We start from the raw sequence: 45,554 nt of genomic DNA, 5'->3' as shown, positions 1-45,554 counted from the left end.
AGGGACTCAAACTTTCCGGGAGGACAGGCGTGAATGAAGTCGAGAGCTTGGTCGATACGCATAAAAAAATCCGAAACACAACAAGGAGTTTCGGATTCTTACACAGCCTGAGGATCGGTCAATGGATCCTTAACTGATCGGCATTAGCGCAGGGGCGCCGGCTTTTTCTTGTTCGGGAGCGTGGGGCGCTTAGCCCAGGATCTGGTCCCGGTGCAGCCCCAGCACGATCAGCAGCCCGATGAAATAGAAGGCGCTGAGCTTGATGCCGAGAATGGTGAGCAGGCCGGCGCACAGACGCACCAGGGCCTTGTGCAGCCAGGATCCGGTGAAGCGGTACATGATCACTCCACCGCGTCGGCCGGCGCGAACTCCGGCACCTTGGCCATGGCATCCAGCACCACTTGGATGTCGGCCCCCGGCTTGCAGGCATTCTCGCTCAGATGGCGACGCCAGGCGCGCGCCCCCTGCATGTTCTGGAACAACCCCAGCATGTGGCGGGTCATGTGGGAGAGGTAGTTGCCCTTGGCCAGCTCCTGTTCGATGTAGGGCAGCATCATCCGCACCACCTCGTGGCGGCTTGGCACGGCATGGTTCTCGCCGAACACCAGATTGTCCACCTGGGCCAGAATGTAGGGGTTCTGGTAGGCTTCGCGGCCCATCATGACCCCATCGAGGTGCTGCAGATGTTCAAGAGTCTGTTCCAGACTGGTCACTCCGCCGTTGATGGCAATGGTCAGTTCCGGGTAATCCTGCTTGACCTGGTAGACGCGAGGATAATCGAGGGGCGGGATCTCGCGGTTCTCTTTCGGGCTCAGGCCGCTCAGCCAGGCCTTGCGGGCATGGACGATGAAGGTATCGCAACCGGCGTCCCGTACCTGCTCGATGAAGGCCTGCAAGAACTCGTAGGAGTCTTGCTCGTCGATGCCGATACGGGTCTTCACGGTGACCGGAATGTCGACCACGTCGCGCATCGCCTTGACGCAATCGGCCACCAGCGCGGGTTCGCCCATGAGGCAGGCGCCGAAGCGGCCGTTTTGCACCCGATCGGAAGGGCAGCCGACGTTGAGGTTGACCTCGTCATAGCCGCGCTCCTCGGCGAGCCTGGCGCAGCGGGCCAGGTCTGCCGGGTTGCTGCCACCCAGTTGCAGGGCGAGAGGGTGTTCCTGCTCGCTGTAACCCAGATAATCCCCTTTGCCATGGATGATGGCGCCCGTGGTCACCATCTCGGTATAGAGCAGGGTCTGGCGGGTCATCAGACGGTGGAAATAACGGCAATGCCGATCGGTCCAGTCCAGCATGGGGGCGATGGAAAAGCGCTGCGCCTGCATAAAAATCATCCGGGTTGGCCAAACAAGGGGCGGGATTCTATCACAACGTGAGACAGCCCCAGAAAATGAATTTTGTCGCCGCGCACTGGGGGCCCTGTGATAGTATCCGGCTAATTGACAGGGTATCTGCGTGAACATGAATCAAGACCAACTTCTACAACGAGCGGAACGCCTCTGCGAGCAGCGAGGGATCCGTTTCACCCCGACACGGCGCCAGGTGTTCCGGCTGCTTGCCGCCCACGGCAATGCCATCAGTGCCTATGATTTGCTGGCCCAGTTGCAGCAGACCGAGGCTCATGCCAAACCGCCTACCGTCTATCGGGCGCTCGACTTCCTGCTCGAACAGGGCTTTGCCCACAAGGTGGAGTCGCTCAACGCCTTCATCTTCTGCTGCCACTTCGACCATGCCCACCCGATGCAACTGCTGATCTGCGATCGTTGCGGTGAGGTAGTGGAGCTGCACGATCCCGCCATCGACGGCGCCTTTTCCGAGCAGGCTCATCAGCATGGTTTTACTATTACCAACAAGACCATAGAAGCCCATGGTCAATGTGCCCGCTGTTCCGTTACCGTAGGAAGTCAAGATGAAGGCTGATTTTGTAAACCCGTTCCTGCTCTCCCTGCTCAACGTGCTCTCCACCATGGCACAGCTGGAACTCAAACCGGGCGCGCCCAAGCGCAAGACGGACGAGCTGGCTCGGGGAGATGTCTCCGGCCTGATTGGCATGGTGGGTCCGCAGACCCGGGGCTCCCTCTCCATCAGTTTCGAGAAGGGGCTGGCATTGGAGATCATGCGTCGCATGCTGGGGGAGGCGCCGGCCACCATCAACGAGGAAGTGACCGACATGGTGGGCGAGATCACCAACATGGTGACGGGCGGCGCCAAACGCATGCTGGGGGAGAAGGGCTATGAGTTCGACATGGCGACCCCGGTCATCGTCTCCGGTCCCAATCACACCATCACTCACCGGGCCGACGGCGCCAAGATCATGATGCCGTTCGAATCGGAGTATGGCCGTGCCACCATCGAGATCTGCTTCGAGTAATCGCCATGTGGAAGATGCTGAAATGGAGTGTCATCGGTGGGGTGGTGCTGCTTATCCTGTCGGATATCGAGATCAGCACCTCTCTCTACAAGTACGAAGACAACCGCGTGGAGATCAACTTCCCGCGCTGGCAGGCTGACCAGCCCTGGTGCACCCTGCGCTGGCATGAGGGCCGGTTTGAGCATCACTGGTACGGTCTTGCAGGCAAACCCAAGCCAGCAACCGTCCTCTGAAGAGCGCTCTCCACAACGGATGAACCAGATTGCACCAACAAAAAAGAGGCCAGCAAATGCTGGCCTCTTTCATTTGGTCAAGATCTGTTATCAGGCCGCTTCTGCAGCCAGCTTGCCATTGCCACGCACCATGACACCGAGGCCACAGGCCAGCAGGGTCGGCAGCAACCAGGCCAGGCCTTTGTCAAACAGCGGCAGGAAGGCGAAAGCATCCATCTTCATGCCGGCGGCGCCCAGGCCGTCCAGGCAGCCGAACAGGAAGGCGACCAGCAGCACGGAGCGGAACACCAGGCGGGGGCGACCGAAGTAACCCTTCAGGAAGGTGACCAGTACCAGCGCCACGGCAACCGGGTAGATGGCGACCAGCACCGGAATGGAGAGGCTGATGAGCTGGCTCAGGCCCACGTTGGCCACGATGCCGCAGATGACACCCAGCAACACGACCAGCTTCTTGTAGCTCATGCCGGTCAGGTTGTGGAAGAAGTCGGAGCAGGCGGAGATGAGGCCGACGGCCGTGGTGAAGCAGGCCAGGGTGATGATGGCTGCCAGGATGAACTGACCCGGTTGGCCGAACAGACTCAGCACGTAGGCGTTGACGATGGCACCGCCGTTGCTCACGTCTGTGGCGACGCCGGCAGCGGTGTTGCCCAGCTGGAACAGGGAGACATAGACCACGGAGAGACCGATGGCGGAGATGATGCCCGCGATGGCCAGGTACTTGAACTGGCTCTGGTAGTCATGGATGCCTTTCTGGCGCAGCAGGTCGACGATCAGGGCGCCGAACATCAGGGACGCCAGGGTGTCCATGGTGTTGTAGCCTTCCAGAATGCCCTTCACGAAGGGGGTGCTCTGGTAGTCACCGGATGCGGCAGGCATGCTTCCTTGCGGTGCGACGAAGACACCGATGGCCAGGGTCAGCAGCAGCAGCATCAGCAGCGGGGTCAGGTACTTGCCGATGGCATCCATCAGCTTGCCCTGGTTCAGGGAGACCAGGATGGCCACGCCGAAGAACAGTACTGTGTAGGCAGCCAGACCGGATGGTCCCATGTCGCCAAGGAAGGGCTTGAGGCCCATCTCGTAGGCCACCAGGCCGGTACGGGGGGCGGCGAAGGCCGGGCCGATGATGATGTAGATGGCGACGGCCAGTGCGGTGGCCACGCCGGCCGGCAGCAGCTTGGTCATGCCGGCCCAGCCGTTGCCAGCCTTGGCGACGGCGATGATGGTGATGAGGGGCAGGCCCACGGCGGTGACCAGGAAGCCCAGCATGGCCAGGGAGAGGTGCTCACCCGCCATGAAGCCGGCCAGGGGCGGGAAGATGATGTTGCCTGCGCCCAGATAGAACGCAAAGGTCATGAAGCCCAATCCGAGTACATCGGACAATGTGAGTGATTTCGTCAAGTTCAACCTCGTCTGTCTTGTAAACTATTGCTTGTTATAGTTTTTTATTTGTCAGTGACCGGCACTTTCCGGGGGTAAAAAAAAGAGCCCCGCTGGTTTTTTCATCGCGACCAGTGGTTTGAACTGGTCTTGAGCGGGCGCTCATTTAGCAGTCAGCATAATGATGTGAAAAAATAGTTCAAGGCAAAATTTACATCTTCAAATAGAAGGGGCTGGTTAGTTGGATATATCTGTCGGAATAGCCTCCTGTGGCAGAATGGATCACAATTTCACCCCTCTCGCACTTGTTTAATCCTCTGCCAAGCAGCAATAAAACACGATTTGCCTCTTTCCCCTCTCTGGTAGTAACAGCCAGATAACAACGCTCATACAGATCATAACTCGACGAAATGCATAAAATTTCATCCGCCATCGCCGTGGGCAGCACCAGGGCCAGTTGCCCGGTACGGCTCAGCAGGCGATCGCTGGCGGCCAGCAATCCCCTTGGGTCGAGCCCCCCGGTATGACGGGCCAGAGCCCTGGCCGGATCGCGAAGTGTCTGGCCTGCCGGGAAATAGGGCGGGTTGGAGACGATGAGATCGTAAGGGGGGGCGAGGTGATCCTGAATGGCGCTCTCTATGATGGTGACCCGCTCACGCCAGGGGGAGGCCGTCACATTCTCATGGGCCTGCATGGCTGCATCCTTATCCAGCTCCACCCCGTCTATGTGGCAGTCGTTCGTGCTGCGCTGGGCCAGCATCAGGGCGATGAGGCCGCTGCCGGTGCCGATGTCCAGCACCCGGCGGGCGCTGTCGACCGGCGCCCAGGCTCCCAGCAGAATGCCGTCCGTACCGACCTTCATGGCGCAGCGGTCGTGATCGATGTGAAATTGCTTGAACGTGAAACCGTTGTTGCGCCCCATTCGGCCCTCCTCCTGTGCCTGCCCGCGGAAAATGGCCGGCGATTATAGCGGCTAAGCCACAGTCACCATAGGAGCCGGCGGCATAATCGCCTATAATCTGCCGCTTCCTTAATGACCGAGTATTGCCATGAGCCAGTCCTTTGATGATTTCGACCTGAATCCAGCCCTCAGTCGGGCCTTGGCCGAGATGGGATTCACCCGCCCCACCACCATCCAGCAGATGGTGCTGGAGCCAGCCCTGGACGGCCGCGATATTCTGGCTTCTGCGCCGACCGGAACCGGCAAGACCGCCGCCTTCCTGCTGCCCGCGATGCAGCACCTGCTGGACTTCCCGCGTCGCAAGCCGGGTCCGTGCCGCATGCTGATCCTGACTCCGACCCGCGAGCTCGCGCTGCAGGTGAGTGCTCACGCCAAGGCCCTGGCGGTGCACACCCATCTCAGCATCGAGACCATCATCGGTGGTGTCAGCCATGAAGAGCAGCTGCCTGCCCTGACCAAGACCACCGACATCGTGGTGGCCACCCCGGGCCGTCTGCTCGAGTACATCGAGAAAGAGGAGTTCGAGAGCCACGACATCGAGGTGCTGGTGCTGGATGAAGCGGACCGGATGCTGGACATGGGCTTCATCAAGGACGTGAACCGCATCGTGGAAGAGGCGCGCTACCGCAAGCACACCATGCTCTTCTCCGCCACCCTGGAAGGGGCCGGCCTCGAGAAGTTTGCGAGCGAGATCCTCAAAGACCCGGTTGAGCTGCACGCCGAGCCGCCCCGCAGCGAGCGCCGCCCCATCACCCAGTGGATCCACCTGGCCGATGATGCCGCCCACAAGCTGGCTCTGCTGGTGCACATCCTGAAAAACCCGGAAACCCAGAAGGCCATCATCTTCGTCAAGACCCGTGAGCGACTGGCGGAGCTTTCCGGCCAGTTGCAGGCGGCAGGCGTGCCCTGCGCCTGGATCCGTGGCGAGATGGAGCAGGCCAAGCGCATCGAGTCTATCCGCAAGTTCCACGAAGGGGAGGTGCCCTTCCTCATCGCCACCGACGTGGCCGCCCGCGGCATCGACCTGCCGAACGTCAGCCATGTCATCAACTACGACATGCCCTACGGCGCGGATGTCTATGTGCACCGCATCGGTCGTACCGGTCGTGCCGGCAACCGTGGCTGCGCCATCAGCCTGGTGGAAGCTCACGACATGGCCATGGTCGCCAAGATCGAACGCTACACCGAGGAGCGCCTCAAGCGCCGGGTGATCGATGAGCTGCGCCCCAGACACAAGGAAGCGCGGGTGCCGGTGAAGAAGAAAAAACCGAAGGATGCCAAGAAGTCGGCAAAGAAGAAAAAGAAGTAATGCCCCCGAGCACAGTTGAAACGGCCATCCCAGGATGGCCGTTTTGCTGTCTGCTGTCTGCTGCCTGGGGAGTGCCCTGAGAGAGGCGCAGAAAAAAGCCGACGCAAGGACGTCGGCCAACAAAAAGTGCTTACAACAGAGGATTCACAGAGTCAGACCCGAGGATCTCCGACTTGGTTCCCTTGAATGTGTAATTAATTTTCAGCGCGCTTGAACATCAGGGTATTGACGTCGGACTCTTCCGGTACGAAGTAGTAGCCGTCGGCATTGAAACCGGTCAGCTGTTCCACCCGGGTGAGCCGATGCTTGATGATATGGCGTGCCATCATGCCGCGGGCCTTCTTGGCGTAGAAGCTGATGATCTTGAACTGGCCGTTCTTCTCGTCCTTGAAGACCGGGGTGATGATGCGCCTCTGCAGGGCTCTCGGGCGCACCGACTTGAAATACTCGTCGGAGGCGAGGTTGATCAGCACGTCGTCCCCCTGGGCCGCCAGCGCCTTGTTCAGGTGCTCAGTGATGATGTCGCCCCAGAACTGGTAGAGGTCCTTGCCGCGCGGGTTGTCGAGGCGGATCCCCATCTCCAGGCGGTAGGGCATCATGAGGTCAAGCGGCCGCAGCACGCCATAAAGGCCGGAGAGCATGCGCAGGTGGGCCTGGGCGAAGTCGAGGTCGGCCTCGCTGAAATCTTCTACGGCCAGACCGGTGTAGACGTCCCCCTTGAAGGCCAGCAGCGCCTGGCGGGCGTTGGCCGGCGTGAAGTCAGGCTGCCACTCGGCAAAGCGGGCGGCGTTGAGGCCGGCGAGCTTGTCGCTGATCTTCATCAGGCTGGCGATCTGGTCCGGGCTCAGTTGACGAGCCCGGGTGATCAGTGCTGCGGAGTGGTCCAGCAGTTCGGGTTGGGTGAAACGGGAGGTCACCAGGGGTGACTCGTAATCCAGCGTCTTGGCCGGGGAAACCACAATCAGCATAACTGTCCTTTACTAGCGGTGACGCACGCCCCTCATTCATCCAGGGTCACGTTGTCGAGAGTGCCTGCGCCCAGCTGCTCGCGACCCGACAGCTTGATGAGCAGTCGCAGGTCGTTGGCGGAGTCGGCATGGGCAAGGGCCTCACTGTAGCCAATTTGGCCGGCGCAGAACAGGCCGAACAGCGCCTGATCGAAGGTCTGCATGCCGAGCTCGCCGGATTTGGTCATCACCTCCTTGAGTCTGTGCATCTCTCCCTTGCGGATGATGTCGGTGACGAGCGGGGTGTTGAGCAGGATCTCGAAGGCGGCGACCCGGCGCTGCCCGTGAGCGGAGGGGAGCAGCTGCTGGGCGACGATGGCGCGCAGGTTGAAGGAGAGATCGAACAGGAACTGGCGGTGCTTCTCCTGGGGGACCAGATGCAGGATGCGATCCAGCGCCTGGTTGGCATTGTTGGCGTGCAAGGTGGCGAGGCAGAGGTGCCCCGTCTCGGCGAACTGGATGGCGAACTCCATGGTCTCCTGGGAGCGGATTTCACCGATGAGGATGACATCCGGGGCCTGGCGCAGGGAGTTTTTGAGGGCGACATCGAAGGATGCGGTGTCGATCCCCACCTCCCGCTGGGTCACCAGACAGCGATCGTGCTGATGGACGAACTCCACCGGATCCTCCACCGTCAGGATGTGGCCGTCACCGTGCTGGTTGCGAAAGCCGATCATGGCCGCCTGGGTGGTGGACTTGCCGGCGCCAGTGGCGCCGACGAAGAGCACCAGCCCGCGTTTGGCCATGGCGACCTCCTGCAGGATGGGAGGCAGCACCAGCTCGTTAAAGGTGGGGATGCGGGTCTCGATGCGGCGCAGCACCATGCCCGGCATATCCTGTTGCCAGAAGGCGCTGACCCGAAAGCGCCCCAGCGAGCCTCGCTGGATGGCGTAGTTGGCCTCGCGGGTGTGCAGGAAGCGCTCGAAGTGGGTCTCGTCCAGGCTCTCCCTGATCAACGCCAGCGCCGTCGTCTTGTCGAGGGGAGCCGGTCCGAGCGACACCAGACGCCCGTTGACCTTGAGGGTCGGGGGGGCATCGACCGTGATGAAGAGATCCGAGCCCTTTTGTTCAACCAGTGCGGCGAGCAGAACATCCATGTTCATGGCGACTCCTTGGGTGTGCGAGCTTAAATGGTATTGGGATCGACAGCCTTGGCCTTGGCATCAAGGGAGGCGACGACCCCCCGGTTGACCAGCTGCTTGAGGCTCTGGTCCATGGTCTGCATGCCGTGGGTCATCCCGGTCTGGATGACGGAATAGAGCTGGGCCACCTTGTCTTCCCGGATGAGGTTTCGCACCGCCGGGATCCCCAGCATGATCTCGTGGGCCGCCACCCGGCCGCCACCGATACGCTTGAGCAGGGTCTGGGAGATGACCGCCCGCAGGGATTCGGAGAGCATGGAACGCACCATGTCCTTCTCCGAGCCGGGGAAGACGTCGATGATACGGTCGATGGTCTTGGCGGCCGAGGAGGTGTGCAGGGTGCCAAATACCAGGTGACCGGTTTCGGCGGCGGTCATGGCGAGGCGGATGGTTTCGAGGTCCCGCATTTCACCTACCAGGATGATATCCGGGTCTTCCCGCAGGGCCGAGCGCAGGGCGTTGCTGAAGCTCTTGGTGTCGCGGTGTACTTCCCGCTGGTTCACCAGGCAGCGCTTGTTCTCGTGCACGAATTCGATGGGATCCTCGATGGTGAGGATGTGGTGGTGGAAGTTGTCATTGATGTAATCGACCATGGCGGCCAGGGTGGTGGATTTGCCCGAGCCGGTGGGTCCAGTCACCAGCACCAGGCCGCGAGGGTACTCCGCTATCTTGCGAAATATCTCCGGCGCCCCCAGATCGTCCAGGGTCAGAACGGTGCTCGGGATGGTACGAAACACGGCGCCCGAGCCGCGCGCCTGCTGGAAGGCGTTGACCCGAAAGCGTGCCATGCCGGGTACTTCGAAGGAGAAGTCCACCTCGAAGTTCTCCTCCAGCTCCTTGCGCTGGTGGTCATTCATGATGTCGTAAATGAGAGCATGGACTTCCCGGTGATCCAGGGCGGGTAAATTGATCTTGCGAACCTCCCCATCAACCCTGATCATCGGGGGGACCCCGGCCGAGAGGTGTAGATCCGAGGCCTTATGCTTTACACTGAATGCCAATAACTCTGTGATATCCATAGATTTGTTATTCTCCCATCACAAGATTACGAACGAAATATGAGCCAGATTGCCCAGCACCTGCTTCAGGTAAAGGAACGTATTGTAGAGGCTGCCCGGCGTGTTGGCCGCAGCCCAGATCACATCCAGTTGCTTGCTGTCAGTAAAACCAAGCCGCTGGGGGACATTCAGGCTGCCTATGCCGCCGGCCAGCGGCGCTTTGGCGAATCCTACGCCCAGGAGGCCGCGCTCAAGATTGATGCCTTGCGCGAGCAGAACGCCTGTACAGACATAGAGTGGCACTTTATCGGCCCGCTGCAATCGAACAAGTCCAAGCTGGTGGCGGAGCGGTTCGACTGGGTTCAAAGTGTCGATCGCGACAAGCTCATCGAACGCCTCAACAACCAGAGACCGAGTGGGCTCGCGCCGCTAAATATCTGTCTGCAAATCAATATTAGCGGAGAGAGCAGCAAATCCGGTACGTCGGAGCAAGAGATTTTCCGCCTGGCCTCCCTGGTGGCCCAAAGCGAGCGGCTGCGGTTGCGCGGCCTGATGGCCATCCCCGAGCATACCTGCGACGAGGGGGTGCTGGCGGCCCAGATGGCGCGCATGCAGGCTCTGTTCACCGAACTTGCGCAACAATACCCGAGCGTCGACACCCTTTCGATGGGGATGACCGAGGATCTCGAGCCGGCCATTGCCCACGGCAGCACCATGGTGCGGGTCGGGACCGCCATCTTCGGGGCCCGTGACTATTCATGAGCAAGAGCCGGGGCGAAAAACACCCCGGTCGTGCTTTTTTTCAGGTAAACAGGCGCGTGTGATGCTGTCAGCCCGCACAGGTTGGGTCGGCATCCGCTGCGATGTCAGTAACAGGAGTGTTTGATGCAGCAGAGAACCCTCGCCTTCATCGGGGCAGGCAACATGAGCCGCAGTATCATTGCCGGCCTCATCCAGGCGGGTTACCCGGCAGAGCGTATCATCGCCGCCAATCCCAGCCGCCCCAAGCTGGACGAACTGGCCAGCCAGTTCGGCATCCGTATCACCCAGGACAACGCCGAGGCGGCCCGCGAGGCCGAGGTGATCGTGCTGGCGGTCAAGCCCCAGCTGATGGCGGGCATGCTGACGGCACTGGTGGCCGAGCTTGGCTCGCTGGATGGCAAGTTGCTCATCTCCATCGCCGCCGGCATTCGCGTCGCGCGCTTGCAGGAGATGGCAGGCGGTCACGAGCGCATCATTCGCACCATGCCCAACACCCCCTCCTTGCTGGGGCTGGGGATGACCGGGCTCTATGCACCGCCCGCCATCGGGCAGGCCGATCGGGCGGTGGCCGAACAGATGATGCAATCCGTGGGCAAGACCCTCTGGGTGGATGAGGAGGCCGGCATCAACGGCGTCATCGCGGCGGCGGGCAGTGCCCCGGCCTACTTCTTCCTGTTCATGCAGGCGATTGCCGAGGAGGCCGAGGCCATGGGCTTTACGCCGGAGCAGGCTCGCCTGCTGGTGCAGCAAACCGCCCTGGGGGCGGCCGCCATGGTGGAACAAAATCCCGAGCTGTCGCTGCAGACCCTGCGCGAGCAGGTGACCAGCAAGGGCGGGACCACGGCCGAGGCCGTCAAGACATTCCAGGAGCAGGGGCTGATGCCGCTGACCGCAAGAGCCATGCAGGCGGCCGTTACCCGGGCCGGCGAAATGGAAACCCTTTTCTGAATCCCTTTTAGCAAGGAGCCCGGATGAACACGGCTTACTTTTTGATTAACACTGTCTTTGATCTCTACCTCATGGTGGTGCTGCTGCGGGTCTGGCTGCAGTGGGCGCGGGCCGACTTCTACAACCCCATGAGCCAGATGGTGGTCAAGCTGACCAACCCGCTGGTGGTGCCCCTGCGCCGCGTCATCCCGGGTTTTGGCGGGCTGGACATGGCCTCTGTGCTGCTGGCGCTGCTGATCGCCTTTGGCAAGTTGGTCCTGCTCAAGAGCATGAATGTGCTGCAGGCGGACTGGCTCACTCTCTGTCTGTTTGCGACGCTCACCGTGTTGAAGAAGGCGGGTTCCATGATCTTCTGGATCCTGCTGATCCGCGCCATCCTGAGCTGGGTCAGCCAGGGTCGCAACCCCATTGAATACGTGATGCACCAGCTCACTGAACCCTTCCTGGCCCCCATTCGCCGCATCCTGCCTGCACTGGGCGGGCTGGATCTCTCCGTGCTGGTCGCCTTCATCGCGCTGCAGGCTATCAACTACCTGATGGGGGATCTGTTCGGCCAGTTGTGGTGGATGATCTGATGCCCGCCGTCCTGCTGGAAGGGGACGAGCTGGTGTTGCATCTGATGATCCAGCCCAAGGCGAGCCGGGATCAGATCATCGGATTGCACGGTGACGAGTTGAAAGTGGCCATCACGGCACCGCCGGTGGATGGTCAGGCCAACAGTCACCTGATCAAGTACCTGGCCAAGCAGTGCAAGGTGGCCAAGGGGCAGGTTCGCATCCTGCGGGGGGAGCTGGGTCGGCACAAGACGGTCGCCATCGACGCGCCAAAGCAGATCCCCGCCGAGATTGCCGCTCTGCTCGATAATCAGGGTTGATACGAGAGGGATGACATCATGAAAACAGCCTGGATGAGTTGCCTGCTGGCACTCCTGATGACGCTGCCGCTGCGGGCTGAGCAGATGCAGGAGCTGGGCCCCTGGAAAGTGCACTACAGCGCGTTCAACTCCAGCTTCCTCACCCCCGAGGTAGCCAGGACCTATGGCCTGGAGCGCAGCCGCTATAACGGCATCGTCAATATCGCGGTGCAGAACAAGCAGGGGGTGGCACAGGCGGTGGGGATCAGCGGCGAAGCCCGCAATCTGACCGGCACCCTTCGCACCCTGAATTTTCAGGAGGTGAAAGAGGGGAATGCCATCTATTACCTGGCAGTGCTGCCCTATCGCAATGAGGACACCTACCAGTTCACCCTGAAGATCATGGGGGAGGGGCAGCAGCAGACGCTGACCTTCCAGCAGACCTTCTACGTCGACTAGATTGCAGGGTGAATGCAGATGCCCTGCCCCCACGGGGGCGGGGCATTTTTTTGCCCGGTGAACCTGTGCTCGACGTCAGTGGCTGGCCAGGGGATAGGTAAACAGGGCCAGATGGGCGAAGTTGAACAGGAAGTGGAGCAGGATGGCGACACTGAGGCGCCCGCTCAGCTGGAACGCCAGGCCATAGCAGGCCCCCGCCAGCGCGGCGAACAACACCAGCAACGGGCCACCGGCAAGATGGGCTGCGCCAAACAGCAGGCTGGCGACCAGGAGACCTGCCCAGGGCGTGCTTCGGCTTGCCACCCCTTGCTGGATGCATCCCCGGAACAGCGCTTCTTCCGCCACACAGGTGAACAGCAGGTTGTTGAACGCGAACAGCCACCACCAGTGGGGCAGTCCCGCTTCGGGTTTGAGGGCGCCCAGTTGCCAGGCGGTGATGAGCAGGGCCGCGAGCGGTAGGATGAGCAGGGCCAGCGGCCGCCAGCGCATCGTTCCACCCGGGCCGAGCAGGCCGGGGATGGCCAGCAGCAGGGCGAAGAAAATGAGCGGCTTGTCCAGATTGAGGTAGAGGGTGAAGGGCACGCTGGCCGGGCCCGCCTGTACCTTGTCGAGCACCCTGAGATTGTCAAAGCCGGGCACCAGATGCAGCGTCAGGGCGAGGGACCACAGCAGGACCAGCGTCAGTGCGACGCCGCGCCAGGGTGGGGGCAGGGTGGGAGTGCGCCAGGCCAGCAGCAGACCGGCGAGGCTGACAAGAGCGGCGAGGGGCGCGAGTCGCTCAAGCCAGAGGGCGGTAAGCAGGGCAAGTCCCAACAGGAGCATGCCGGGCCTGGTCCGGCGGGCGAGGCAGCAGAGTACGGCCAGCCCCAGGACGAGCCAGATGAGGATATCGGGGAGTGGTAACATCGAGTCTCCTTGTATGAATGAAGGGCGCACCTTAACGATCCCCATGGTCTGGTTCAAGGACAAGGGGGTGGCCGAGACTGGCCGGCAGAAGACGCGCAATGAAAAGCCGGAGCTGGGCTCCGGCTTGGACGGCGGCAAGATGCCACCGAGAGAGGCGATGGCCTTCCCGTATCAGCGACCGGACTCGGCGATGACCCGGGCGATGATGTCGGCGCGTTTGCTGGCTTCCAGCTCGCCCAGGGCGATGAGACCGGCCTTGAAGATGACGTTCTTCGGCAGACTGACGTCATCCAGGGTGGTGATGGCCTCGACGTGCATGCCGTTCAGGCGGCTGGCATCGCGCGGGCTCAGGTTGACCTGGGTGTTCAGCACCTGCTTGCCCTTCTTCTTGGGCTGGGCGGGTTTCTTCGGTTGATCCAGCTCGTCTTCCGGCAGTTCGTCATCAAAATCGTAAATGGACATAGTCAATCCTGTTGGGTTGCAAGGGGCATGCTCGCCCGAATGGGGGTAATCAGCCCATATCCTCGTTGCGGATAAAGGCGCGCCAGGAGCCGAGTACCTGGGCAAAATCTTCCAGCCCGCACATGGCCAGCTGTTCATCATCGTAGTAGGCGAGATCGTCGAGATCCTCGTCCTGCTCGATATTGAGGACATTGGCCTTCACCTCGGCTTCCTCGTGGGTCAGCAGCAGGGAGTAGTCGCCCCCCAGCAGCCGGTATTCGGTGCGGGCCCGGCTGGAGAGCTGGTCGATGATGGCGAACAGCTCGTCGAGCTTCTCCTCGTCCTTGCCCACCTCGTCGATCAACCACTGGCCGATGGCTTCATGGCCCATGGAGAACCGGGCGCGATAGCCACCGAACGGGTCGCGGCGAAATTCATAATCCATAGCGGAGTCCATATCGGAGGGTGAAACCACCACGGCGCAAAGCGGCATGATGCCGGATCCTTGATCCATGGTGGGGCACTGATAGCGTAAAGTGGCCTATTCTAGCGATCCCCCCCGCGCTTGTCTTGATGATGTGGGATCTTTAACGGGTGATCCCGGTGATGGCGCACGCCGGGGACCCTGTCAACGAATGGTATGGAGAGGCAATGCAGCTCAACGACGCGCTCGCGCATCAGATAGTCAGCCGGGCGATGAAGATCCTCTCGTTCTCGGTCAACGTCATGGATGAACGGGGACTCATCATTGCGTCCGGCAATCCGGAGCGGCTGCACCAGCGCCACGAGGGGGCCGTGCTGGCCCTGACCGAGAACCGGGTGGTGGAGATAAGCGAGGCCACCGCCCGGGAGCTCAAGGGGGTGAGGCCCGGCATCAACCTGCCCATCGCCTATCAGGGGGAGCTGCTCGGTGTCATCGGCATCTCTGGGGATCCGGACATCGTGCGTGCTTACGCCGAGCTGGTGCGCATGACCGCCGAGCTCATCCTGGAACAGGCGGCGCTCACCGAGCAGTTGCAGTGGGACAAGCGCCACAAGGAGGAGCTGGTGTTGCAGCTCATTCGCGGCGAAGGGCGGGCCGATCAATTGCAACAGGTGGCCCGCTTCCTCGAGCTGGATCTCGCCCAGCCCCGGGTGGTGGCCGTGCTGGCGCTGGAGGAGGCCGAGCCCGCCCAGGTGAGGGAGCTGGTTCACCTGCTGGAAAACCCGGAGCGGGACAACCTGGTGGCCATCAACGGCCTGGACGAGATAGTGGTGCTCAAACCCGCCCAGCTCAGCGACGGCGTCTGGCAGTCGGCGCAGGAGCGCAGCCGGATCCGGCAGCTGCTCTCCCGTATTCCCCATTTCAAGGTTCGTATCGGGGTGGGTGATTACTTCGCCGGCATCCCCGGGCTGGCGCTCTCCTACCAGACGGCGCGAGACACCTTGCGCCGTGGCATGCGCCAGTCTCCCCGTAAGCAGGTCTATTTCTTCGAGGATTACCGGCTTTCAGTGCTGCTCGGCACCCTGGCGGACTCCTGGCAGGCGGATCAGTTGCGGGCTCCGCTGCAAAAGCTGGCGCAGGAGGACACAAAGGGAACGCTGCAAAAGACGCTGCGCCAATATTTCTTGCAGGATTGTGATCTGCATCCCTGTGCCGAAGCCCTGTTCATTCACCCCAACACCCTGCGTTATCGACTGACCCGGATAGAACAGATAACTGGCTTGAATTTCAACAAGTTAGATGACAAGTTTCTGCTCTATCTCGGGCTCAGTCTCGATAGCTGATTTGTCTTTTCCAACAAAAATACAAGGCCGGTAAATGCTTTTTTTGGTTTTATGGCCAAAGCATTCCAGGCGGGGATCCCCATAATGGCGCCACTCATTACAACAACAAGGTGCCCGTCATGATCCCAGTCTCCGCGCTCGGCGCGCTCGCCGCGCTTTCCATCGCCATCTTCCTCATCCTGAAGAAGGTGCCGCCTGCTTACGGCATGATTGTCGGTGCCCTGGCCGGTGGCCTGATCGGTGGCGCCGACCTGACCCAGACCGTCGCCCTGATGATCGGCGGCGCCCAGGGGATCACCACGGCGGTGATGCGGATCCTGGCGGCGGGTGTGCTGGCCGGGGTGCTCATCGAATCGGGCGCCGCCACCACCATCGCCGAGACCATCGTCAAGAAACTCGGCGAAACCCGTGCCCTGCTGGCACTGGCCCTGGCTACCCTGATCCTGACCGCGGTCGGCGTCTTCGTGGACGTGGCCGTCATCACGGTCGCCCCCATAGCGCTGGCCATCGCCCGCCGTGCCGACCTCTCCAAGGCGGCCATCTTGCTGGCGATGATCGGCGGCGGCAAGGCGGGCAACGTCATGTCTCCCAACCCCAACGCCATCGCGGCAGCCGATGCCTTCCACCTGCCGCTCACCTCGGTGATGGCGGCCGGCATCATCCCGGGCCTGTTCGGGCTGGTGATGGCCTACTGGCTGGCCAAGCGCCTCAACAACAAGGGCAGCAAGGTCGCCGCCGACGAGGTGGTGAGCTTCAATGGCAGCAAGCTGCCGGGCTTTGCCGCCGCCATCAGTGCGCCGCTGGTGGCCATCCTGCTGCTGGCCCTGCGCCCCATCGCCGGCATCGTGGTGGACCCGCTCATTGCACTGCCCCTCGGTGGTCTGGTCGGCGCCCTGATGATGGGCAAGTTCAGCAAGGTGAACCAGTTTGCCGTCTCCGGTCTCGCCCGCATGGCGCCGGTGGCCATCATGCTGCTGGGGACGGGTACCCTGGCGGGCATCATCGCCAACTCCGGCCTGAAAGATGTGCTCATCAGTGGCCTGACCGCTTCCGGTCTGCCCTCCTATCTGCTGGCCCCCATCTCCGGTGCCCTGATGTCGCTGGCGACCGCATCGACCACGGCCGGGACCGTGGTGGCCTCCAACGTGTTCAGCGCCACTCTGATTGAACTGGGGATCAGCAGCCTGGCAGGGGCCGCCATGATCCACGCCGGCGCCACCGTGTTTGACCACATGCCCCACGGCTCCTTCTTCCATGCCACCGGCGGCAGCGTCCACATGGGCGTCGGCGAGCGGCTCAAGCTCATCCCCTACGAAACCGCGGTCGGTCTGACCATCGCCGTTGTCTCCACCCTGATGTTTGGCGTGTTTGGCCTCGCCTAAGGAACTGATATGAAAATTGTGATCGCCCCCGATTCATTCAAGGAGAGCCTGAGCGCCATGGCGGTGGCCGATGCCATCGAGGCCGGTTTCAAGCAGGTGCTGCCGGATGCCACCTACGTCAAGCTGCCCATGGCCGATGGCGGCGAGGGGACGGTGCAGTCTCTGGTGGATGCCACCGGTGGTCGCATCCTGCCGGTCGAGGTGACCGCCCCCCTCGGCAACAGGGTGCAGGGCTTCGTGGGCCTGCTGGGGGATGGCAAGCGCGCCGTCATCGAGATGGCGGCGGCCTCCGGCCTTCATCTGGTGGCGCCCGAGCTGCGCAATCCGCGGTTCACCTCCAGTGTCGGCACCGGGGAGCTGATCCTGGCCGCGCTGGAGATGGGGGTGAACCACCTCATCCTCGGCATCGGCGGCAGCGCCACCAATGACGGCGGTGCCGGCATGATCCAGGCACTCGGCGGCAAGCTCCTGAAAGCAGATGGTTCCCCCATTGCGCCGGGCGGTGCCGGTCTGGCCGAGCTGGCCATCATCGACCTGAGCGGGCTGGACCCCCGTCTGACCGGACTCACCATCGAGGTGGCCTGCGACGTGGACAATCCGCTGTGCGGCCCGAAAGGGGCGTCCGCCGTGTTCGGTCCGCAGAAGGGGGCAACTCCCGAGATGGTGGCCGAGCTGGATGCCAATCTGGCCCGTTACGCGGACTGCATCGAGCAGGCGCTTGGCAAGCAGGTGAAGGAGATCCCGGGAACGGGGGCCGCAGGCGGCATGGGGGCAGCCCTGGTGGGGCTGCTCGGCGCCGAGCTCAAACCCGGCATCCGGATCGTCATCGAGGCGCTGAACCTGGCCGAGGCGGTGGCCGATGCGGATCTGGTCATCACCGGCGAGGGCCGCATCGACAGCCAGACCATCCACGGCAAGACGCCCATCGGGGTGGCTCGCTGTGCCAAGCAGTTCGGCAAGCCGGTGATCGGCATCGCCGGATGCCTCACCGATGACTGCGGCGTGGTGCACGAGCACGGGCTGGATGCGGTGTTCGCCGTGGTCAATCGGGCCATGTCCCTGCCGGAGGCGCTGGCCACCGCCACCACCAACCTGCAGCTCACGGCCCGCAACGTGGCGGCTCTCTACCTGCTGCGCAAATGACCCTCTCTCCTGGCCGATGCGGTGCATCGGCCTGACCCTGCCCCGTGCAGCAGAGTGAGCGGCCCGGCGTGGCACCTCTGACGCACTTGCCGATCCTTGGGTCGGCTTTTTTTATTATCCTGCTGTCTTTCATATGGTTTTTGTATTCTGACAAGGGGCTTTGCGGCATAGTGATCTCCCGACAGTGAGGGAGCCACGAGAAACAAGGCCCGCCTGAGGGAGGGCTTCCCATTCCGGGGGGCAATATGCGAGGAGCGAGCCATGATCCTGCTGACCCTGGGGGGGGTGTTGTTCACCCTGACTCATCTTTACCCCTGTTTCGCGGCACAGCACCGCGCCCGTCTGCGGGAGCGGCTGGGGGAGAACCGCTACAAGGGGCTCTTCTCGCTGCTGGTGTTCGTCGCCATCGGCGGCATCCTCGCAGGCTGGCGCAGTGCCAGCCCCATGCCCCTCTATTTTCTGCCTGTCTGGGGGCCCACCCTGGTGATGGGGATCATGCCGATCGCCCTTGTCCTGCTGTGTGCGGGGCAGGGGGCGAACCATTTCCGTCGTTGGCTGGTGCACCCCCAGCTGCTCGGGGTGCTGCTCTGGTCGGGGGCCCATCTGGCGGTGAACAGCGAGGCGCGTTCCCTGGTGCTGTTTGGCGGGCTCGGTCTCTGGGCTCTCATCAGCATCGTCTGGATTTCGATGCGGGAGTGGGGCCGTCACCCCCGTGCCGCCGCCACCTGGCAGGGGACGGGGATCAGTCTGGGGGCGGGGCTGGCCCTCACGGCTCTGCTTATCTTCTGGGGACACGGCTGGCTGACCGGGATCCCCCTGCACTGATCCCTGAACCAGATTCCGGGGTCTTGCGTATGATGGACAAAATAATGGGAGTCACGTCGATGAAATGGTTCACCCTGCTGCTGATGCTCGGTTCGGGGGCGGTCTCTGCCGCCTGCCCCGATTACTTCAACGTGGAGATGCGGGAGCTCAACAGCACCCAGCGCCACAACCTCTGCCAGTTGACCGAGGGCAAGGTGGTGCTGGTGGTCAACACCGCCTCCTACTGCGGTTACAGCGGTCAGTTCCGGGATCTGGAAGCCCTCTATCAGGGCTACAAGGAGAAGGGACTGATGGTGCTGGGCTTCCCCTCCAACGATTTCTGGCAGGAGGCGGGCAACGAGAACAAAACCGCCGAGGTGTGCCGCCGGGACTACGGGGTGACCTTCCCCATGTTCAACCGGGTGGCGGTGCGGGGTTCGGATGCGGTGCCGCTGTTCAAGGGGCTGGCCGCGGCTGCCGACGGTGATGCGCCCAACTGGAACTTCCACAAGTACCTGGTCGGGCGGGACGGCAAGCTGATTGCGAGCTATGGCGCCAACCAGAATCCGTCGGATGATCCTCTCAAACAGCAGATCATCGATGCCCTGGGGCACTGACCCTACCCCATGGCGGGCCGCTCTGGAATAATGCGGCCCCGCCATCCACTCCGGTGACACCGTGCTGCAACGTCTTCCCCAAATGGTGATCTTCGATGCCCTGGTTCGTGAACAGGGCATCTCGGCGGCTGCGCGCCGCCTCGGGGTCTCCAAATCCCACATCAGCAAGCAGCTCGCCCTGCTGGAAACCGCGCTCGGCGCCCAGCTGGTACAGCGCACTACCCGCCGTTTCGGGCTCACCGAACTGGGTCTGGAGTATGCCCGCCACTGCCGCGCTCTGGTGGCGGTGGCGCTGGAGGCGGAATCCATGGTGGCGGAGCGCCGTGGCAAGGTGAGCGGTGTGCTCCATCTGGGGGTTGGTCAATCCTTCGGGCGGTTGCACGTGATCCCGCGCCTCAAGGCGTTTCAGGCACGTTATCCGGATCTGGAGCTGGAGGTGTCCCTGTTCGATCACCGCACCAATCTGGTGGATGAGGGGCTGGATCTCTGGATCACCACCTACGAGGACAAACCCGAGTCCCTGGTAGGGCAGCGACTGGCAGACATCGGCTTCGTGCTGGTGGCCTCGCCGGATTATCTGCTGAGTCACGGCACGCCACTGCACCCCAGGGATCTGGCCCATCACAATTGCATCACCTACCAGAGCCGGGAGCGGCGCTACCACGAGTGGTCATTTCGCCAGGGCAAGGAGCGCCAGACGGTGCAGGTGGCGGGCAACTATCGGGTGGATCTGGCTGAAGCGGTGCGGGACGCCGCCCTGGCCGGGCTCGGCATCGCCTACGTGGCCAACTACCTGCTGGACAAGGAGCTGCAATCTGGTCAGCTCATCCCTCTGCTGCCCCAGTGGCAACCGAACCAGAAGATGGCGGTGCACGCCGTCTATGCCAGGCGAGAGCATCTGGATCCCAAGATCCGCCTCTTCATCGACTTCCTCAAGGAGAGCTTCGGACCCGGGCCCTACTGGGCGCAGCGACTCGCACCCTGGCTCGGGGGGAAATTGTCCTGCACCGAGGAATAATCGTTTCCATACAAGAACACTGGCGTGAGTGCGGTTTCAAAGTTGTGTCAAATCAGTCAGTTGGCGCAACCGATATCGTGCAAACGTTTTTGCTAACAGGGTTGTAACCCGGCGGGGTTGCGGCGGTGAGGGGAGGGGAGCAGAATCCGCGCCCATCTTCAGCCTCACTGGATGGAATCCCCATGATTGCCCTGCTTGGTATCCTGAGCATCCTGGCCCTGGCCGCACTCTGCTCTGATAATCGTCGTCGTATCCCGTTGCGAACAGTGGGCTTTGCCCTCTGCCTGCAAGTGCTCTTCGCCGCCCTGGTGCTCTGGCTGCCCGCCGGTCAGCAGGTATTGAACGGTGTCAGCGAGAGCGTCAGCAGCGTCATCGGCTACGGCCAGGAGGGGATTGCCTTCCTGTTCGGGGATCTGGCCAAGTTCAAGCTGGGCTTCATCTTCGCCTTCAACGTGCTGCCGGTGATCATCTTCTTCTCCGCGCTGATCGCCATCCTCTATCACATCGGCCTGATGCCCAAAGTGATCGCCCTGCTCGGCGGCGGCCTGCAGAAATTGCTGGGCACCGGCCGCGCCGAGAGCCTCTCTGCCACCGCCAACATCTTTGTCGGCATGGTGGAAGCGCCGCTGGTGGTCAAACCCTATCTCTCCAGGATGTCCGATTCCCAGTTCTTTGCGGTGATGAGCTGCGGACTGGCCTCGGTAGCTGGCGGCACCCTGGTGGGCTACGCCAGCATCGGGGTCGAGCTGAAATACCTGATTGCGGCGGCCTTCATGTCCGCCCCTGCCGGGCTTGCCATGGCCAAGATCCTGGTGCCGCCTGCCGCGCAAGAGGAAGATCACCACGAAGACGTGGAGATCCCCCGCGCCACCAACGTCATTGAAGCGGCCGCCGATGGTGCCATGGCGGGTCTCAACATCGCCGTCGCCGTGGGGGCGACCCTGCTGGCCTTCGTCGGCGTGATCGCCCTGCTCAACGGCCTGCTTGGCTGGGCCGGCGACCTGGTGGGGCTGGAGCTGAGCTTCCAGATCATCCTGGGCTGGCTGTTTGCCCCCGTCTCCTGGCTCATCGGCGTCCCCTGGGATCAGGCCCAGGCGGCCGGTGCCCTGATCGGCACCAAGATCGTCATCAACGAGTTCGTCGCCTTCATCGCCCTGGTGCAGGATCAGACGTTGAACGAGTCGAGCAAGGCCATCGTCACCTTCGCCCTGTGCGGTTTCGCCAATATCTCTTCCATGGCGATCCTCATCGGCGGCCTGGGGGCCATGGTGCCGGAGCGCAAGTCCTTCATCGCCCGCTACGGCATGCGCGCCATCCTGGCGGGGGTGCTGGCAAACCTGATGAGCGCCTCCCTGGCAGGCTTGTTCCTCGCCCTCTGATAGACCCTGGAAGTCAGCACCTTCCGGTCATTGCCCGCTTCGGCGGGCTTTTTTGCACCCGGTTGCAGGCAAAAAAAAGCGCCTCTGGGGAGGCGCGGGGAAAAGACAGATTGGAAGCGTCACATGGGTGCCACCTGAATGAGGGATGAGCCGTCCCATCCAAGTGTGAAGCCATGATGCCTGATGCTCTCTGAAGCGCTTCTGAGGCGATTCTTCATACTGTGTTCATTTTCAAAATGCTGCATAAATGTGATTTTTAAATGATTTATGCTGAAATAAAATAAATAATTAGTGATTTATTTTGTTGTGCAGCTCAAAGGAAAGATGAATCGGGGCGGTGGGCATGCTCCTGCCATGGGGCGGATCCGGCGGCAGATTATCCCGGTGCAGGCTCAACACATCACGCAACCATACTGCCAGATGGCAAGCAACCAGCATGTGATGGAGATGCTGTCCGTCATGGGCAGTGCAACGCCGCCTGCGGTCTGCTGTTGGGCCCAGCAACTCGTATGTGATGAAGATGCCGCTCGTCAGAGGATCCGCGCGAGTGGCCTGCGGTCTGTGGTGCCTGCACCCGCAACCCGCATTTGACAGGAGGAGCACCCTTTCATGGGGTCAGCGCGAAGTGGTCTGCGGTCTCCTGCTCCAGTGCCAGCAACCAGCGCTTGATGGGGATGCCTCCCCCGTAGCCGGTCAGTTCACCGCTGCGCCCTATGACCCTGTGGCAGGGCACTATGATGCTGAGGGGATTGCGGCCGTTGGCGGCGCCTACCGCCCGCACGGCCCTGGGGTTGCCGATGGCCTCTGCAATCTGGAGGTAGCTGACGGTCTCGCCGTAGGGAATGTCGCACAACGCCCGCCACACGGCCTGCTGGAATGGTGTGCCCGTGGCGGCCAGGGGGAGATCGAAGCGCCGCAGGCGGCCGGCAAAGTAGGCGGCAAACTGCTCGACAAAGGGGGCCAGGGCGACATCATCCCGCTGCCACTCCGGTTGCGGCAGGACGGGGCGCTCCCCTTGCATGAATTCCACGTGGCGCAGCCCGGCCCCATCGATGGCGATGAGCAGGGGCCCCTTGGCACATTCACAAAAGCTGTACTGCATTCTCTTGTCCTCGGGGTTGTGGCAGGTCACTCCAGCACGGGCTTGCCGCGGGTGGATTTGATCTCTCCCTTGCGTTTCTTGGCATCGACCCGCTTGCGTTGGGAGCTGCGGGTCGGCTTGGTGGCGTGGCGGGCCTTGGGGCGCCACGCGGCTTTTTTCAGCAGCTCGGTCAGGCGGCTCATGGCCTCCTTGCGATTCATGTCCTGGCTGCGATGGGTCTCGACCCTGATCTGGATGAAGCCGTCGTGAACCCGGCTGTCGCTGAGCCGCTCCAGTCCCTCCTTGTAGAGCGGCGGCAGGCTGGGGGAGTCGCGATAATCGAAGCGCAGCCAGACGGCGGAGTCGGTCTTGTTGACGTGCTGGCCGCCATTGCCCTGGGCCCGCATGGTCTGGAATTGCAGTTCATGCCAGGGGATGATCACGCTGTTGGAGATGACTAACATGGGGTGATGCTCTCATTTGGTGCATCAAGGGAGTCTGGTGCAGCTTGGTGCCTCATTATGGGGCGAGATGCGCTTCCTTGGTGATCCTGAGCCTTTCTGGCTCAGAGTGTCATGTCTATCTATATGAAAATAAACGATAAAAATACTTGGCACAAGAATTGATGACCCATTCGTGACATACCATGGATTGGGAGCAACCATATGAAGCTGATTACTGCGATTATCAAACCTTTCAAGTTGGACGACGTGCGCGAGGCCATCGCCAACCTGGGGGTGGAAGGCCTGACCGTCTCCGAAGTGAAGGGTTTTGGTCGCCAGAAGGGGCACACCGAATTATACCGGGGGGCCGAGTACCAGGTCGACTTTCTGCCGAAGGTGAAGCTGGAGATCGCCACCGCAGACGAGAACGTCGAAGGGGTGATCGAGGCCATCTGCAAGGCGGCCTATACCGGCAAGATCGGTGACGGCAAGATTTTCGTCTATGACCTGCTGCAAGCGGTGCGTATTCGTACTGGTGAGAGCGACGACGAGGCGCTCTGAGTACGCTCCTTTGCCCGGCCGGGTCGGGCAAAGGTCCGGGCAGGTTCTGCCGACAGTGTGAATGGGTGGTCGTCGAAAGACCGGATGGGATTCCATCCGGTCTTTTTGTTTGGCCGCTGATTAAATAGATCGTTCCAACCCAGCAAACCGCCTTGATCCTCTCCTCCCGATTCATGCAGAATGCAAACGAAAATGGTTATCACTCTTTACGCAGACAAGGAACGGATGATGAAAATGAAGATGTTGGCACTGGCTTTCTCCACGCTTGTCGCCCAGTCGGCGTTCGCCGCCCAGGAGGTAAACGTCTATTCGAACCGTCAGGATGAGCTGATCAAGCCCATCATCCAGCAGTTCGAGAAGGAGACCGGGATCAAGGTCAATGTGGTGTTTGCCAAAGAGGGGCTGAACGAGCGTCTGGAACGGGAAGGCAAGCTCTCTCCGGCCGATCTGATGCTGACCGTGGACATCAGCCGTCTGACCGAGCTGGTGGACAAGGACCTGGTGCAGCCGGTGGACAGCAAGACGCTGCAGGAGAACATCCCCTCCATCTATCGCGATCCGGACAACCGCTGGTTCGCCCTGACCACCCGGGTGCGTGCCATCTACTCCAGCAAGGAGCGTCTTGGCAAGCTCGACACCATCCGCTACGAAGATCTGGTCAAGCCTGAATTCAAAGGAAAAATTTGTACCCGTAGTGGCAAGCACGAGTACAATGTGGCGCTGGTTTCGTCCATGATTGCCCATCACGGCATGGCGGATACCAAGACCTGGCTGGAAGGGGTCAAGGCCAACCTGGCGCGCAAGCCCCAGGGCAACGACCGTGATCAGGTCAAGGCGATCAAGGACGGCATCTGTGATGTCTCCCTGGGCAACAGCTACTACCTGGGTGCCATGTTGAAGGACCCGGCGCAGAAGTCCTGGGCCGACGCGGTGGAAATCAACTTCCCGAACCAGGGTGATCGCGGTGCCCACGTCAACGTGAGCGGCGTGGCCATGACCAAGTATGCCAAGAACAAGGAAGCAGCACAGAAGCTGATGGAGTTCCTCTCCGGGGATACCGCCCAGCACATGTATGCTGATGTGAATGCCGAGTACCCGGTCAAGGCGGGGGTCGAGCCTTCTGCCATGGTCAAGTCCTGGGGCACGTTCAAGTCTGACCCCATGCCGGTCAGCGATTATGCCAAGCACCGCAAGGACGCCTTGCAACTGCTGGATGAAGTGAAATTCGACTTGTAATCAGATGGGGCCAACGGCCCCATCAACTTCTGTGGACTCATGAAACATTTTGGATGGATTGCCGGCAGCTGGGCCACCGCCCTGCTGCTGGGTTTGCCGGTACTCGCCCTGGTCTTCTCCGCCTTCTCGGCTGATGGGGAACTGTTTGCCCACCTCGCCGATACCGTACTGCCCGACTATCTGCGAAACACGTCCGGTCTGGTGCTGGGGGTGGTCTGCCTCAGCCTGCTGTTCGGAGTGCCCACCGCCTGGCTGGTGGCCATGTGCGAGGTGCCGGGGCGCCGCGCCCTGCAATGGGCGCTGATGCTGCCCATGGCGATGCCCTCCTATATCGTTGCCTACGTCTATACCGACCTGCTCGACTACTCGGGCCCGCTGCAGTCGGGGCTGCGTGCCCTGTTTGGCTGGCAGGGACCGGCCGACTACTGGTTCCCGGCCATTCGCTCCCTCGGGGGCGCCGCCTGGGTGCTGGCGTTGGTGCTCTTCCCCTATGTCTATCTGCTGGCACGGGCCTCCTTCCTGGAGCAGTCGGTCAGCCTCATTCACTCCAGCCGTCTGCTCGGCTGCACCCCCTGGCAGAGCTTTCGCCGCCTGAGCCTCCCCCTGGCCCGCCCGGCCATCATGGTGGGGGCATCTCTGGTCGCGATGGAAACTCTGGCGGACTTTGCCACCGTCCACTTCTTTGCCATCAACACCCTGACCACCGCCATCTACGACACCTGGCTCGGCTACGGCAGCCTGGCGACCGCCGCCAAGCTTTCCTGTCTGATGCTGCTGGCGGTGGTGCTGCTCATCGCGCTGGAGCGCCGCTCCCGCCAGCGCCAGCAGGTGTTCCAGAAGTCCATGGGCTTCGAGCAGCCCCTGCGTTACCCCCTCGGGGGCCTGAGGGGCGTGCTGGCCGGGCTCTGGTGCTGGGGCCTGGTGCTGGCGGGGTTCGCCCTGCCGTTCGTCATCCTGCTCGATTACGGGGTGCGTTACTTCGCGCTGTCGTGGACGCCCGAATTCGTACGCTTTGCGGGCAACAGCCTCGCCATCTCGGTCCTGACCGCCCTGCTGGCCATGGCCATTGCCCTGCTGCTCGGCTTCTTCCGTCGCCTCGATGGGGGGACTCGCAGCCTGCTGCCCCTGCGCCTCGCCGCCATGGGCTATGCCATGCCGGGGACCGTGCTGGCCATCGGCGTGCTGGTGCCGCTCACGGCCCTGGATTTTGGCATCAACGATCTGGCCGAGTGGCTCGGGATGCCGGGCCCCGGTCTGCTCCTGACCGGCACCCTCACCGCCATCGTGTTCGGCTATCTGGTGCGCTTCGTGGCCATCGCCATCGGGTCGGTGGAGAGCAGCATGAGCAAGATCTCCCCCAGCCTCGACATGGCTGCCCGCTCTCTGGGGCAGGGGGCGGGCGGCATGCTGCGTCGCATTCACCTGCCGCTGGTACGGCGCGGCCTCTTTGCCGGCGCCATGCTGGTGTTCATCGAATCCATGAAGGAGCTGCCCGCCGCCCTGCTGCTGCGGCCGTTCAACTTCGAAACCCTGGCGACCCACGTCTATCAGTTCGTCTCGGACGAGATGCTGGAGCGGGGGGCGCTCGGTGCCATCGTCATCGTGCTGGTGGGGCTGATTCCCCTGCTGTGGATCAACCGTACCCTGGATGGTCCAGGCCATTGAGCGGCCCCGTCCGGCATCACTACGCGAGAGGAAAAGAACCTTGTCCTGCCTGAATATCGAGAAGGTCAGCTGTCACTACAATGGCCGCCCCGTGCTGGAGCAGCTCTCCCTGCAGGTGGCCGACAACGAGATCGTCTGTCTGCTGGGGGCCAGCGGCTGTGGCAAGACCACGCTGCTCAAGGCGGTGGCCGGTCTGCTGCCCCTGGCCCAGGGGGAGATCCGGCTGGGAGAGACCCTGCTCGATGCCCCCGGAGTGAGTGTGCCGCCGGAGGCCCGCCATATCGGCATGATCTTCCAGGATTACGCTCTCTTTCCTCACCTGACGGTGGCCGAGAACGTCGGCTTCGGCCTGACCGGGCAGGATCGCGGCAGCCGCCAGCAGCAGGTGGAAGAGGCGCTGGCGCTGGTCAACCTGCAGGGGTTGGGGGAGCGCTATCCCCACCAGCTCTCCGGCGGCCAGCAGCAGCGGGTGGCCATCGCCCGCGCCCTGGTGTGCAAGCCGCGCCTGATGCTGCTGGACGAGCCCTTCTCCAACATCGACACCCAGGTGCGGATGAAGCTGATCCTCGAGATCCGCGCCCTGCTCAAACAGCAGGGCATTGGTGCCATCTTCGTCAGCCACAGCAAGGAAGAGGCCTTCGCCTTCGCCGACCGGCTGGCCCTGTTTCGTGCCGGTCGCATCGAGCAGGTGGGGGAGCCGGAGCAGCTCTATCGCCGCCCCGGGAACCGCTTCGTGGCGGAGTTTCTCGGCGGGGTCAATTATCTGGCGGCCGAGGTGGTGGACAGCCACTGCGTGCAGACCCTCCTTGGAACCATCTGCGGTCAGGAGCCCCATGGCCGCGCGGTGGGGGAGCGGTTGCAGCTCATGCTCAGACCCCAGCAGTTGGCGCTGACGGCGGCGGATGACGGTGAGCTCCGGGTGCGTGAGCAACAGTTCCTGGGCCATCACTGCCGGGTACTGGTGGAGTGTGGCGGCCAGCAACTGGAAGCCAGCATCGGTGAGCCCCTGGAAGGGGAGCGCGCGCGGGTGACCGTGGCTCCTCATGCCCTGGTGTTGTTTGACCCCTTGCCCTGAGTGCGTGGTATTGTCGTGAAATCAATGAACTGGAAGCGCGCTGGTTTATAATCGCGCCACGCCCATAGCCAACGCACTTGGAGAGAGACATGAAAGCCCAAGCCGGGATCTGCGCAGAGCCGAATCTGCACGCCCTCTATCTGATGTTCAATCGCACCGGTGACGCCGCTGCCCTGACCTCCCGCCTGGCGAGCCTGCCAGCACTCTGGGAGGCGGTGAGTGCCGACTTCCCCGATGCGGCCTTCAGCGGTCTGGTCGCCGTCGGGGCCGACGCCTGGGATGATCTCTATCCTGCCGCCCGGCCGCCCCAGTTCCGCGGTTTCATGGCGCAATCCGCCAACGGTCAGGAGGCCCCCAATACCCCGTTTGATCTCTTCGTTCAGTTGCGTGCTGATCGGGTGGACGTGCTGCATCATGCCGGTCATCGCGTCATGGCCCTGCTGGCCGGGCTTGTTGAATTGGCCGAGGAAGTCCGCGGTTTTCGCAACCAGGATTGCCGGGATCTGACCGGTTTCGTCGACGGCACCGAGAACCCGCAGGATGAGCACCGCGCCGAGGTGGCGTTGCTGGACGGCGGCGAGTTCGCAGGTGGCTCCTACATCCACGTGCAGCGTTGGGTCCACGCCATGAGCGACTGGGAGACGCTGGCCCTGAAGGAGCAGGAAGACATCATAGGCCGCACCAAGGTCGACAACATCGAATACGAGTCCGCCGACAAGCCGCTCACTTCCCACATCAAGCGGGTCAACCTCAAGACCCCGAAGGGGGAGTCCATGGAGATTCTGCGCCAGAGCATGCCCTGGGGCACCATGAGCGAGCAGGGGCTCTACTTCATCTCCTGCTGCCGCACGCCGCTGCACTTCAACGCCATGCTGGCCAGCATGTACAAAGGGGAAGGCAGCCACTTCGATCACCTGCTGCGCTTCACCCGGGCGGTGACCGGCGCGGCCTTCTTCGCCCCTTCCGTCGATTTTCTGGTGGCCGAGGGCAAATAAACCCGGCCTGCCGACCGCTCAAAACAAAAAATCCCGGCCAAGGCCGGGATTTTTGTGCGGATCGCCCAAGGCGACCGGATCAGGGCGTCTGCTCGAACAGCTCGAGGGCGGAGAGGTAGAGCTCCTCGATGTCGGTATCGCTGGTCGGGGTGATGAAGATGGTGTCATCACCGGCGATGGTGCCGAGGATCCCTTCGGCCTTGCCGAGGGAGTCAAGCAGGCGGGCGATCAGCTGAGCTGCGCCGGGGCTGGTGTGGATCACCACCAGAGCGCCGTTGTGGTCGACATCCAGCACCAGGTTCTTGAGGGGGCTGGAGGTGGTGGGCACGCCCAGTTCCACCGGCAGACAGTAGACCATCTCCATCTTGGCATTGCGGGTGCGAACGGCGCCGAAGCGGCTCAGCATGCGCGAGACCTTGGATTGGTTGATGTTCTCGAAGCCCATCTCTTGCAGGGCAGTCACTATCTCTGCCTGGGAGCCGAAACGCTCCTCTTTCAGCAAGGCTTTAAAGGCCTTGGCCAGTTTTTCTTGCTTGTCGTTATGTTTCATCTTGGACTCACGAATGAGGGGAGTGACCGCCTGTCACGCTCAGGCGGTAGATACGAACAGCGCTGCTATTTTGCATTCATATGCCTGTTTTGGCAAGGAAGCGGCGCTTGTTCTGCATATTGATTCAAATATAGCTTGCATCAACTTATGCTGGCGCTAGAATCAGGACGAAATTTTGAAAACTTATTCAATTGGGCTGTATGGGTATCGAATTAATCGGCATCGAAAAATCCTGGCACAAGGTGCCGGTACTGCAGCAGGTGAGCTTTCGGACTGCTCCCGGCGAGACCTTGGTATTGCTGGGCCCGAGCGGGGCAGGCAAGAGCTCTCTGCTGCGCATGATGAACTTGCTGGACACGCCGGATGCCGGTGTGTTGCGCATCGCAGACAGTGAATTTTCTTTCCCGTCCAGCCTCTCTACTGCCGAATTCAACCGTCAGGCACAGGCGCTGCGCCGCAAGGTGGGCATGGTGTTCCAGCAGTACAATCTGTGGCCGCACCTCACCGTGATGGAGAATCTGATTGAAGCGCCCGTCAAGGTGCTCGGCATGAGCCGCGAGGCGGCCATCGAGAAAGGGGCCTATCTGCTGGCCCAGCTGCAACTGGCCGACAAACGGGACGCCTGGCCCGCACGGCTTTCCGGTGGCCAGCAGCAGCGGGTCGCCATTGCCCGGACCCTGATGATGGATCCCCAGGTGCTGCTGTTTGACGAACCGACGGCTGCCCTGGATCCCGAAATTACCAAAGAGGTGGCGGAGATCATCCGCACCCTGAGCCAGACCGGCATCACCCAGGTAGTGGTGACCCACGAAGTGGAGTTCGCCCGCAAGGTGGCCAGTCAGGTGATCTATCTGGAGAAGGGGCGGATCATCGAATCCGGCACCGCCGCCATCTTCCAGTCCCCGCAAACCAGCCGGTTTGCCGAATTCTTGATGCATTGATATTGAGTCGATAAGGAAGCTGTCATGAAAAAGAGTCTGTTGCTGATCGCCGCCATGGGTCTGCTGAGCACTTCTGTGCTGGCCAAAGAGATCAAGTTCGCCACCGAGGCAACCTATGCGCCGTTCGAATACCTGGATGACAAGAACGAGTTCCAGGGGTTTGACATCGATCTGGCCCGCGCGGTCTGCGAGCAGGCCAAGCTGGAGTGCAGCTTCCACAACCAGGCCTTCGACAGCCTGATCCCCAGCCTCAAGTTCCGTCGCTATGACGCCGTCATCGCCGCCATGGACGTGACCCCGGAGCGGGCTGCCCAGGTCGACTTCTCCGACATCTATTACGAGAACTCCGCGGTGTTCGTCGCCAAGAAAGAGACCTTCAAGGGGCCGGACGATCTGGTGGACAAGACAGTTGGCGTGCAGAACGGCACTTCTCACCAGTCCTATCTGGTGGACAACTGGGTGAGCAAGGGTCTGCTGACCGTGCCCTACGCCAGCTACCAGAGCGCCTTCCTCGACATGATGAATGGCCGCACTGACGGCGTGTTTGCCGATACGGCGGTGGCCGCCGACTGGCTCAAGCAGCACAAGGAATACGCCGTGGTCGGTACCCCGGTGACCGACGCCAAGTACTTCGGTACCGGTTTTGGCATCGCGGTGGCCAAGGGCAACCAGGAACTGCTGACCCAGCTGAACAAGGGGCTGGCCGAGATCAAGGCCAACGGCACCTATCAGAAGATCTATGACAAGTACTTCGCGCAGTAAGCCATGTTGAGCCTGTTGTTGGATGCAGCCTGGATGACCCTCGGGCTGGCCCTGGCATCCCTGGTCGGTGGCATGGTGCTGGCACTGGCATTCAGTGCGGCTGAGTTGAGCAAGCAGCGTGCGTTGGTGTGGCCCGTGGCCACCCTGACCACCTTGATCCGTGGTCTGCCCGAGTTGCTGGTGGTGCTCTTCATCTACTTCGGCTCGACCCAGGTGCTGTTCCTCATCACCGGGGAGTATGTGGAGTTCAGCCCGTTCGCCTGCGGTGTGCTGGCGCTCTCCCTGCTGTTTGCGAGCTACGCCACCCAGACCCTGCGTGCCGCCCTCAATGCGGTGCCCACGGGGCAGCGGCTGGCGGCGCAGGCGCTCGGCCTGGGCAAGGGGCACACCTTCTTTCGCATCGTGCTGCCCCAGGCCTGGCGTCACGCCCTGCCCGGGCTCGGCAACCAGTGGCTGGTGCTGCTCAAAGACACCGCTCTGGTCTCCCTCATCGGGGTAAACGAGATGATGCGTCAGGCACAGATGGCGTCGGCCAGCACCTATCAACCCTTCACCTGGTACGCCGCTGCCGCCCTCATCTATCTGGCCATCAGTCTGGTGAGTGAATTCGGCTTGAAGCAGGCGTCCCGCTATACCCGCCGTTACGGAGGCTGACCATGCAGGATTACCTGATGACCCTGCTGGGAGGGCTGGCGATCACCTTGCAGCTCACCGCATTCAGCTTGCTCCTGGGCGTGCTGATGGCGGCCGGCATGACCTGGGTGCTGGAGCGTCGCATTCCGGTGGCGACCCAGCTGGTGCAGCTCTGGGTACTGGTCTTTACCGGTACGCCGTTGCTCATCCAGATCTTCCTCATCTACTACGGGCCTGGTCAGTTTGAATGGCTCAAGGCGGGGCCGCTCTGGCCGCTGCTCAAGCAACCCTGGTTCTGCGCCGTGCTGGCGCTCGGTTTCAATACCGCAGCCTACTCCACCCGGCTGTTTAAGGGGGCGCTCGACGCCATCCCCGCCGGTGAAGTGGAGGCCTGCCGTGCGCTCGGCTTCTCCGCCGGACAGACCCTGTGGATGAAGGCCCGCCATGCCGCCCGTCGGCTGGTCCCCGCCTATTCCAACGAGGTGATCCTGGTGCTCAAGGGGAGTTCGCTCGCCAGTACCATCACCATCATGGACATCATGGGGCTGGCCCAGCGTCTCAACGCCCAGACCTATGACACCCTGGCGGTGTTCACCGTGGCCGGAGCGCTCTATCTGACCATGAATGGATTGTTAACAATTGGTTTCCGCTGGTGTGAGCGTCGGGCACTGGCTTTCCAGTCCTGAAGCAGTCACATTTACCTCTTAATGGTGAGGGGAGCACAGGAAATCTGTGTCTTTCCTCCCATTTATCGCATATTCCTCTCCGCTTTCATCGCCGCTTGTTCCCTGGCTCACAGAACCCGTGATTACAACTGTTATCAGATTGTTTTTTAGGAGGGGATCCTTTAAGGTGAGGCGCACAATAAGAATCAGCATTAACCCAACTAGAAACAACCTTAAACCTACGCTTAGACATGGAGTTGATCATGAAAGTTGCCGTTCTGGGTGCCGCCGGTGGCATCGGCCAAGCCCTCGCTCTGCTGTTGAAAAACCGCCTGCCTGCCGGTTCCGAACTGAGCCTGTATGACATTGCCCCGGTCACTCCGGGCGTGGCGGCGGACCTGAGCCACATCCCGACTGACGTGAAAGTAAAAGGTTTCTGCGGTGAAGATCCGAGCCCGGCTCTGGTCGGCGCCGATGTCGTGCTGATCTCTGCCGGCGTGGCGCGCAAGCCCGGCATGGACCGTTCCGACCTGTTCAACATCAACGCCGGGATCGTCAAGAACCTGGTGGAAAAGTGTGCTGCTTCCTGCCCGAAAGCACTGATCGGCATCATCACCAACCCGGTCAACACCACGGTCGCCATCGCCGCCGAAGTGCTAAAGAAAGCCGGTGTCTATGACAAGCGTCGCCTGTTCGGCGTGACCACCCTGGATGTGATCCGTGGCGAGACCTTCGTGGCCGAAGCCAAGGGCCTGAACGTTGACAAGGTACGTGTCAACGTCATCGGCGGTCACAGTGGCGTGACCATTCTGCCGCTGCTCTCCCAGGTTGAAGGCGCCAGCTTCACCGCTGAGGAAGTGGCTGCCATGACCAAGCGCATTCAGAATGCCGGTACCGAGGTGGTGGAAGCCAAGGCCGGTGGCGGTTCCGCCACTCTCTCCATGGGTCAGGCAGCCTGCCGTTTCGGTCTGTCGCTCATCAAGGGTCTGCAAGGGGAAGCCAACGTCATCGAGTGTGCCTATGTGGAAGGCAACGGTGAGCACGCCACCTTCTTCGCGCAGCCGGTGCTGCTCGGCAAGAACGGCGTCGAAACCGTGCTGGACTACGGCAAGCTGAGCGCCTTCGAGCAGGAAGCGATGGACAGCATGCTGGCCACCCTGAAGGCTGACATCCAGCTGGGCGTCGACTTCGTCAAGTAAGTCTCTACGTCGACCGCAAGGGGAGCCCAGGCTCCCCTTTGTCATTTTCGGGGTTGGGTGTAGCGGGCTAAGGAGATGGCCCTGGCTGCCGATAACAGAAGGCAGCAGGAGATCCCTATGATAAAACCAAGAACCCTCATCGCCATTATCGGTGTGTGCAGCTTACCCTTGCAGGGGGCGGAGTCCACCTCGGCCGCCGCGCCCACCCAGGCGGTGGCGGCTGCAGCCGCGCCGCCATCCGCGGCGTCTGCATCCTTGTCACCGGCCTCATCATCGGCCCAGCCAGCCCTGACGCCAGCCTCTTCTGTCGCCACGCCATCCCTCCCTGTGTCAGCAGTTCCAGCCCAGGCGCCATCCGCATCCGCACCTGTGCCGTCCGCACCGGCAGCTGCGCCGCTGCCCAGGGCGACGACGCAGGCATCCGCTGCTGCGGGAGAGTTGCAGGCCGTGCCGCTCTATCGCCAGGACGAACTGCTCAACTGGATAGAGCAGGGGCGCCATCTGGCCCGGGTGAAGCAGGACAGGTGCCAGCTCACCCAGGATATCGAGGCGAGGGCCTCGGTGATGAAGATCCCTGCCTATCAGTTCCTCTGGGGAGACATGCTGGCGTGGGGGGTTTGCACCAAGCCGGACGCCCAGATCGGGGTGCAGTACATGTGGGAGGCCGCCAACCAGGGGCTGGCGCCGGCGCTGGAACAGCTTGGCCGCTATTACTGGAAGGGGATCCTGGTTCAGAAGGATCTGGTGCGGGCCGAGACCCTGATGCGGGAAGCCGCGAGCCTCGGCTTCTTACGGGCACAGATGGAGTGGGTGGAGATGTTGCTGCAGGGCATGGGGAGTCCGCTGGATTACGAGGAGGCGTATCACTGGCTGCACGGCGCCGTCATCGGTGACAAGGCCATGCACCAGAAGGCGGCGAGCCTGCTCAGCCGGCTCGGCAACCGGATGCCCGCCAATGCCATCGCCCGTGCCAAGGCGATGCACTGAGTTCTGGTAGCCCGCTTTGATATTACAAGGCCCACGAAGCTGTGCTTGTGGGCCTTGTGCATTTTCCCGGTCAGGGGAGGGATCAGAGGCCCTGATGGGGGCCGAAGACCTCGTAGTGCATCCGCTCGGCAGGCACGCCCACATTCTCCAGCTGAGCTTTGACTGCCTTCATGAACGGGACAGGGCCGCAGAAATAGTAGTGGGCGTCGGCCGGAATGAGGTCGGTGACCTGCTCCAGTGCCAGAGTGCCGCTGAAGTCGTAATCCTCTCCTTTGACATCCTGCTCCCCCGGCTCCCGATACCAGATCCGGCTCTCCAGTTTCCCGTGTTGCCTGCTCTTTGCCCGGATCTCGTCCCTGAACGCGTGGTGGGCGCCGTGTTCGCAGGCGTGAAGCCAGCGAATATCCATATCCGGGCCCTCGGCCAGCAAGTGGTTGAGCATGCTCAGCATGGGGGTGAGGCCGACCCCGGCGGAGATCAGCACCACGGGCGTGTCTGTCACCTCTTGCAGGAAGAAGTCGCCGGCCGGCGGCATGATGTCGACCGTGTCACCGATGTGAAGATGATCATGCAACAGGTTGGAGGCCTGACCCCTGGGTTCGCGCTTGACGCTGATGCGGTAGTCGCGGCCATTGGGGGCGTCCGAGAGGGAGTACTGGCGGATCTCCTGATGCTCGAGGGCGGGATGAACCAGCTTGATACTGAGATATTGCCCCGGTTTGAAACGCAACACGGGGTTGCCATCGAGGGGTGCCAGGACGAAAGAGGTGATGAGTTCACTCTCCTGACGCTTCTCCTTGATGATGAAAGGGCGGGTTCCCTGCCAACCACCGTCCTGGCTTGCCTTCTCCCGATAGAGCTCGCTCTCCCGGCCGATAAAGATGTCGGCCAGCACACCGTACGCCTTGCCCCAGGCGGTAAGGACCTCCTCCGTGACAGCGTTGCCACCCATTTCTTTGAGCGTGGCCAAGAGATGACTACCCACAATGTGATATTGTTCCGGCTGGATCAGGAAACCCGTGTGTTTGTGGGCGATGCGTTCAACGGCTCCGGCCAGGGCCCCCAGATTGTCAATGTTCCTAGCATAGGCCGCCACCGCACTGAACAGTGCCAAGGGCTGTCCCCCGCTACGCTGGTGAGCCAGGTTGAAGAGATCCTTCAACTCGGGATTGTGGCTGAACATGCGCTGATAAAAGTGCCGTGTGAGGTCAGGGCCCGCCGATTCGAGCAAAGGAATGGTGCTCTTGATGACGGCGATGGTGGCTTGGTCTAACATAGGAGGTCCTTTCTAATTGAACATCTGGAATGTCACTTATTAAGTTGCATCCTAAATGTTTAATTGATCTGGATCAATCATCAATTCTTCGCGCTAGGCGCTACAGGCACTATGAGACTAACGAGCTATACCGATTTTGGATTGAGAGCCCTGCTCTATCTGGCTACCCTGCCGGAGGGGGAACTGTCGAGCGTGGCCAAGGTATCCGCCTTGTACGACGTATCCCGCAACCACATGGTGAAGGTGGTGAACCAGTTGGTGAAACTGGGCTATCTACAGTCACAACGCGGCAAGAATGGTGGCATCCGCATGGCGCGCTCCCCCGACGAGATCAATATCGGGCAAGTGATCCGGGCATTGGAAGGCAATCTGGACGGGATCGACTGCAGCTCCCCGGTGTGCCATATCGTCTCCGTCTGTCTGCTCAAGAGTGCCTTGAAGGAGGCGATGAACGCCTTCCTCGCGGTGATGGATGGTTATACGCTGCAGGATTTGCTGGCAAACCGTGACGAGTTGCAGCAGGTGTTCGGTGAGCTCATCCCCACTCTGGTGCTGGAGCCGGATGACGAGAGCGAGTGAAGCAAAAAGGCTGCCATCGGCAGCCTTTTTTCAATCCTCGTACTCTGAATCGTCCCGGTACAGGTGCGGCATGATCCTTGCCATCTTCACCATGTTGTTCTCCACTTCGAGAATCTCGATAGGGTAGCCCGCCAGCCTGACACTGATGTTGGGTTGGGGGATCTCCTCAAGGTACTCCAGGATGGCGCCATTGAGGGTCCGTGGGCCGTCCATGGGCAGGTGCCAGTCCATCTCCTTGTTCAGCTCGCGGATGCTGGCGGAGCCTTCGACCAGGAAGGAGCCGTCCGGCTGGGGATGGATCTCGTCACTCGGGGTCGGTGTCATGGAGGTGGTGAAGTCACCGACAATCTCTTCCAGGATGTCGTCCAGGGTGATCAGCCCCTGAATATCGCCATATTCGTCGACGATAAGGCCAATTCGCTCCTTGTTGCGCTGGAACTTGGCCAACTGCACGTTGAGGGGGGTCCCCTGGGGGATGAAATAGATGGGGTCGACTTCCCGCAGCAGGCTGGACTTGCTGAACTGATCCCGGGCGACCAGTCTCAGGGCATCCCGTGAGTGCAGGAAGCCGACGACGTCATCGATATTGTCGCGATAGAGCAGGATCTTGGTGTGGGCGCAGTGGGCCAGCTGGCGCAGTATGATCTTCCAGTCGTCATTGATGTCGATGGCGGAGATCTCGCTGCGCGGGACCATGATGTTCTCCACCGTCATCTTGTCGAGATCCAGGATGCTTATCAGCATCTCCTGGTGGTGCTTGGGAATGAGATTGCCCGCCTCGTTGACGATGGTGCGCAGCTCTTCGGAATTGAGGGAGTCATCCTTGTTGTGCTCTAGACGCAAGAGTTTCAGCAGCAGGTTCGTGATGCTGTTGATGAGCCAGACAAGGGGGGTGAACGGCACCATCAGCCCCTTGAGGATCCAGGAGGCAGGGTAGGCTATCCGCTCGGGGAACATGGCCGCCAGTGTCTTGGGGGTGACTTCCCCGAATACCAGCACCACCAGGGTCAGCCCGAAGGTGGCAATGGCGACGCCGAGATCCCCGAACAGCCGGATGCAGACGATGGTCGCGATGGCGGAGGCCAGGATGTTGACCAGATTGTTGCCGATGAGAATGAGGCCAAGCAGGCGGTCCGGCCTGGCCAGCAGCTTCTCGACCCGGCGGGCAGCCTTGTGCTTGGTCTGGGCCAGATGCCGCAGCTTGTAGCGGTTGAGCGACATTAGACCGGTTTCGGAACTGGAGAAGAAGGCTGACAAAAGGATCAAGATAACGAGAACAATCAGCAATGTACTCGTTGAGATACTGTCCAAGAAGGGCTCCTGTAAGGATGGTTGGGGAATGTTCGTGTGTCAGCTAAGCAGCACTTCCTTGACGAAACGGCTGCCAAAATAGGCCAGTGTCAGGATGAAGCTGCCGATGAGGCTCAGCATGATGACCTTGCGGCCGCGCCAGCCACGGGTATGGTGACCCCAGAGCAGCAGAGCGTAGACGCACCAGGCCAGGATAGAGAGGATGGCCTTGTGGGATTTGCCCTGGGCAAACATGTCTTCCAGGAAGAACAGGCCGGATGCGATGGAGAGGGTCAGCAGCAGCAGACCTGCGGAAATGAGCTGAAACAGGCGCTTCTCCACCGTCATCAGGGGTGGCATGGCTGGCAGGTGGCTGATCTTTCTGGATTTCAGTTGCCTGTCCAGGCAGGCAAGCTGGAGGGCAAACAAGCAGGCGATCATCAGTACCGAATAGGCCATCAGCGCGAGGCCTATGTGCAGCAGTAACTGGGGGTGCGCTTCCAGATGGGTGATGTAGCGCCCGGGAATGAGCGCGCTGGCCGCCAGCAGCAGGGCTGAAAAACTGTAGACGACGGGCAGCAGGATCCAGCCGTTGAAGCGTCGGGTGACGCAGGTCATGAAGCAACTGATGATAAGGCTGACCAGGGACGCCACGTTCAACATGCTGAGATTCTGGCCGGAATGGGTGACCAGCACTTCGCTGCCCACCGCCATGCCATGGGCGGTCAGGGCCAGGCCGACACAGGCGAACAGCGATACTTGCCCGACGGGCTTGGCGCTGAGCAGCAGGTGCAGTGAGGCGATGATGGCCAGCAGGTAAAACGCCAGGGCCAGAACAGAGATCACGATCATAACCAGGTCGTTGTCAAACAAGCTTTATGGATAAGAGGGGCAGTATACCTTGCACAAGATATGCTCGCCAGTTGTGCCAGAGGCTAACTGCCCACATATAAGTAGGCGTTGATGGCCACCGTGCGGCGAATAATCGTCCTCCGGCGTTGACTGAGGTATACTGCCCTCCATTTGTTGACCTGCCCGTTCGATGGCAGGCCGCCGCGGCAAGCGGCGAGTAATCGTCCCTAGAGTGCTGACCGGGGTATAATGCCCCCAGTGTCACGCCAAGAACCGGAAAGCGTCATGTTTGAAAATTTGACTGAACGACTCTCGCGCACCCTGCGCAATGTCAGCGGCCGCGGCCGCCTGACCGAAGAGAACATCAAGGATACCCTGCGCGAAGTCCGCATGGCGTTGCTCGAGGCGGACGTCGCCCTGCCGGTGGTGCGCGATTTCGTGGCGCGCGTCAAGGAACGAGCCGTGGGCCAGGAAGTGGCCAAATCCCTGAGCCCGGGCCAGGCGTTCATCAAGATCGTCCATGGCGAACTGGTCACCGTGATGGGGGAGGCCAACGAACAGCTCAACCTGGCTGCCCAGCCGCCGGCCATCATCCTGATGGCAGGTCTTCAGGGGGCCGGTAAGACCACTACGGTCGGCAAACTGGCCAAACTGCTCAAGGAGCGCAGCAAGAAGAAGGTGCTGGTGGTCAGTGCGGACGTCTACCGTCCGGCGGCGATCAAGCAGCTTGAGACACTTGCGGGCGACATCGGTGTCGACTTCTTCCCGAGTGATGCCAGCCAGAAACCGATCGCCATTGCCACTGCCGCCATCGATCAGGCGCGCAAGAAGTTCTATGACGTGGTGATCGTCGATACTGCCGGTCGTCTGCACGTCGATGGCGAAATGATGGCGGAGATCCAGGATCTGCACGCCACCATCAAGCCGGTCGAAACCCTGTTCGTGGTGGATGCCATGACAGGCCAGGATGCTGCCAATACCGCCAAGGCCTTCAACGAGGCGCTGCCGCTCACCGGTGTGATCCTTACCAAGGCAGACGGTGATGCCCGCGGTGGTGCCGCACTGTCGGTGCGCCACATCACCGGCAAACCGGTCAAGTTCATCGGTATGGGCGAGAAGACCGACGCGCTGGAGCCGTTCCACCCGGATCGTCTCGCCTCCCGCATCCTCGGTATGGGGGATGTGCTCTCTCTCATCGAAGAGGTGGAGCGCAACGTCGATAAAGAGAAGGCGGCCAAGCTGGCCAGCAAGGTCAAGAGTGGCAAGGGCTTCGATCTGGAAGACTTCCGTGAGCAGCTGGCCCAGATGCGCAACATGGGTGGCATGATGGGGATGCTCGACAAGCTGCCTGGCATGTCCGGCCTGCCGGACAACATCAAGGATCAGATGGATGACAAGCTCACCGTGCGGATGGAGGCCATTATCAGCTCCATGACGCCGAAAGAGCGTGCCCATCCCGATCTCATCAAGGGCTCCCGCAAGCGCCGCATCGCTGCGGGCTCCGGCATGCAGGTCCAGGATGTGAACAAGCTGCTCAAGCAGTTCACCGAGATGCAGCGCATGATGAAGAAAATGTCCGGCAAGGGCGGCATGCGCAAGATGATGGGCCAGATGAAGAACATGCTGCCCCCCGGATTCGGTGGTGGCGGTCGCGGTCCGTTCTGATTTTCCTGCTGGTCAGGTAGAAAGGCTCACCCTGGTGACAATGCTGTTCACTTAAGAGAATTTGAGTTCCAGTCCACGTAGTATCAGGACAAAAAAGCGAGGGAGGCATGATGCCTCCCTCTTCCTATTGCAAGCCCCGCTGGATAAAGGCTGGAGGAAGATCGACTGGACACAGCCTTGCCCCCTCAACTCAAATCCAATTTATGAATAATCAGTCAAAAAAGTGCTTATCTGAACAGCATTGCACCCTGGTGAGCCTTTTTCATGCCAATCCCTGCGCAAAAAATAGCTGGCTTGGTTGCAATTATTACGAATCCAAGTAGAATTACGCGGCTTATTTTAAGCTAGGGTCTGCGTATTTGCAGGCCTTGTTCATTAGATGTTTATGAGGACGATATGGTAACCATTCGTTTACAACGTGGTGGCGCGAAAAAGCGTCCGTTCTACCAGGTAGTAGTTGCTGACAGCCGTAACGCCCGTGACGGTCGTTTCATCGAGCGCGTCGGTTTCTTCAACCCGGTTGCTGCTGGTAACGCTGAAAAGCTGAACCTGGACCTGGCTCGTATCGAGCATTGGGTTGCTACTGGTGCCGCTGTTTCTGACCGCGTTGCCAAGCTGATCAAAGACGCTGCCAAAGCTGCTTAATCAGCCAAACGGTAGGGAGTTAAGGTGGAAAAACCTGTAGTTCTGGGCACCCTGGGGACCGTTTACGGGATCAAGGGCTGGCTTAAAGTGAACTCCTTCACCGATGTTGCCGAAGCGATTTTCGATTACAACCCCTGGCTGATCAATCAGAACGGGGCGTGGCGTGAAATCCGGGTGTCATCCTGGAAGCGTCATAACAAGGGTCTGATCTGCAAACTCGATGGTATCGATGTGCGTGAGGATGCCCTGGCATTGACCAACGTCGAGATTGGCGTCCCCGCCGATCTGTTGCCTGCGTTGCCCGAAGGGGAGTTCTACTGGCGTGACCTCATTGGTTGCACCGTGGTAACCACCAAGGGATACGACCTGGGCAAGGTGACCGAATTGATGGAAACCGGCTCCAACGATGTGTTGGTGGTTGAGGCCAATGTAAAAGATGCCTTTGGTGCAAAGGAGCGGTTGATACCGTTCCTGGAAGAGCAGGTGATCAAGAATATTGATCTGACTGCTCGAACAATCGAAGTTGATTGGGATCCTGGTTTCTAGTTTCCCGCGCTAACACGGGTGCCGGAGGTTTCTTATGTGGATTGGGGTCATTAGCCTCTTCCCGGAAATGTTCCGAGCCATTACCGAGCACGGGGTAACGGGTCGGGCCGTCAAGAGTGGCCTGCTGCAGATTGAGTGCTGGAACCCTCGGGACTTCACCCACGACAAACACCGTACGGTCGATGATCGTCCTTATGGTGGTGGGCCCGGCATGTTGATGATGGTTCAGCCGCTGCGTGATGCCATTCATGCAGCCAAGCAAGCGGCGGGAGACGGGGCGAAAGTCATCTATCTCTCTCCTCAGGGACGCAAGCTGACTCAAGCGGGCGTGACCGAGTTGGCGACGAATCAGAAACTGATTCTGGTCGCCGGTCGATACGAAGGTATCGATGAGCGCGTGATACAAACCGAAGTCGACGAAGAGTGGTCTATCGGAGATTACGTGTTAAGTGGTGGCGAGTTGCCTGCCATGACCCTGATCGATGCGGTTTCGCGTCTGGTCCCGGGGGTCTTGGGTGATCAGGCCAGTGCCGAGCAGGACTCCTTCACGGATGGCCTGCTGGATCATCCCCACTATACTCGGCCGGAGGTGTTGGATGGGCTGACGGTGCCCGAGGCGCTGACAAGCGGCAATCACGAAGTGATTCGGCGCTGGCGACTCAAGCAATCGCTCGGACGAACCTGGCAGAGAAGGCCGGAACTTATTAACAACCTAGCTCTGACTGACGAGCAAGAATCACTTCTTGCCGAGTATGTCCGCGAAGTGCGTGACAGCGTTAAGTAGAGTTTTCAGTTTATCCTAGGTAAGGAAAGACAATGAGCAAGATTATTCAGCAGCTTGAACAAGAGCAACTGCGTACCGACATCCCGGCTTTTGCCCAGGGCGACACCGTACGTGTTCAAGTTCGTGTTAAAGAAGGTGGTAAAGAGCGTCTGCAGGCTTTCGAAGGCATCGTGATTGCCAAGCGTAACCGCGGTCTGCACTCTGCTTTCACCGTTCGCAAGATCTCCAACGGCGAAGGTGTTGAGCGTGTATTCCAGACTCACTCTCCGCTGATCCACAGTGTAGAACTGAAGCGTCGTGGTGATGTTCGCCGCGCCAAACTGTACTACCTGCGCAACCTGTCCGGCAAAGCTGCTCGTATCAAAGAGAAGCTCAACTAATTCGATTCGAATTGGTGTCGGTATGTCGGCGAAAAGCTCGACAGGTAGTGAAAAGGCTCGCCAATGGCGAGCCTTTTTTGTATCCGTGTGCGGGGTATTGGCTCAACTGGGCTGGCTGACCCGCACCACAGAGTTGTCACGCCCGAAGGGGCCAGGCACGTAGTCGTCCGCCTCCCAGTCGTTGTCATAAAGAGTTTCACCATCGGGTTGCACTAGCTGATAGCAATACTCGAAATGGCTGGGGCCATCGGTCGGCAGGTTGAGTGTCGCCTTGAACTCCCCGTTTTTCATCCTCTTCAGTTCAATGGGCTGCCACTGGCTGAATTCACCCAGCAGCAAGACCTGCTCGGCATCACCGGCGGCCTCCTTTTCGACGGCAAAGGTCACCTTTACCTCGGGACGCGATTTGAGGAATTGCTTGTTGATCGGCATATGGACTCCTTGTCACTGGCTGCGAAGAAAGTAGCGCTGGTTATTTTTATATCACTTTATGACAAGGATGTTGATAAACAGGATCAAAGGGGGAGGGCAAAATGGCGCTGCAGGAGTTGATGGGTGAACTCGATCTTGAGGTAGAAGCCCCGTGGTAGCGTCATGATGGGTTGGCCATTGCGGCCGATAGCGCGGGTCAGCGCCTTGCTGTTGGCCGCCTTGGGGCGCAGCTGCAATACTTGGCCGTGGCGGGCGCTGATCTGCTCCACTTCCCCCAGCACTATCATGTCCATCAGCTCTTCCCAGTCCTGTCGCAGCAGTCCTTCTTCCTCTTCATTCGGGCTCCATAGCAGCGGCATGCCGACGCGACGGTCGCCGACAGGGATGTCGCGGCTGCCTTCCACCGGGATCCAGAGCACCCGCGACAGCTTGTTGCGCACGTTCGACTCCTCCCAGCGCTGGCCGCTGACCCCGATGAGGGGGGCCACGCAGACAAAGGTGGTTTCCAGCGGGCGCCCTTGAGGATCGACGGGGATCGTCTTGAGCTCGATACCGAGATCCGGAAAATCCTGCTCGGGACGGCTACCTGCACTGGCCCCCAGCTGCCACTCGATCAACTGCCCTGTCCAGCCCTTGTCACGTCTGAGATCCCGCGGTACGGGGATGCCCGCCGTTGCGGCAAGCTGGGCCAGAGTGAAGCCAGCCATGGCGTAGGCTCGACTGAGCAGCTCTTGTTCTGACTGGGGATTGGCAGGCATGAGGGCTCCTCTGGAGATAATAGACATCGCAATACGGATCCTTGCATGGTATCGCTGATTTTATAACCGATCCTCGCCCGACTATACACAGGGGGACATGGGTGACAGAATTCAACATATCTAAATGATTTTAAAAGGTTTTACTTTATTTATCCAGTATGTTGGCCCGCCGGATCCCCGCATAAACGAGTTGTCCAAGGGTTTGTGCGAGCTGTTGCACACAGTTATCCACAGAAATCTTGGATAACTGGCGTAAAGTGGTGAAAGGAAGCGTGGCACCAGAAATAAATGTGAGAGTACGCCGATTTTCAGCGCCATTTCGGTGCAGATAATGCGCCATATCTGTGGATAAATCCGTCTTGGTGGATCTTTGAGCAGTCGAACTTGTTCACAATTGACAGGCTGGATCCTCTTAGGCAAAAGACATGGATCTTGATCCAGCAATTAAACTATAACCTTATGTATTTAAATGTATATTTTGTTTTTAAGTGAATCGGGTATGATATGCTTCCGTGCAATGCCACAGTATAAAACTACTGTATATACCTGCTTGATCACAGGTTTATGCACAGTCTGGGTGGGCAACTTGCCTAGCATGAACCTTCAATTTGTTTATAACTTTGCTTGAAATGCCAAGTTATTCATGAATGGAAGATGACAGTCCCTGTTTGCCGCCACGGGGTGAATGTGGAACAATCTCGTTATAGATTCAGCCTTTATAAGGTGATCACGTGATAGATGGTGACGGATTTCGTCCCAATGTCGGCATCGTGATCTGTAACCGTGACGGACAAGTATTGTGGGCTAAGCGCTATGGGCAGCACTCCTGGCAGTTTCCGCAGGGGGGGGTTGATGATGGTGAATCGCCGGAGCAGGCCATGTATCGTGAGCTGTATGAGGAGATAGGCCTCAAGCAGGACGATGTGACCATACTGGCGACCAGTCGCAACTGGCTGAAGTATCGCTTACCCAAACGACTCGTCCGCTGGGACAGTTCACCGGTCTGTATTGGCCAGAAGCAGAAATGGTTTTTGTTGCAGCTCGATCCTGGCAAAGAGTCCAGGATCCAGTTTGGCTGTCATGGTCACCCGGAATTTGATGATTGGCGTTGGGTCAGCTTCTGGTACCCGGTTCGTCAGGTCGTCTCCTTCAAGCGGGAGGTTTACCGCCGGGTGATGAAGGAGTTTGCCCCGCTGGCCATGCCAGTCCCCGTGGTGCAGGCTAACCGAAAAGATGGGCGGCGCAACCGCTCGCGTTAAGGAGCACAACTAGTTGCTGACGGAACTCAGACGCATCGTGGAAAGCATGGCCGAGGCCAACACCCTCGAACAGGCCTTGCAAGCATTGGTGAGCCAGACCCGGCTCGCCATGACGGTGGACTGCTGCTCCGTCTATGTAGCCGAGCCGGACATGCGCCGCTATCGACTGGCTGCGACCGATGGTCTGGCCGAATCGGCCGTGGGCAAGGCCACCCTGCCGTTCGAGCAGGGTATCGTCGGCCTGGTGGGTCAGCGTGAAGAGCTGATCAACCTGGCGGATGCCCCCTCTCACCCCAGTTTTAAGTTCCTGCCCGATGTGGCGGAAGAGGCGTTTCGCTCCTTCCTCGGCGCTCCCATCATGCATCAGCGTCAGGTAGTGGGGATTCTGGTCGTGCAGCAGAAGGAGAGCCGCCTC

General features: G+C 60.7%; 53 protein-coding genes (1 of these 53 running past the window's edge). 35 read left to right on the top strand and 18 right to left on the bottom strand.

The genetic code is table 11. The features are described from left to right. Positions 1 to 189 precede the first annotated feature (189 nt). Entirely contained in the window at positions 190 to 339 is a 150-nt protein-coding gene (locus PG892_RS03930) for a hypothetical protein (RefSeq protein ID WP_080944170.1), read from the bottom strand. 2 nt (positions 340 to 341) lie between these two features. Beyond that, positions 342 to 1,328, bottom strand: a complete 987-nt coding sequence (dusA, locus tag PG892_RS03925; RefSeq protein ID WP_103260859.1) for a tRNA dihydrouridine(20/20a) synthase DusA — start codon at positions 1,326 to 1,328, stop codon at positions 342 to 344. Positions 1,329 to 1,464: 136 nt separating this feature from the next. Here dusA and zur point away from each other — a divergent pair, with 136 nt between their 5' ends. Genes zur through PG892_RS03910 form a run of 3 tightly spaced genes read left to right on the top strand, consistent with a single transcriptional unit; the run spans position 1,465 to position 2,607 of the window. Next, complete coding sequence (gene zur, locus PG892_RS03920) at positions 1,465 to 1,923, top strand: zinc uptake transcriptional repressor Zur (protein ID WP_049636537.1); 459 nt, start codon at positions 1,465 to 1,467, stop codon at positions 1,921 to 1,923. Next, on the top strand, positions 1,913 to 2,374 hold the full coding sequence (locus PG892_RS03915; protein ID WP_010673043.1) for a chemotaxis protein CheX: 462 nt from the start codon (positions 1,913 to 1,915) through the stop codon (positions 2,372 to 2,374). Before zur ends, PG892_RS03915 begins: the two co-directional genes overlap by 11 nt. Positions 2,375 to 2,379: 5 nt before the next feature. Further along, positions 2,380 to 2,607 (top strand): hypothetical protein, encoded by a 228-nt coding sequence (locus PG892_RS03910; protein WP_049636474.1) that lies wholly within the window; start codon positions 2,380 to 2,382, stop codon positions 2,605 to 2,607. A 90-nt stretch (positions 2,608 to 2,697) separates the two neighbouring features. Here the strand turns inward: PG892_RS03910 and brnQ are convergent, their stop codons facing one another. Further along, the gene (gene brnQ, locus PG892_RS03905) at positions 2,698 to 3,960 is read right to left on the bottom strand and encodes a branched-chain amino acid transport system II carrier protein (protein ID WP_045523295.1); all 1,263 of its coding nucleotides are present in this window, start codon (positions 3,958 to 3,960) and stop codon (positions 2,698 to 2,700) included. Between the two features lie 235 nt (positions 3,961 to 4,195). Next, positions 4,196 to 4,906, bottom strand: coding sequence for a tRNA1(Val) (adenine(37)-N6)-methyltransferase (locus tag PG892_RS03900; protein WP_049636473.1), 711 nt, complete (start codon positions 4,904 to 4,906; stop codon positions 4,196 to 4,198). Positions 4,907 to 5,033: 127 nt separating this feature from the next. Between PG892_RS03900 and srmB the strand changes: the two genes are divergently transcribed. Beyond that, positions 5,034 to 6,254: an ATP-dependent RNA helicase SrmB gene (srmB, locus tag PG892_RS03895; protein WP_041210934.1), complete on the top strand. Its 1,221-nt coding sequence runs from the start codon at positions 5,034 to 5,036 to the stop codon at positions 6,252 to 6,254. A gap of 194 nt (positions 6,255 to 6,448) precedes the next feature. Here the strand turns inward: srmB and yaaA are convergent, their stop codons facing one another. The 3 genes from yaaA to tapT are packed head-to-tail and all read right to left on the bottom strand — an operon-like array spanning position 6,449 to position 9,422. Further along, entirely contained in the window at positions 6,449 to 7,222 is a 774-nt protein-coding gene (yaaA, locus tag PG892_RS03890; RefSeq protein WP_161470418.1) for a peroxide stress protein YaaA, read from the bottom strand. Between the two features lie 32 nt (positions 7,223 to 7,254). After that, positions 7,255 to 8,364, bottom strand: coding sequence for a PilT/PilU family type 4a pilus ATPase (locus PG892_RS03885; protein WP_161470417.1), 1,110 nt, complete (start codon positions 8,362 to 8,364; stop codon positions 7,255 to 7,257). A 23-nt stretch (positions 8,365 to 8,387) separates the two neighbouring features. Continuing rightward, entirely contained in the window at positions 8,388 to 9,422 is a 1,035-nt protein-coding gene (gene tapT / locus PG892_RS03880; RefSeq protein WP_010673050.1) for a type IVa pilus ATPase TapT, read from the bottom strand. Between the two features lie 39 nt (positions 9,423 to 9,461). On the opposite strand from tapT, the gene PG892_RS03875 reads away from it, so the two are divergent. The 5 genes from PG892_RS03875 (at position 9,462) to PG892_RS03855 (ending at position 12,423) form a co-directional block, all read left to right on the top strand. Next, the gene (locus PG892_RS03875) at positions 9,462 to 10,163 is read left to right on the top strand and encodes a YggS family pyridoxal phosphate-dependent enzyme (protein WP_042014924.1); all 702 of its coding nucleotides are present in this window, start codon (positions 9,462 to 9,464) and stop codon (positions 10,161 to 10,163) included. A gap of 123 nt (positions 10,164 to 10,286) precedes the next feature. Continuing rightward, the gene (proC, locus tag PG892_RS03870; RefSeq protein WP_201901732.1) at positions 10,287 to 11,111 is read left to right on the top strand and encodes a pyrroline-5-carboxylate reductase; all 825 of its coding nucleotides are present in this window, start codon (positions 10,287 to 10,289) and stop codon (positions 11,109 to 11,111) included. Between the two features lie 23 nt (positions 11,112 to 11,134). Next, positions 11,135 to 11,686, top strand: a complete 552-nt coding sequence (locus tag PG892_RS03865) for a YggT family protein (RefSeq protein ID WP_010673053.1) — start codon at positions 11,135 to 11,137, stop codon at positions 11,684 to 11,686. Further along, positions 11,686 to 11,985, top strand: a complete 300-nt coding sequence (yggU, locus tag PG892_RS03860) for a DUF167 family protein YggU (protein ID WP_010673054.1) — start codon at positions 11,686 to 11,688, stop codon at positions 11,983 to 11,985. The genes PG892_RS03865 and yggU overlap by 1 nt, the downstream gene beginning before the upstream one ends. Before the next feature lie 18 nt (positions 11,986 to 12,003). Further along, entirely contained in the window at positions 12,004 to 12,423 is a 420-nt protein-coding gene (locus PG892_RS03855) for a DUF4426 domain-containing protein (protein ID WP_029313762.1), read from the top strand. A 75-nt stretch (positions 12,424 to 12,498) separates the two neighbouring features. Here PG892_RS03855 and PG892_RS03850 read toward each other — a convergent pair whose 3' ends face one another. From PG892_RS03850 to PG892_RS03840, 3 genes are all read right to left on the bottom strand, one after another. After that, positions 12,499 to 13,329, bottom strand: coding sequence for a CPBP family intramembrane glutamic endopeptidase (locus tag PG892_RS03850; RefSeq protein ID WP_042864458.1), 831 nt, complete (start codon positions 13,327 to 13,329; stop codon positions 12,499 to 12,501). Positions 13,330 to 13,500: 171 nt separating this feature from the next. Then, the gene (locus PG892_RS03845; RefSeq protein WP_039039963.1) at positions 13,501 to 13,791 is read right to left on the bottom strand and encodes a hypothetical protein; all 291 of its coding nucleotides are present in this window, start codon (positions 13,789 to 13,791) and stop codon (positions 13,501 to 13,503) included. A 49-nt stretch (positions 13,792 to 13,840) separates the two neighbouring features. Next, positions 13,841 to 14,215 carry a YacL family protein gene (locus PG892_RS03840; RefSeq protein ID WP_039039964.1) on the bottom strand — a complete coding sequence of 125 codons (375 nt, stop codon included), beginning with the start codon at positions 14,213 to 14,215 and terminating at the stop codon, positions 13,841 to 13,843. Positions 14,216 to 14,421: 206 nt separating this feature from the next. Here PG892_RS03840 and PG892_RS03835 point away from each other — a divergent pair, with 206 nt between their 5' ends. The 7 genes from PG892_RS03835 to PG892_RS03805 all read left to right on the top strand — a co-directional run bounded on the left by PG892_RS03835 (position 14,422) and on the right by PG892_RS03805 (position 21,880). Further along, positions 14,422 to 15,537, top strand: a complete 1,116-nt coding sequence (locus PG892_RS03835) for a sugar diacid recognition domain-containing protein (RefSeq protein WP_039039965.1) — start codon at positions 14,422 to 14,424, stop codon at positions 15,535 to 15,537. A gap of 119 nt (positions 15,538 to 15,656) precedes the next feature. Beyond that, complete coding sequence (locus PG892_RS03830; protein ID WP_223920097.1) at positions 15,657 to 16,919, top strand: GntP family permease; 1,263 nt, start codon at positions 15,657 to 15,659, stop codon at positions 16,917 to 16,919. A gap of 9 nt (positions 16,920 to 16,928) precedes the next feature. Next, complete coding sequence (locus tag PG892_RS03825) at positions 16,929 to 18,062, top strand: glycerate kinase (RefSeq protein ID WP_223920098.1); 1,134 nt, start codon at positions 16,929 to 16,931, stop codon at positions 18,060 to 18,062. 261 nt (positions 18,063 to 18,323) lie between these two features. After that, positions 18,324 to 18,887 (top strand): NnrU family protein, encoded by a 564-nt coding sequence (locus PG892_RS03820; RefSeq protein ID WP_223930538.1) that lies wholly within the window; start codon positions 18,324 to 18,326, stop codon positions 18,885 to 18,887. Positions 18,888 to 18,946: 59 nt separating this feature from the next. Beyond that, the gene (locus PG892_RS03815) at positions 18,947 to 19,483 is read left to right on the top strand and encodes a glutathione peroxidase (RefSeq protein ID WP_010673063.1); all 537 of its coding nucleotides are present in this window, start codon (positions 18,947 to 18,949) and stop codon (positions 19,481 to 19,483) included. Positions 19,484 to 19,565: 82 nt separating this feature from the next. Then, complete coding sequence (locus tag PG892_RS03810) at positions 19,566 to 20,501, top strand: LysR family transcriptional regulator (protein WP_223920756.1); 936 nt, start codon at positions 19,566 to 19,568, stop codon at positions 20,499 to 20,501. Positions 20,502 to 20,683: 182 nt separating this feature from the next. Continuing rightward, positions 20,684 to 21,880, top strand: a complete 1,197-nt coding sequence (locus tag PG892_RS03805; protein WP_041214468.1) for a NupC/NupG family nucleoside CNT transporter — start codon at positions 20,684 to 20,686, stop codon at positions 21,878 to 21,880. 607 nt (positions 21,881 to 22,487) lie between these two features. Here PG892_RS03805 and PG892_RS03800 read toward each other — a convergent pair. Next, complete coding sequence (locus tag PG892_RS03800; protein WP_069652217.1) at positions 22,488 to 22,982, bottom strand: methylated-DNA--[protein]-cysteine S-methyltransferase; 495 nt, start codon at positions 22,980 to 22,982, stop codon at positions 22,488 to 22,490. A gap of 26 nt (positions 22,983 to 23,008) precedes the next feature. Next, positions 23,009 to 23,425, bottom strand: coding sequence for an alternative ribosome rescue aminoacyl-tRNA hydrolase ArfB (arfB, locus tag PG892_RS03795; RefSeq protein ID WP_010673067.1), 417 nt, complete (start codon positions 23,423 to 23,425; stop codon positions 23,009 to 23,011). Positions 23,426 to 23,626: 201 nt separating this feature from the next. On the opposite strand from arfB, the gene glnK reads away from it, so the two are divergent. The 5 genes from glnK to PG892_RS03770 all read left to right on the top strand — a co-directional run bounded on the left by glnK (position 23,627) and on the right by PG892_RS03770 (position 28,936). Next, on the top strand, positions 23,627 to 23,965 hold the full coding sequence (glnK, locus tag PG892_RS03790; protein ID WP_005332325.1) for a P-II family nitrogen regulator: 339 nt from the start codon (positions 23,627 to 23,629) through the stop codon (positions 23,963 to 23,965). A 228-nt stretch (positions 23,966 to 24,193) separates the two neighbouring features. After that, a complete protein-coding gene (locus PG892_RS03785; protein WP_042864454.1) occupies positions 24,194 to 25,201 on the top strand; it encodes a Fe(3+) ABC transporter substrate-binding protein in 1,008 nt (335 codons plus the stop codon). 39 nt (positions 25,202 to 25,240) lie between these two features. Then, positions 25,241 to 26,866, top strand: a complete 1,626-nt coding sequence (locus tag PG892_RS03780; protein ID WP_223930537.1) for an ABC transporter permease — start codon at positions 25,241 to 25,243, stop codon at positions 26,864 to 26,866. 40 nt (positions 26,867 to 26,906) lie between these two features. Then, positions 26,907 to 27,941 carry an ABC transporter ATP-binding protein gene (locus PG892_RS03775; RefSeq protein ID WP_041214470.1) on the top strand — a complete coding sequence of 345 codons (1,035 nt, stop codon included), beginning with the start codon at positions 26,907 to 26,909 and terminating at the stop codon, positions 27,939 to 27,941. An 89-nt stretch (positions 27,942 to 28,030) separates the two neighbouring features. Further along, a complete protein-coding gene (locus tag PG892_RS03770; RefSeq protein WP_214005079.1) occupies positions 28,031 to 28,936 on the top strand; it encodes a Dyp-type peroxidase in 906 nt (301 codons plus the stop codon). 79 nt (positions 28,937 to 29,015) lie between these two features. Here PG892_RS03770 and argR read toward each other — a convergent pair whose 3' ends face one another. After that, a complete protein-coding gene (gene argR, locus PG892_RS03765; protein WP_005308670.1) occupies positions 29,016 to 29,486 on the bottom strand; it encodes a transcriptional regulator ArgR in 471 nt (156 codons plus the stop codon). A gap of 200 nt (positions 29,487 to 29,686) precedes the next feature. Here argR and PG892_RS03760 point away from each other — a divergent pair, with 200 nt between their 5' ends. From PG892_RS03760 to PG892_RS03735, 6 genes are all read left to right on the top strand, one after another. Continuing rightward, a complete protein-coding gene (locus tag PG892_RS03760) occupies positions 29,687 to 30,427 on the top strand; it encodes an ATP-binding cassette domain-containing protein (protein WP_041214472.1) in 741 nt (246 codons plus the stop codon). Between the two features lie 24 nt (positions 30,428 to 30,451). After that, positions 30,452 to 31,189: an arginine ABC transporter substrate-binding protein gene (locus PG892_RS03755; RefSeq protein ID WP_010673073.1), complete on the top strand. Its 738-nt coding sequence runs from the start codon at positions 30,452 to 30,454 to the stop codon at positions 31,187 to 31,189. Positions 31,190 to 31,192: 3 nt separating this feature from the next. Continuing rightward, positions 31,193 to 31,843, top strand: a complete 651-nt coding sequence (artQ, locus tag PG892_RS03750) for an arginine ABC transporter permease ArtQ (RefSeq protein ID WP_125117090.1) — start codon at positions 31,193 to 31,195, stop codon at positions 31,841 to 31,843. Positions 31,844 to 31,845: 2 nt separating this feature from the next. Further along, complete coding sequence (gene artM, locus PG892_RS03745; RefSeq protein ID WP_048209073.1) at positions 31,846 to 32,508, top strand: arginine ABC transporter permease ArtM; 663 nt, start codon at positions 31,846 to 31,848, stop codon at positions 32,506 to 32,508. A gap of 242 nt (positions 32,509 to 32,750) precedes the next feature. Continuing rightward, the gene (mdh, locus tag PG892_RS03740) at positions 32,751 to 33,686 is read left to right on the top strand and encodes a malate dehydrogenase (protein WP_010673076.1); all 936 of its coding nucleotides are present in this window, start codon (positions 32,751 to 32,753) and stop codon (positions 33,684 to 33,686) included. Positions 33,687 to 34,082: 396 nt separating this feature from the next. Then, positions 34,083 to 34,673: a tetratricopeptide repeat protein gene (locus tag PG892_RS03735; RefSeq protein WP_029313773.1), complete on the top strand. Its 591-nt coding sequence runs from the start codon at positions 34,083 to 34,085 to the stop codon at positions 34,671 to 34,673. Between the two features lie 82 nt (positions 34,674 to 34,755). Here the strand turns inward: PG892_RS03735 and hmpA are convergent, their stop codons facing one another. Continuing rightward, the gene (gene hmpA / locus PG892_RS03730; RefSeq protein ID WP_069652213.1) at positions 34,756 to 35,949 is read right to left on the bottom strand and encodes an NO-inducible flavohemoprotein; all 1,194 of its coding nucleotides are present in this window, start codon (positions 35,947 to 35,949) and stop codon (positions 34,756 to 34,758) included. 111 nt (positions 35,950 to 36,060) lie between these two features. Here hmpA and PG892_RS03725 point away from each other — a divergent pair, with 111 nt between their 5' ends. Beyond that, a complete protein-coding gene (locus PG892_RS03725; protein WP_039039978.1) occupies positions 36,061 to 36,528 on the top strand; it encodes an Rrf2 family transcriptional regulator in 468 nt (155 codons plus the stop codon). Between the two features lie 30 nt (positions 36,529 to 36,558). Here PG892_RS03725 and PG892_RS03720 read toward each other — a convergent pair whose 3' ends face one another. Then, on the bottom strand, positions 36,559 to 37,839 hold the full coding sequence (locus tag PG892_RS03720; RefSeq protein WP_160837191.1) for an HlyC/CorC family transporter: 1,281 nt from the start codon (positions 37,837 to 37,839) through the stop codon (positions 36,559 to 36,561). Positions 37,840 to 37,878: 39 nt separating this feature from the next. Further along, positions 37,879 to 38,670: a cytochrome C assembly family protein gene (locus PG892_RS03715; protein WP_010673082.1), complete on the bottom strand. Its 792-nt coding sequence runs from the start codon at positions 38,668 to 38,670 to the stop codon at positions 37,879 to 37,881. Between the two features lie 285 nt (positions 38,671 to 38,955). On the opposite strand from PG892_RS03715, the gene ffh reads away from it, so the two are divergent. The 5 genes from ffh (at position 38,956) to rplS (ending at position 42,690) form a co-directional block, all read left to right on the top strand. Next, positions 38,956 to 40,335, top strand: a complete 1,380-nt coding sequence (ffh, locus tag PG892_RS03710; RefSeq protein ID WP_010673083.1) for a signal recognition particle protein — start codon at positions 38,956 to 38,958, stop codon at positions 40,333 to 40,335. Positions 40,336 to 40,731: 396 nt separating this feature from the next. Continuing rightward, on the top strand, positions 40,732 to 40,980 hold the full coding sequence (rpsP, locus tag PG892_RS03705) for a 30S ribosomal protein S16 (protein WP_010673084.1): 249 nt from the start codon (positions 40,732 to 40,734) through the stop codon (positions 40,978 to 40,980). A 24-nt stretch (positions 40,981 to 41,004) separates the two neighbouring features. Beyond that, entirely contained in the window at positions 41,005 to 41,526 is a 522-nt protein-coding gene (gene rimM / locus PG892_RS03700) for a ribosome maturation factor RimM (RefSeq protein WP_039039979.1), read from the top strand. A gap of 34 nt (positions 41,527 to 41,560) precedes the next feature. Then, positions 41,561 to 42,310, top strand: a complete 750-nt coding sequence (gene trmD, locus PG892_RS03695; protein WP_010673086.1) for a tRNA (guanosine(37)-N1)-methyltransferase TrmD — start codon at positions 41,561 to 41,563, stop codon at positions 42,308 to 42,310. Between the two features lie 32 nt (positions 42,311 to 42,342). Continuing rightward, positions 42,343 to 42,690: a 50S ribosomal protein L19 gene (gene rplS, locus PG892_RS03690; RefSeq protein WP_005313505.1), complete on the top strand. Its 348-nt coding sequence runs from the start codon at positions 42,343 to 42,345 to the stop codon at positions 42,688 to 42,690. Between the two features lie 102 nt (positions 42,691 to 42,792). On the opposite strand, the gene PG892_RS03685 is transcribed toward rplS, so the two are convergent. Both PG892_RS03685 and mutH read right to left on the bottom strand, forming a co-directional pair. Next, on the bottom strand, positions 42,793 to 43,122 hold the full coding sequence (locus PG892_RS03685; protein ID WP_103260846.1) for an isoamylase early set domain-containing protein: 330 nt from the start codon (positions 43,120 to 43,122) through the stop codon (positions 42,793 to 42,795). An 83-nt stretch (positions 43,123 to 43,205) separates the two neighbouring features. Next, positions 43,206 to 43,880 carry a DNA mismatch repair endonuclease MutH gene (gene mutH / locus PG892_RS03680; protein ID WP_042014896.1) on the bottom strand — a complete coding sequence of 225 codons (675 nt, stop codon included), beginning with the start codon at positions 43,878 to 43,880 and terminating at the stop codon, positions 43,206 to 43,208. Between the two features lie 731 nt (positions 43,881 to 44,611). On the opposite strand from mutH, the gene rppH reads away from it, so the two are divergent. Both rppH and ptsP read left to right on the top strand, forming a co-directional pair. After that, complete coding sequence (gene rppH / locus PG892_RS03675) at positions 44,612 to 45,139, top strand: RNA pyrophosphohydrolase (protein WP_010673089.1); 528 nt, start codon at positions 44,612 to 44,614, stop codon at positions 45,137 to 45,139. A 13-nt stretch (positions 45,140 to 45,152) separates the two neighbouring features. Further along, positions 45,153 to 45,554 carry the 5' end (the start) of a phosphoenolpyruvate--protein phosphotransferase gene (ptsP, locus tag PG892_RS03670; protein ID WP_160837185.1) on the top strand. 1,878 nt of this gene lie beyond the right edge of the window, so the window shows 402 of its 2,280 coding nt (coding positions 1–402); the start codon lies at positions 45,153 to 45,155; its stop codon lies off the right edge, out of view.

Source organism: Aeromonas sp. QDB68, from assembly GCF_027707405.1.
Classification (GTDB): Bacteria; Pseudomonadota; Gammaproteobacteria; order Enterobacterales; family Aeromonadaceae; genus Aeromonas; species Aeromonas caviae.
The sequence above is the reverse complement of the archived record's forward strand: the minus strand, read 5'-3'. Positions and strand labels throughout refer to the sequence as shown.

Bases quoted from the DNA above. Each gene is read 5' to 3' on its own strand.
- PG892_RS03930 (WP_080944170.1), bottom strand. From the start codon at position 339: ATGTACCGCTTCACCGGATCCTGGCTGCACAAGGCCCTGGTGCGTCTG.
- dusA (WP_103260859.1), bottom strand. From the start codon at position 1,328: ATGCAGGCGCAGCGCTTTTCCATCGCCCCCATGCTGGACTGGACCGAT.
- zur (WP_049636537.1), top strand. From the start codon at position 1,465: ATGAATCAAGACCAACTTCTACAACGAGCGGAACGCCTCTGCGAGCAG.
- PG892_RS03915 (WP_010673043.1), top strand. From the start codon at position 1,913: ATGAAGGCTGATTTTGTAAACCCGTTCCTGCTCTCCCTGCTCAACGTG.
- PG892_RS03910 (WP_049636474.1), top strand. From the start codon at position 2,380: ATGTGGAAGATGCTGAAATGGAGTGTCATCGGTGGGGTGGTGCTGCTT.
- brnQ (WP_045523295.1), bottom strand. From the start codon at position 3,960: ATGACCTTTGCGTTCTATCTGGGCGCAGGCAACATCATCTTCCCGCCC.
- PG892_RS03900 (WP_049636473.1), bottom strand. From the start codon at position 4,906: ATGGGGCGCAACAACGGTTTCACGTTCAAGCAATTTCACATCGATCAC.
- srmB (WP_041210934.1), top strand. From the start codon at position 5,034: ATGAGCCAGTCCTTTGATGATTTCGACCTGAATCCAGCCCTCAGTCGG.
- yaaA (WP_161470418.1), bottom strand. From the start codon at position 7,222: ATGCTGATTGTGGTTTCCCCGGCCAAGACGCTGGATTACGAGTCACCC.
- PG892_RS03885 (WP_161470417.1), bottom strand. From the start codon at position 8,364: ATGAACATGGATGTTCTGCTCGCCGCACTGGTTGAACAAAAGGGCTCG.
- tapT (WP_010673050.1), bottom strand. From the start codon at position 9,422: ATGGATATCACAGAGTTATTGGCATTCAGTGTAAAGCATAAGGCCTCG.
- PG892_RS03875 (WP_042014924.1), top strand. From the start codon at position 9,462: ATGAGCCAGATTGCCCAGCACCTGCTTCAGGTAAAGGAACGTATTGTA.
- proC (WP_201901732.1), top strand. From the start codon at position 10,287: ATGCAGCAGAGAACCCTCGCCTTCATCGGGGCAGGCAACATGAGCCGC.
- PG892_RS03865 (WP_010673053.1), top strand. From the start codon at position 11,135: ATGAACACGGCTTACTTTTTGATTAACACTGTCTTTGATCTCTACCTC.
- yggU (WP_010673054.1), top strand. From the start codon at position 11,686: ATGCCCGCCGTCCTGCTGGAAGGGGACGAGCTGGTGTTGCATCTGATG.
- PG892_RS03855 (WP_029313762.1), top strand. From the start codon at position 12,004: ATGAAAACAGCCTGGATGAGTTGCCTGCTGGCACTCCTGATGACGCTG.
- PG892_RS03850 (WP_042864458.1), bottom strand. From the start codon at position 13,329: ATGTTACCACTCCCCGATATCCTCATCTGGCTCGTCCTGGGGCTGGCC.
- PG892_RS03845 (WP_039039963.1), bottom strand. From the start codon at position 13,791: ATGTCCATTTACGATTTTGATGACGAACTGCCGGAAGACGAGCTGGAT.
- PG892_RS03840 (WP_039039964.1), bottom strand. From the start codon at position 14,215: ATGGATTATGAATTTCGCCGCGACCCGTTCGGTGGCTATCGCGCCCGG.
- PG892_RS03835 (WP_039039965.1), top strand. From the start codon at position 14,422: ATGCAGCTCAACGACGCGCTCGCGCATCAGATAGTCAGCCGGGCGATG.
- PG892_RS03830 (WP_223920097.1), top strand. From the start codon at position 15,657: ATGATCCCAGTCTCCGCGCTCGGCGCGCTCGCCGCGCTTTCCATCGCC.
- PG892_RS03825 (WP_223920098.1), top strand. From the start codon at position 16,929: ATGAAAATTGTGATCGCCCCCGATTCATTCAAGGAGAGCCTGAGCGCC.
- PG892_RS03820 (WP_223930538.1), top strand. From the start codon at position 18,324: ATGATCCTGCTGACCCTGGGGGGGGTGTTGTTCACCCTGACTCATCTT.
- PG892_RS03815 (WP_010673063.1), top strand. From the start codon at position 18,947: ATGAAATGGTTCACCCTGCTGCTGATGCTCGGTTCGGGGGCGGTCTCT.
- PG892_RS03810 (WP_223920756.1), top strand. From the start codon at position 19,566: ATGGTGATCTTCGATGCCCTGGTTCGTGAACAGGGCATCTCGGCGGCT.
- PG892_RS03805 (WP_041214468.1), top strand. From the start codon at position 20,684: ATGATTGCCCTGCTTGGTATCCTGAGCATCCTGGCCCTGGCCGCACTC.
- PG892_RS03800 (WP_069652217.1), bottom strand. From the start codon at position 22,982: ATGCAGTACAGCTTTTGTGAATGTGCCAAGGGGCCCCTGCTCATCGCC.
- arfB (WP_010673067.1), bottom strand. From the start codon at position 23,425: ATGTTAGTCATCTCCAACAGCGTGATCATCCCCTGGCATGAACTGCAA.
- glnK (WP_005332325.1), top strand. From the start codon at position 23,627: ATGAAGCTGATTACTGCGATTATCAAACCTTTCAAGTTGGACGACGTG.
- PG892_RS03785 (WP_042864454.1), top strand. From the start codon at position 24,194: ATGAAAATGAAGATGTTGGCACTGGCTTTCTCCACGCTTGTCGCCCAG.
- PG892_RS03780 (WP_223930537.1), top strand. From the start codon at position 25,241: ATGAAACATTTTGGATGGATTGCCGGCAGCTGGGCCACCGCCCTGCTG.
- PG892_RS03770 (WP_214005079.1), top strand. From the start codon at position 28,031: ATGAAAGCCCAAGCCGGGATCTGCGCAGAGCCGAATCTGCACGCCCTC.
- argR (WP_005308670.1), bottom strand. From the start codon at position 29,486: ATGAAACATAACGACAAGCAAGAAAAACTGGCCAAGGCCTTTAAAGCC.
- PG892_RS03760 (WP_041214472.1), top strand. From the start codon at position 29,687: ATGGGTATCGAATTAATCGGCATCGAAAAATCCTGGCACAAGGTGCCG.
- PG892_RS03755 (WP_010673073.1), top strand. From the start codon at position 30,452: ATGAAAAAGAGTCTGTTGCTGATCGCCGCCATGGGTCTGCTGAGCACT.
- artQ (WP_125117090.1), top strand. From the start codon at position 31,193: ATGTTGAGCCTGTTGTTGGATGCAGCCTGGATGACCCTCGGGCTGGCC.
- artM (WP_048209073.1), top strand. From the start codon at position 31,846: ATGCAGGATTACCTGATGACCCTGCTGGGAGGGCTGGCGATCACCTTG.
- mdh (WP_010673076.1), top strand. From the start codon at position 32,751: ATGAAAGTTGCCGTTCTGGGTGCCGCCGGTGGCATCGGCCAAGCCCTC.
- hmpA (WP_069652213.1), bottom strand. From the start codon at position 35,949: ATGTTAGACCAAGCCACCATCGCCGTCATCAAGAGCACCATTCCTTTG.
- PG892_RS03725 (WP_039039978.1), top strand. From the start codon at position 36,061: ATGAGACTAACGAGCTATACCGATTTTGGATTGAGAGCCCTGCTCTAT.
- PG892_RS03715 (WP_010673082.1), bottom strand. From the start codon at position 38,670: ATGATCGTGATCTCTGTTCTGGCCCTGGCGTTTTACCTGCTGGCCATC.
- ffh (WP_010673083.1), top strand. From the start codon at position 38,956: ATGTTTGAAAATTTGACTGAACGACTCTCGCGCACCCTGCGCAATGTC.
- rpsP (WP_010673084.1), top strand. From the start codon at position 40,732: ATGGTAACCATTCGTTTACAACGTGGTGGCGCGAAAAAGCGTCCGTTC.
- trmD (WP_010673086.1), top strand. From the start codon at position 41,561: ATGTGGATTGGGGTCATTAGCCTCTTCCCGGAAATGTTCCGAGCCATT.
- rplS (WP_005313505.1), top strand. From the start codon at position 42,343: ATGAGCAAGATTATTCAGCAGCTTGAACAAGAGCAACTGCGTACCGAC.
- PG892_RS03685 (WP_103260846.1), bottom strand. From the start codon at position 43,122: ATGCCGATCAACAAGCAATTCCTCAAATCGCGTCCCGAGGTAAAGGTG.
- mutH (WP_042014896.1), bottom strand. From the start codon at position 43,880: ATGCCTGCCAATCCCCAGTCAGAACAAGAGCTGCTCAGTCGAGCCTAC.